The sequence below is a fragment of the Butyricimonas muris genome (assembly GCF_046365375.1).
GTDB classification, from domain to species: Bacteria; Bacteroidota; Bacteroidia; order Bacteroidales; family Marinifilaceae; genus Butyricimonas; species Butyricimonas muris.
In genome coordinates, this window is record NZ_JBKEIT010000012.1 from 1 (window position 1) to 57,671 (window position 57,671).

The window sequence follows — 57,671 nt, forward strand, 5'->3', positions numbered from 1 at the left end:
CCCCCCCTTCCGGTTTAGCGGGTGCAAAGATAACAGCATAAAATCCCCTTTTCCAAATTTTTTTACCACTATTTTTCAACTTTTTTACAAGACACTAGAAAACAAATATTTAAAAGCAACACCACACGCCATCCCAAGTCTCAAAGTATTCCCGGTACTTGTCTTTTCAGGAAATTTCAATAAAATAGCTTCAGCCAACACGCGAGTAAAATGGATTCTTCACTCCTTTTCATATCGATTTCATTTTTGACAAAAGAATGAAAATATCTTTTCACTATCCATTTTAGACTATCTATTTTAGATAATCTAAAGTAGATTATCTAAAATATTTCATCAATCCCTATTAAAAATAGGGAACCGGCCTACTTGACCGATCCCCTCTTGGCATAGCAAAACGAAACAAATTAGGATTCCCCTATCGTCAAGACTCTACTATCTGATGCTTGTCGCCCGTTTTTCGACGTGGCGAAGCAATACGCCTTCACGTTTTCGTTGTTCCAGTCCTCCGGTAACGCGTAACTCGTGCTACCACTTTCGCCGCGGTCCCGCAAGGTCACCAATCTCGCGCGCCCCAGTACCGTTTCGTAAAGCACCCCGTAAACCCTGTCATCCTGCAATGCGAATCCATCTTCCTCTCCTTGCATCTCTTGCTCGAACGTGTACTTCTGGCTACCCGTGCTGTACGCAACCGTGACCTTGGGAGGGTAAAGTATCCCCGCGGCCAGCTTCAACAGGTCGAGATCTACCGTTCCCACGTGTTTCTCGTCCACGTTTACCGCCCCCATGTTTCGCGCCACGAAGGCGTTCGAGGTCGTTCCGTTACCGATTCCCACGAATCCTTTCCGGATCACGGGTATAATCTTCCGGGACAAGGATACCAACGCTTTCATTCTCGCCCGTTGGTCAAGAATCTCCGGCGTCGGGTTATCTTTCCTTGAAAACACCTTCGCTTTGGCGATGTTTTTACTTCTCGTGTAACACAACGTGATGTTACCTACTGACCTTCTCGCTTTACCTAACAAATAAGAATTAAATTCTGCCATAATAATTGAAAATTAAAAGTTGAAAATTGAAAATGAAATCACTTGATCACAAAATACATGAATCATAAATCATAAATCTAAAATGCTTCCCTCAAGGCGAATTCCAGCGCCGGTCCCGGGTCTATCTTCCGGTTCGTGATATCCGAGTGCCCTACCACGTCCCGGATCGGGTAATTGGATTCCAGCAACTTGCACACCTCGACCAACGTCCTCACCTGTACACTCGTGTAACGATGCCAGTATGTCAATTCCTCTCCCGAGCAATCGGCATGTACATCTTCCGGCTTCACTTTCCGCCCGCACTCCGCCACGAACGTGTTCCCTTCCACGCGAAGTTTTCCAAGGTTATCCAATTCGATACCGATTGAATAATGATTCAACTCGGCACGTCCCGCGTACCAGCTTCTCCCCGCGTGCCACGCCTCTATATTAAACGGCACGAGTTGAACCAGTTCCCCTTCCCGCCCGATCACCAGATGTGCCGAAGCGGTCACGTCCGGTCTGGTCAGGAAAAGAGCCGATGACATCGGGCTCGTCCCCCCGGTATAGTGCAAAACAATCATATCCGGGCCAACCAACTTGCGCGTGTTTTTCGCGCATTGCAAGTGAACCACACCGTTCCCCGTCAACCGATGGTTGACGATTGAAATTTGAGAATTAAAAATCATCATGTTTATACATTTAAAAATCTAAAATTAACATCGTTTTCGCGTGACAGCTTCTATGATTTTCTCCCCGCTTCTACCCACCACGTACCCACCTAGCCCGATTTCCAGCAAATCCCAGAAACGGGAGGTTTCCGCCAGAATTGGCAAGCTGGTGAACGTCCCGACAAGAATAATCACGGCAAACATCAACATCACGAGCGGGCGCCACGAGCGTTGCAGCCAGTTTCCCCGGGCTTCCTCCCCGACCATGGCAGCACTCGACTCCAAACGCTGTCGCTCGCGTTCGGCGATCACCCGCAGGATATCTGTTTCCAGTTTCCTTTTCTCCCGGGCGGGGAGCGTCAAGCGGTCGATCACCTCCCCGACCGAGTTGACGATCCCCGCCACGGGTTTTCTTCCCTCGCTCATACCACCACGTGTTGAGAGTTAGAGAAAGTTGAAAACGACGGTGACACGAAAAAACAATACACGTGCACCGGCACATCTTTCACCCGGTATAGCGGGAACACGGCCATTCCCTCGCCCCGCGTGACTTGCACTTCCTCTACCACTTCCGGCGAGAACGCGCGATCGCCTCGCAACAAGACAACCATCAAGCGATCATCCTGATCCAAGTATGCACTATCGTCGGCACCCGCCCAGCGAAGGGTTACCCGGTTCCCGTCGTCCACGGAAGCCGACAAGTCGTACACCCCGTCCCGGTTTCCCGTTGCAAGGCGCAAACCGTCATAATCGACAATTTTACCCCGGTGATCAAACATTTTCAGGTTTTCCCTCATGAACAGGGCGAACCCCGTGAGTTTAGCGTTCTTGCCGGAACGACGCCAAACCTCGTCCAAGGGTGTTTCTTTCAAACGCTGGTAAAAACGAACCGCCACCCGGAAGCGATCACGAACCGCCTGTTGTTTCTCCGTGTTCGGGTTGCTCACCGATGCCGGTACTGCCCGGGCGTAATACTTGCCGTTCCGTCCGCTAAAAATCGTGTTACCGATTCGCCCTTTAATCTTGAAAATACTGCTTATTTCTGCCATCATCCTGCATTTTTAAGTGAATAAATTGTTTTTACTTGATTCCCGCCACGTGCAAAAAGCGGACGGGAAGAGATAAAGCCCGGCCAAGGATACACGATCACGATAACGACCGTGCCACGCTTGTCCGGCAAGATGTTGTACAATACCCGTGTTGGAGTTGTGCCGGAGTTGTGGCTTGTTCTCGCCCTTTCCCCGCCTCCTCTTCGCCTTGTTCTCCCCGGGCCCCTCTCTTGTTCTTTAGTCCTGTCAAATAATAATTCCATATCGTTTAATTTTTGATTACACGACAAAAATAGTACGCCCACACACCACGCGCAACTAATTTATCCCACACGCCCGATCCACTGCTCCCCCGTCCCGTTCAACTGACCGAACAGCCAAACCGGAACAGCCATTCCACGAAACGGTTTATAAATAATGTTACTTAAGCGTGTTCCTCTCTACTTGTGCAAGCCCTTCACGCTTCCTAAAAAATGGAAACGGGCGAGAAAGCCCTCCCGATAGGGTTGTCCTAGCGGGATTTCCTGTTTGCCGATATAAATCGTGTTCCCCCGTACACGTTCCACGTGCTCCAAATTCACCATGTAACCGCAATGCACTCGCGTGAACAGTCCCGCCGGAAGACCTTTTTCGAGGGTTAACAGCGGGTGCCCGACAAGAATTTTCGGGCGATCCTTCAAGTGCATGCAACAATAATTACGACTGGCTTCCAACCAAAGGATTTCCGCGTGAAAAACCCGGTCATAAGAATCTTTATTCCAAACGAAGAGCCGGTCTTTTTTGAAATCTATTATCTCCGCAACAGCGTTTTCTGTCGCGGACGTGTTTCCCGTCCCCGGGATGTATCTGTTTTCCATGATTATCAAGTGTTAGGTTTCATGAAATGACCATCCCGATAGATTTTATATATCTCCACGAAAAAGCCGGGGTATACACTCCCTTCACGCACAAAAGAGGTACCCCGGCTGAATAAAAACGAGTAATCTTGATATTATTTTTTCTTTAACAACTCGTTGATTTTCTTTTGAAGAACTTTGTTTTCAAGATTTTTAGCAATGATGCGATTCTCCTCATCCAACAATATCGTGTAAGGAAGCGCTTTCACCCCGTAAAGATGAAAAACTCGAGCCTCCTGATCCAGACCGTTTTTCCAAAACATCCCATCCGTGTTTATGGCCTTCATCCACGCCTGCTCGTTTTCATCCCTCGACACGCTAATAATTTCCAATCCTTTCAAGTGGAAGCGCTGGTAAAGATTGAGGATATTCACGTTATCCCGACGGCAGACAGGATCATACGATGTCCAAAAATGTAACAATTTCAACTTACCTTTTACCGGGCGAAGGGAAAGCGAGTCACCTTGCAGGGAAACCACCGTGAAATCCGGGGCAACGTTTCCCTCCTTGATGTTTTCCCACGTGGAGATCAACGCCGCCACGGAACGCCCCGGTACAGTGTTTTTCGCCTCATCACCCAACAGGGCGTATCTTTCCCGGAGTGCATCCAACTCCAACCGTGAAGCCCCGGCAGCAACAACATAGGCGGCAACATACGTGTTTGCATGTTGTTTTAGCAACTCGTCTTCTTTTTGTCGAGCCTCGGCAATAGCTTCTTCCAACCGGATGTTTAACGCCTCGAGTTGTTGACGGTCATTTGCCTGCTCAGCCTGACGATATTCTTGTTGAATCAATTCTTGCGCCCGCAATAAATCCATATTGAGCTTGTTGAATCGTGTAAAAATCTCTTGTTGCTCGCCTCCTTTTATCAACGCCCGATTCCCACTCACGTTAAGCATAAACGTGGTGTTTTCAAGTATCAAGGGGATCATAATTTCTTGTCCCGTTGCTACAATATAAGCTGCCACGAAAGTATTCACTTTCCCGGTAAACACGAACGCTCCCCCCGTGACACGGGTTGTCGCTAACGTATCCGGCTTACCGCTTTCTTCACTTATAAGCAAAAGTGTTCCATCCGGTATCCCGTCTATTCGCCCACTGATTTGATAACCATCTTGGGCTTTACAAACGATAGCCGAAACAAACGATATCAAAATTAACACGATTTTTTTCATGATTATTTTACTATTTTTAATTCAACTCTTTCATTTTTTCGTTAATAATATTCGATTCTATCCATAGCGGTGTTTTTTATCAAATTTATGGCTCGTATCACAAGGAGAAATCAAAATCCGTATTTCAAAGAGTCTGCCTTTTATTTCGGAAGTTTCAACTTACCTTTCTCGATTAACCAGAAAATATCAGCTCCCACACTAGCGACCGTTCTGTTTTCCGTGAAATTATAAAATTCAGCAAGTGCAATTTTTTCTTTCTTGATTTCACGGTAAAGCCTTTTTATCTGCTCTTCGCTCATTTGCTCGTAAATTTCCTCGGAAAGGATAAATCCCAAGGACGAAATATTCCCTTTTTTATCAAAATAAATATTAATAAAAAATGCTTGAAGTTTCCTTTTCTTCTCCAAATGTTGTTTCAGAATTTGCAAGATATCTTTCGGCACTCGTCGGGCTAACGCTATCCTTGTCTTATCACCAGCCTTGTCAAAAGCAATTCGCAGAGGGTTAAATTCATCATTATAATCAAAATTATACCAGGCATTCGCTTGAGCACGAATTGATTTACAAGTATCTTTTATATAAACGACACCACCGCTCCTCTCTTTTATACTTTTTAAAAGAGTCGGGTTATTTTGATAGTCATGAATGCTGTATTCTTTCTTAATATCAAGTTCTTGCGCCGACACGCCAAGAACTATGAATACAGAAACAAGTAATAAAAATATTTTTTTCATTGTCTTATTTTTTGATTATTATTGGGGTTATTCTTTTATAATGAACATCTAAAATATAATAGAGTAAACGAGGCTCAAAGTTTCCTATTTTGGTTTCATTCGTATATCCCGGCCAAGTTTCAATCCATTCATTAAATTTAAATCGTAAATCCCCCCATTTATTCTTGCCATTCAATTGCGTTAACTCATAGAGCATTGTCACGTATTCTTCCGTTTTCTCCTTTCCCGGATTTCCGGAAATTTCATCGGGAGTTAGTTTTCTTCCAGAAGAAATACATTTTAGTAAATCCATCGCCATATATGCCTCGTACTCGTAACTTCTTTTCCCGGAGGAACCCAACATGGAATACCCTAGCAATAGATGTTGAACTGCATGCAAAAATTCATGTTCTATGTTATAAACCTTTATACAATCCAGGTCTTTAAAAAAAATAGCTTTTCTGTAGGGTTCATAATAACTCTCCGCCAAGTAACTCATTTCTGCCATTCCAACCTCAATCGGAATTGATTTAACTTCAAATTGCTTCAATAAGTACTCTTGTATAGAGTATTCTTTAAACACCACGGGGGCAAAATAATAAAAAATATTACGTTCTTCTGAATTACACGCACTTTGAGAGGAATTACCAAAACTACCGGTTCTAAATACAAATATCTTCCACCTTGGAAAAGCGGCTCCACGACTTTCAATACTTCTTGCAAGCAGTTCCTCTTCATCCAAAATCATGTTATTGTTATCCGAACAACCATAACAACAAAAGAACAGCAAAAAGAATAAAATCCACTTCATCATTTTCATTTTTCAAATTTAAATTTCAACATTTTCTATCGTCCATTTTTACAAACGTGTTCTTGTTTGCCACTCTAACGATTGCAAATTCCCGCGAATGATACGAACTTCCCAACGTGGAACCCGTTTCACCGCTTCACGAATGAGTTTCATACAGGGATGATCCAGGTCGTTAATTGTCGTAACATTATCCGGTTCCTCTTTTTTCCATATTGATATACCATCATATTTAACGTTCGCAAGCGTACCGTCAGGTCGGGGAACGATCGTAAAACGAGTGGATATTTCATAGCCTTTCCACTCGGGGAACTGCTCTCGAAATGCCGTCTCTATTTCCCGATCACAAAGGTTCTGGGCGACCGTGTCACCTCGATGAACATCGTTATCAAAAATAGCACGACAGACAACACGACCTTTCGCCAACTGGAACACGATTTCCTTTTCATACACGTCTTTCACCCCATAGAGGTCATACACGGGTTCTCCCGCCCGCACACTCAACTCACCCGTGTACCAACTCGCAAGTATAGCCTCATTTTCGTTGCCGGGATCAAAAGCAGACAAGGGGATAATTTCATTCGTTCGAGCGTTCCGAATTTCTGTCAAAAAAAGTTGATTATCTTCCAGTTTCCAACGAGCCCTGTACCCCCGGAAATTCTCCCGCGTGAATGAACCTTTCAGATGTTCCCGCAGCGAGGTAATAAAAAAACGTTGATCCAAGGGCAAGAGGTAAGCTAACATACTATACTCCTCACTATTGACCATAAGCGTATCCAATTGATAACGATGCGCCTTCCAAGTATCCGACACGAAAAAACGAGCTTCATCACACTCACTCATTCTCAACACGACGGGACGTATTCGATCATCCACGACCAACACGTCCCAATCAGGAATTAAAGATACACATGCTTTCACCTCTTCGACAAACGGGCTATCGTCACTTAAAAGTTCTCTGTTTCGTTGAAAAATCTCTTTAAAAACTTTCACGGAGTCCAACGAACCATCCTCTCGCGGGTAAACGAACACGATAAGTTCCATGTCTTCCTCCCACGGCAATTCCCTTGAATTAAAAATATGATACCAAGTTTCGGTAGACTTGAGTACCGCTTTTTTCAACGAGTTATGGAACTCCTTTTTCTCTATCACTTTTCCCTTCCGAAACGTGTAAAGGGTTTCACGTTCATGTAACACGTCCAACCATCCCGGCCACACGAGTTCCCCGTCCAACACCCGAAACTCCCCGGAATACCAAGAAGCCTCGATCCGTCCCTTCTTCACGTAAGCATCAAAAATGCCTGACAAATCGAACGTCCCCCAAGGATCATCGGACAAATTAATTCGTATTGCCTCCAAGTATAATTTGTCCTGTTCCAATCTCCATAAGCTTTGAAAAACTCGCCATTCATGCCAACTTCCCGTGCCCTGTTCTCCGACTTGATTATTGATACGTTTCCTCACGAGTTGAATCTGCTTTCCAGTCAAGGCAGTACGATCCATGTAAAACGTGTCGTTTTCCACGATAATCAAATCCCATACTCTTGACGATCCCTGAAGCGAACCTGCCACACATATACACAATAGAAGAACAAACACGACTTTTCTAAATATAATACCTCGTGTCATAATCTACTCATTTATAACATGAAGGTGCGTCAAATATAGGTATCTCGAAAATAAAAATATCTATTTTGACGCACCGACACGATATTAATACAAAGAAATATCCGCCAAGGCGACATTATACACGTTCGTGTTTAATTGGTCGTCGACAATGACTTTCAGGTATTTTATTTCTTTCGGCTCCTTCATAGGGAACAAGGTAATTTCTCCCGAACCATTCCCGAGGATATTCTCGCTGATGAACGTGACATCCGTCCAAATAACTTGATCCGAAGAATATTGCAGCCTGATCAATTTAGGCATATAATACTGGGATATCCTATCCATTGAGGGATCTATCGTTTTTTGAGCGACTTTAACCCCATTTACCACCTGTGCTTCTTTTAAAGCAATGACAATCTCGTGGGAGCGCAAAAGAGGCGATACCATGGGTTCCCACCACGTGGAAGGATCATTGTCTATAAGACTCTCTAAGCTGGAATCGAAAGAATCTACTTCCTGCGAATCTGTTATCGTATCGATCATTGACACGGGAATAAATTCTAAATCCGGTACTCCCGGATTACCCATCTCCACCATATTAGTGGGCTTACTAAATCCTTTGAAATAGTGGGTATTGTAACGCTCGATTGTCACACCAAGCAATTCGCTAACCGCATTTAACGCACGAATGCTGCGACGTTCCTCTCGAAGGGTACTCATCTCCGCCAGCCTACTAAACCGATACTCAGGGTGCAAATAACGATTCTTTCCTAACACAACCTTCTGCAAATTTTTGCAATAAAGAATATCCTCGAAAGTTGTCATGTCATAATCGAACTCCAACACTTTCACCGTATCCAAGAAATGTCTGAAATCCCGAAGTTGTTCTTCCGTTCGGTCTTGTAACCCGTAACGCCATTGCATCACGTATTTAAAATCAGAAGAAACATTTAACTCATCCTCGAGTTCATAATCCTCGAATAGAATAAGATCGGGACATCCCTCCAATTTCCCGCTACGCTTCACCGTGATCGGCTTACTTGTGTCCACATCTCCCAAGACTACAAACTGTTGATTGAATACCTCTCTAGTCAAGGGATAATCCACGGCATTCTGGTTTGTTCCCGTATAATGGAGTGTTATGGCTTCGATATTGTCACTCCAACTATCCAAGAAGAACGCCAAATTATTACCGATTTTGTAAAACTTCGTGATTCCCCTAGTAAAAGTACGCACCACCTCATGTTCTTCCGTGTAAGGTCTCCCATACATTGTTTCCACCAAAGAGGTTCTACCATTTTTATCCACGGAACAAACATCAACCCTATAGGTTCCGTTTTCCAAATTCCGAATATCACAGGAAGTATCGACAGCAGGTAACAAAACGGAATCCCGCAGGTCCGAAGTGCTCCAAAGCACTTTAATATTCTCGATAGTTACATCCTGACTATTCTTCCATTTCGCGGTAAGCCTTTTCCAACCGGGAATCACAGCAAGCCCCGAACATTTACCCACGTAACGAATTTTTCCGTCCCCGGCATAATCTTCATAAGTCTCTTCCAGACTTTCACTACAACTCGCCAGCATCACCACGACTGCCAACAAGCACGTTATATATCTTTTTCCTTTCATAATTAACTTAATCTTTCTTTACAAAAACTTCCAATTCATGCATGGTCACATAACCGCTGGAATTTTGATTTACAGGGCCAATCGTCGGCTCAAACGTGTCGTCCACCACGATTTTCAGATAACGATACCTTGTCGGCAAAGCAGGAAACATAATCTCGAGATAGGCAGGATCAGCGGCTGCCAACAAGTCTGTATTGTTATAGCGATAGGAATTAGATTCACAACGTTCAATCCATCTCTCTTCCAAAGCTAAACGAGGACTTTGAGAAAAAGTTCCTAATTTCGTCCAAGAGGCATCGTCCCCGTCTTCGTCATTCCCCCCGAACACGGAAACCTCACAAGGGAGTTTCGTATAATAGAAGGATCTCCAGATCGGCCCCAAAGAAGATTGTGGCTCGTAATAAGGATAAGATAATCCCGAGAAACTTCCCCCGGTATTCAATATTCCATATATTCGAACTCCCGCTGGCACTTTATCTTCCTTCAGATCAATAATAAAAGGTTTTCCAATCGCATTAGGTCCCGCCACAAAAGTGAACACATCTTGCCATCTAGAACTATTCAAGCGCTGTTCTCCCTTCATGTCCCCGTCAAAGAGGTATTCTACCCCGGCTTTGTCCTCGGCATCTTTGATCGCAAGATTGTAAGGATCAATAAATTCCGACGGAGTTAAACCTACTTTTTCCAAAGTGTAAGCCGCAATGTCAGTCCACACCTTCTGTTTCACGCGATAGCCCCGGTAATCTTCGGTACGAACAATCACCGTGTAAGCTTCTGCACTTTGTTTCACTTGAAGCAACAAGGTGTCGCCACCTTTCACAAGCGGAAATGAAGTTACCAGAATCGTGTCAGACAATTTAGTCAAAGGGTTTATTCCCTCGTAAAACACATGCGCCATACCGGACACGTTTTGGGGCATTTGATACATAACCTGAAAACCTCCCCAGTAAGATTCGACTTTCACATTCTCGAAGAAAGCATAAGGAGCCGAATCTTCCGTGTCGAAAGTCACGTGTGTAGCTGCCGATTCTTCGTCACGATGGTTCACCAACGACACCCGAGCTGGGATCCCTGTGCGCCTCTCGTTGAAACCATCCACGATCAATGAATCCACTCCATATCCACCCACTTTCAGCACCTCTTCTCCTTGCGCATCCGTGTAACGCACGTTAATCGCAAAAATATCCGATTCCCGCGGTAACTTATAGTGCATAACCGCCCCGCCGGAAATCGGCGTAAAATGAATGTTTTCTTCGGGAATTACCACATCGAATACATTCACATCATCATCGTTGCAGGCAAACAGCCCTCCAACTAACAATAATATTAATAATATATTCCTCATCATGATTTTTTTAATTATTTTGTTACCAACCCGGATTCTGTACAACACTGGAGATTAATACCTCCTCTGCCTTTATCGGGAACAAATAGTCGCGCGGGGCTGTAAATTTACATTTCCCGACAGGCAACTCTCCAGGTCCCTGATAATGATTGTAAAACTGCTCTGCCGTTGTACCCAGCACGTTCCATCCCAGTTGCGCATGGTTCAATTCCTCGGTAGCCGTAAGCCAACGGCGCACGTTCCAGAAACGATGTCCCTCGAAAGCAAACTCGATATTCCACTCCTGCTGAATAATTTGCCGCATGCCGACTTTCGAGTCGATTCTACCGGGATCGCGAGAATAGGATTTCCATGCCGTCTGTATATCTAAAATTCCCGCGCGTTTACGAACCTTGTTCAAGGGGTCGTACACCTTGTTACTAGGTCCTTCGTACTCGTTCCACGCCTCTGCTTGAATCATGTATAATTCAGCCATACGGATGATAGGCGTCGTCTCATTATCTCCCGACTCATAAGCTTGCGTACCTATATTGGAATAAAGGAACTTTTTCAAATAATAACCGTTCATATTCTGGTGATCCGTACTGGAAATGATATCCTGTTTCATACCGAATTCTTCTCCTTTACGAGCCTCCACCAGCAAATTATCATCGGCAGCAGGTCCGCGCTGCCAATATGTACGATCCGCCGCAATATTGGCATAAAAACGAGGTTCCCTGCGTAAATGCAATTGTAACACGTCTTCGTCACGCTCCACGACATCCAGATATTTCCGGTCAGTTTCCCTCGCCATCTTGTAACGATTGGAATAATTCCACGTGTTGTCAACATCTATCGGCAATCCATTTTCCGTGTAATACATCTCCACCATTTTCATGGACGGACTCACCGCTCCTCTGGCATTTTGATTCCAATGGTTTCCGTACGCACCATTTGCATCCAACAAAGGAAGAATCAACTCAAAATAATAACCATCTTTCCACTCCAACAAAATTTCCGAATTCTTAAACTGCCCGTGTACGCTATTTTCCACGTTGTACATGTGATTTAACAATTCCGACCCTTGACCGCCACCACCCATGTACAATCCATATCCGGCATTTTCACATTCCCGCACGGCTTCATCCGCCGCTTCCGCCGCGAAACGCCACTTTTCCGGATCGGCAGGCGGAGCACTGAATAAAGGTTCTCCATTTTTACCCCTGAAATCGGAATAAAACGCATTCCCGTTGAAAAGCGGAGATGCCGCGTAAAGTAATACCCGCGCTTTAAAAGCCAATACTGATTCCTTGCTAAAATAGGCGCGGCGGGTAACAGGTTTGTCAGCCAAAGGCAATATACCGTCTTCTATCGCCTCATCAAGCAAATTCACGATCGCTTTAAAACAGGTATCCACGTGTGCCCGCGGTTGTTGCAAATGCTTGGAATCCTCCGCTACATCCAGATTATGAGGTACCAACACAATCGGTCCGTAATGACGTACCAATTCGAAATAAAGATAAGCTTTCAACGCCTTCACTTCAGCTCCCCACTGCTTTTTCTCGATCTCTTTCATGTTATATACCCTATCGATATTATCTAAAAACACGTTACAGGAACGAATCGTTGCATAATAAGAAACCTCATAATCTTTCCCTTTATCCCAAACATTTCCATAGGGCTCCTGTGACATCTGCAAACCCTCAGCTACTTTGAAACCTTGCCATCGGTATTCCCGTTTTCGATACGGTTCATCCATCGTCGCAATACCCGCCGTAAATTCATCTGCACCGAAAAAACTTACATTTACCCCCCAATCCGTGGTATTTCTCAATATCTGCCCGTATAATCCTGTTATCCAAGAATCGGCAGAACTTCGTGTTTCAAAAATCGTCTCGACTGTCTGAATATCTTTCTCCGGCACCGCATCCAAGTAATCACAACCGGAAAATGACAAGGAGAAAAATAAAAAAAGTATTATTAAATATTTCATCTCTCAAAAAATTAGATTAGAAACTTACATTCAATCCCAAGGAGAACGTTCTTTGGATCGGGTAATTAAAACCGTTTGATCCTAACTCTACATCCCAAACTTTAAAATTCGTGATCAAAAACGGATTGTTTACCCTAGCATAGAGCTTCACGTTCTGTATTCTAAATCTTTCCAAAAATCTTCTGGAAACATTGTAAGCCAACTCCATGGACGTACAACGCAAGAAACTACACTCGCGCATAAAATAGGTACTTCTACGCTCTTCTACCCCGGAATCCCAATCTTCCTGCGGGTTGTGGGCACTAATCGCCGAGGTGGAAAGACGAGGCCAAAAAGGATTTGTTTTCATATCGCTCTCGCTCCAATGGTCATCATAAATGGCTTTCAACATCGCCCGCCCGTCAGTAAAAGGACCGATTTGCATGGGATCCATAAAGAACGTCCTTTTACCCGAACCTTGGAACGCAAAGCTAAATTCAAAATTTTTGTAGTTGATAAAACCACTGAAACCGTAAATCACCCGCGGCGTTTCCGGGAAACCGATATGCGTGGCATCGTTCACGTCGATCACACCGTCATTATTCAAATCCCGGTAGCGAATATCTCCCGGCATCACCTTTCCTCCTTGACGAGGAGAATTGTCGATTTCTGTCTGGTCCCGGAACAACCCTTCCGCAATATATCCCACTCGTTGCGAGATTTCATGCCCTTTTTTCCGTTGCCAATCCGGCTTATCGACAGCTTCCTCTATTTTCAAATAAACCGCTTTATTGTAAGTAAACGTACCGTTAAAAATTACCCAGAAATCATTGGAGAAAGCATGTTGGATTTTTCCCGCCAAGTCAATCCCCCGGGAACGCGTATTCCCCACGTTTGCCAACTGGTATTCCTCCAAACCGACAGAAGAGGGAACCGTCCGGCGATAGTCCAAAATATTATGGCGAATCTCTTGATAGAAATCCGCATTCGCTTCCAAGATTCCACCGAACAATTTCATTTCCACGCCCAAGTTTATTTGTTCAGCTATCTCCCACTGAATTTTACTATTCGGATAAGAACTTATTACATATCTGGAAGTCATACGTTCGTTGGGTCTCGGGTCCGCTATATCGGTAGTTGTAATTAAAGGAAGATGAGCAAAACGCGGAGATGTGATGACACCATCATTCCCCACTTCTCCCCAAGACAAACGGAATTTCAAGAATGATAACCAATGCGAGGTGAGATCAGCCAAGAATGGTTCGGAAGAAGCGACCCAAGCCGCTCCTACCGCGGGAAAGAATCCCCATCGATGCCCGGCATCAAAACGCTCTGAACCGTTATAACCGAAACTACCTTCCACGAAATACTTATCTCTAAAACCATAGGAGCCTCTCATTGAAAAACTCATGTTCCTTTGCGGAATACCGTCTAAAACAGAGGTCACTGCCGAAGTTTTATTTTCCTGCAAAGCTAACACTGCCGTTACACTCGTCTGGTGCTCATCCCACGCAGCCGTATGCAGCCCACGGACCTCATAACTGATTTGAGTAGATTGAGTACTCGCACGTTTAGTAGACATCGTATTATATGTCAAAGTTCTCTTGCCCTCTCTTACCACGCTCAACTCATGCTCTCCTGTTTCAAAATCATAATCACTCAACCTATACCGAAAAGGCTCCGTGGTATAAGGATTAGAAAAGAATCCTTCTTTATTCAAGGACATACTGCCGCGCAATTCCAACCCTTTGAGCACAGAAGACAAATCGTGAATATATTCCGCTCTTATCGTCGCAGAATATCGTTCTCTCTCAACATACCCCTCATGAAGAGACATATAGGGATTCACAGACTGTAGGTTTACGGCTCCAAATCTGATATGCGGCCAACTATAGGCTTCATCCCCGGGATAAGTCGGGGCAAAATCCACAGGAGTAGCGTTAAACGCTTGGTAATAAGCATCCGTCATATCCACGTGAGGACCATGATACGTATCGTAGGAAGCCGCCGTGTTGATAAACAAACGTATCCCGGTTGTCAAATCGATATTCAAATTCGTACGGAACACAAACGTGTTGTTTTTGATATTGCAATCAAATTGATTCAACCGATCGGTTTTCAACATTCCCTCGTCATGATTCCAGTTTAAAGAGGAGTAATATTGCATCCGTTGAGAACCTCCTCTAAGGTTCAACCCCATGTGATGGTTAACGGAATAATCTTTAAACATTATTTTATACCAATCATTGGCAGGATAAACCCAAGACGGATAATTCGGCGATCCCGTACGCTCGATGCGCTCCACGCTATACTGGGGCATCGCGCTCGGATTCCGAGTCAATAAGGCCTGATTATACATCCGCATATAAGTCTTTGGATCTACCACATCAATTTTCCTCGTCGGCATAGAAGCAATAGCTTCATAACGCACTGAGGTATAAACATTCCCCTCTTCTCCTTTTTTCGTGGTAATCAAAATAACACCATTCGCTCCGCGGGCACCGTACATGGCGGTAGCAGAAGCATCTTTCAACACGGAAAAACTCTCGATGTCTTCCGGAGCCATTCGGGACAAATCCAATTTGGAAGATTCCACCCCGTCAATCAAAATTAAAGGATCGATGTTCGCATTCGTCTGGAAAGAGGTAATACCGCGAATGTAGAATTTCGTGTTCATCTCTTCCTCCGTCAACGCACCCGGAAGTCCTCCTGTCTGCCAAGCGATCATCCCGGGAATCTTTCCGGCGAATTGGGTGGTTAGATCACTACTCGAAGATTTCAATGTTTTTGCATCAACCGTCGTAATAGAAGCCACCACGCTCTCTTTCTTCTGGGTTCCGAAAGCCACGACAACCGTTTCTTCCAGTTCTTGACTCTCTTCTTTCAATGTGATACGAAGAGTATCTTTTGCCATTCTCTCGAAAAAATCAAGTGTTTCCCTTTTAAAACCGATAAAAGAGAACTCCAAAGTTCCTTTTACCATAGGCAAATCCAAAACAAACCATCCATCCACATTCGTTGAGGTCCCTAACGCCAAGCCGGATACTTTTACCGTTACACCCGGTATCGGCTGTTTTTTCGTGTCATACACGAACCCTTTCAAACGAACAGACTTTTTCTCCGGCTCATCCGAACCCGCCACAGGTTTAATAATAACCATTTTGTCAACATATTCCCACGTGAATCTTCTCCCTAGCATTTGCCGTAATACCTCATCAACTTTCGCATTTTTCACGTTGAGCGAGATCGCTTGATTCACGTCCACCTCGTCAAAACTGTAAAAGAAATCCAGTTGTGTCTGCCGTTTCAGTTCAGAGATTACCTTGGTAAAAGGCATCCCCTCGACTTTCAGTGTCACCATCTGATCCTGTGCCCGCACGGACGCAGAAAGCGAAAAGACAAAACCACACATCAATAAAAAAGTCAATTTCATAACCATTAAAATTTTCGCACGTGATTTTTTTAACGGGAACCACGTGCCCGTTCGTTTTTTTTTCATAGTTTTGTGATAAGAGTTAAACATTCATCCTCGGGAAATCGCAAGTTTCCCCGGATGGTTTCGCTACACCGGGAGTTGTTGCTGCAATTCCCGGTTTATTTTTAGATTCATCTATTCAGTTCAGTCACGACAACAGTCCTACCGTTCACGGTAAATTTCACCCGCGTGGTTTTCTCTATTATCGAGAATATCTCGTTTGCCGTGTACTCCTTCTTGATTACCCCGGCAAAGACAAAACGCTTCACACGCTCGGAAGCGAAGAAGAAATCGACATCATACCAACGCTGCAATTGCGCCGCAATTTCTTCCAATGTCGCACCTTCCTCGAAATAGAATTTTCCGTCGACCCAAGCTGAAACTGCTGCTGCATCCACCTCTTTCATCGAGATTCTACCTTCTTCCCACACGGCTTGCTGTCCGGGTGCAAGAATGGTTGACGCTCTATCTTTTCGATCGCTTACCCGCACCTTTCCGGATACCAACGTCGTACGAATCACTTCGTCCGGAGTATAAGCATTCACGTTAAACCGGGTACCCAGTACCCGCACATCCACTTCACCAACGTCAACGATAAAAGGTTTCCCGGCATCGGGTGCCACCTCGAAGAAGGCTTCTCCCTTGAGATGCACTTTGCGTTCCTCACCCGAGAAGAATGTCGGGAAGCGAATTTCCGATTCGGAATTCAAGTAAACCCTAGAACCGTCTGCCAGTGTCAACTGATACTCTCCTTTACGCGGGACTACAATCGTGTTGTATTCCACCTCGGTCGATTGCCCCTCTCCCTGTTCATAGGTCACGCTTCGAGCCGAATCCAAGCGAACACGCACGCCTCCTTTAATTGTTAAAGTATCAACTTGGACGGATGCCAAATTTATCCGTTCTCCTTTCGCCATAATCAACACGGCTTGAGGACGTCCCGCCTCCAGTACCGGAACTTGTGCCACGGGAATCTCTTTTGTTTCCCGTAACGAGAACCATATCGTGCCACCCACGAATAACGGGATCATTACCGCCGCAACCCAACGCCACAACATTGCCACCCGACGCCGATTCTGACCTTCACCCCGGTATCCCTCAACAACTCTCCACATTTTCTCCCGGTCGAACACCACATCACCCTGCTCCATCATTCCCACTTCCCGCAACACGCCCCGCACCCTCGCGAAATCCGCATCCCGCCAAATTTTCCGCCACTCGGCATCACCCGGCTTCACTCTCCCTTCCAGCACCGCTCGTAACCATTCTTTTTCGTCTTTTGTGCTCATAGTTTTTCTGTTTTCTACCCTCTAAGCGAGAAGGGGTGAAAAAAGGGTGAAAAGAAAATGAGATTTTTTCAGAAAAATTGAAAAAAATCTTCGGCAAGCACAAAATTCTAAGACCAATATAGCACTAAATGTCTATAATAACATACTAATTCTTATTCACCACCTTGTTGCTCTTTGATTATCCAATGCCCATAAGTCTTTCCACCTTCACGTATAAGATTAATGCCAAGTTTCCTAATCGCAGAAAAATCACGCCGCACAGTTTTTTCTGATACTCGAAGTCTTTCAGACATTTCCTGTCCAGTCATCGTTGGCGTACAATAGATAAATTCTAATATAGATTTCTGACGATCAGTAAGTTCCTTTAGGACATCCTTTGAGACATTCTTTAAGACATCTTTTATAAACATACCCAGAAAACTACATATCCTTCAAAGAGAAGAATTTCGTTTCAATGGAATATTTCGCCATTTCCTTTTGCTTCACGTGCTCTACTTTCTCCATGAACAATTTATGATTATAGTTATTCACATTTCGTTTCACCTCTGCCACCAATGCCTCGTTGCCTCGTGCCCGTAAAGCAATAATATCAATCTCAAAAGCCTCTATTTTCTGTTTACCGGACATACTTTTCATTTCCCACCACGAGCCGATTTCTTTGAAACCTCCGGCTTCCGCGAGTTTCTGCCTGAAATACTTTTCCAATACCCGTCCGGAATAAGTCGGATAATCAGCCTGCGCCAAGTGATACAAATCATCAAAATTTTGTAATTCGATATAGGAACGATTACCCTCTATATATTTGAACCAGAAACTCAAAAAATTATCTATTATAATATAGTGAACATTTTTTTTACTACCCGGCTTCGCGAAAATAGGACGTTCACGTGTGATCAAATGATAAACATTTTCCAGTTTATTCAAATGTCCCCCGATGGCTATTCCTCCCAAACGAGCTTCAATCTCGCCCTGCGTGTAATACCCGTTAGCCAATTCTTGGAGTATAGAAAAATATGTCCCGTAATTCTTCCCGAATTCCGTGATTAACAAATTCCGCCCCTCATCTAAAAAAGGCGACATTTCAGAGAAAACAAAACGATACATCTTCTCGACAGTCAATCGATCGTTATCACAAAACAACTCCACGTATTTAGGGACTCCCCCAGTAATCGTGTACAGAGCAAGTAAATCATCGTTACTATAACCGGGAGCGTATTCTTCCATAATCTGTTTCAAAACTTCTACTTTGAACGGACGCAACTGTAAGATATTATCCGCCCGCCCGAACAGGGGTTCACTATGCTCCGTGAATATCTTCTGCATCAAAGAAAAAACGGAACCACAAATGACCAGATTTACACGTGTATCCTGCCGATATGAATCCCACAAATTTTGCAAATCACTGAAAACTGTTTCATTAATATTATAGAACTCTTGAAATTCATCTATCACGAGATTGAAGGAACGTGTTTTACCCAATTCAAAAAGATATTGCATCAAATTTGAAAACGAAATCATCCCTTCCGGTACAAACACGGATAACACTTCACGCACATGTCCCGCAAATTCGGAAACCAAAACACTTTCCGACTTCCGACCGACAAAGAAATAAAGCGTCACAGAACCATCATCCTGAAATGCCTGCTTTATCAAACTGGTCTTCCCGATACGCCTCCGCCCTGTTACAACAAGCATTCGGGAATTTCGCGTGAAAGCAAGTCCCTGCACCCGCTTCAATTCTTCAATTTCCTTTTCTCGATTATAAAACTTCATGTGAACTAGAATTATTATTTCAACCACGGTTGATTCAACCGTGGTTGCAAAAATAATAATTTTACTCGAAAGCGACTAAAAGAATCATCATAAATCTCTTGTCCTTATCGCCGAATTCATCCTTAATTTTCTTGTACGCCGTTTTCATCTGTGTCTTTACCGTGTTCACGGAAATATCCAGTTGCTCGGCGATTTCTTTATAACTCATGCTTTCCATGCATCCCAAGATAAAAATTTCCCTACATTTCGGGGGGAGGGTTTCCATAATGGATTGCAAACGGTCATAAAGTTCCTCGAAATTATCATTCTCGTCAGAATCATCCACACCGGTCATCATCATTTCCTGACGATAACGTTCCTCGACCTTCTCGTGAAGTTTGTAATCGATACATGAATTTTTAACGGAACGGCAAAGATAGGCATAAACGGAACCCGTGTAAGTAATTTTATCCCGATTCGTCCACAAGTAAATAAAAACTTCCTGCACGATATCCTCCGCCTCTTCCCGATGCTTCACGAATCCCAAGGCATAATGAAATAGTTGTTCCGCATAACGGTCAAAAAAGGAGTTGAAAGCACTCCAGTCACCCTCTTGCATTTTCCGGAATAATATGTCCTCTCTTATCATCACGCTAAACCACTGGTCCACGAAACAAATATCAGAAAATTCTATCTAATAAACAACCTCAAAATTCGAAATCAACAATCATAAATCTAAAATCAATTAATTCCCCGAAGAAGTTTCAAAAGAAATTAGAATCGTTTATATTTGCAACACATTTAAATCTAAAGCTTAAAAACGAAAAATGGCACAGACTCCATCTATTCCTAAAGGGACAAGAGATTATTCACCGGAAATTATGGTGAAAAGAAATTATATATTCGACACGATTAAATCCGTATTCAAACTGTATGGCTATTTGCCACTGGAAACTCCTGCCATGGAGAACCTTTCCACGTTGATGGGTAAATACGGGGAAGAGGGAGATAAATTACTTTTCAAGATACTGAATTCCGGCGATTTTCTTTCCTCCGTTACCGATAGCGAAATGACGGAGCGCAACATTCCTCGCCTGACAAACAAGATTTGCGAGAAGGGCTTGCGTTATGATTTGACGGTACCTTTCGCCCGTTTCGTGGTGCAACACCAGAACGAAATCACGTTCCCGTTCAAGCGTTACCAGATACAACCCGTGTGGCGTGCCGACCGTCCGCAAAAGGGACGTTACCGGGAATTTTACCAATGTGACGTGGATGTCGTGGGTAGCGACTCCCTGTTAAACGAGGTGGAAATAGTGCAAATCGTGGACGAGGTTTACAAACGCTTGAAGATAAATGTCCGCCTGTTGATGAACAACCGGAAAGTGTTAGCCGGAATCGCCGAAACCATCGGTCACCCGGAAAAATTGGTTGACATCACCGTGGCTATCGACAAAATGGATAAAATCGGGGCAGAGAATGTAAACGCTGAATTACGGGAAAAAGGAGTATCGGAAGAGGCCATCGAAAAATTACAGCCTATCCTGCATCTGGAAGGAACGAACGAAGAGAAATTAGCCCGCCTGCAAGAAATACTGCAAGGTAGCGAAATCGGTTTAAAAGGCGTGGCAGAATTAAGTACCGTGTTCCGTTACCTGCAACAACTCGATATCCGAATTGAAGTAAAATTAGACCTCACGCTTGCCCGCGGGTTAAGCTATTACACGGGTGCTATTTTCGAGGTCAAAGCATTAGACGTGGAAATAGGAAGTATCACCGGGGGAGGACGTTATGACGACCTGACCGGAATATTCGGGATGAAAAATATGTCGGGCGTGGGAATCTCGTTCGGTGCCGACCGTATCTTCGACGTGATGAACCAATTGGATATCTTCCCGAAAGACGCCACGGCAACCACTCGTATCCTGTTCGTCAACTTCGGGGAAAAAGAAGAGGCTTTCTGCCTCCCGCTCTTGAAAAATTTACGGGCAGCAGGCATTAACGCCGAGATATACCCGGAAGCCGCCAAGATGAAAAAACAAATGACGTACGCCGATAAGAAAAATATCCCGTACGTGGCATTAGTAGGGGAAAACGAAATCGCCAACAACATGGTAACCCTGAAAAATATGCTCACGGGAGAACAAGAAAGTGTCGCAATCACCGAATTGGCAGAGAAATTAAAATAAAAGCGTATGCAACTATACCGCAAAGAACAACGCCCGCTAAAAAACCACGGCTTCGATACTCGTTTTCCCTGACAGGATGGAGTTCATAAAGTTTATAAGGTTCATAAGGTTTATAAAGTAAAAAAACTTTCAGAACCGCGGGTTCAACTTTATAAACTTTACAAACCTTACAAACTAAGGGAGCTTCGCTCCCGCGTGTGTGCAATCTAAAATCTAAAATCTAAAATCTAAAATTCCAATGACTCATTATATTACCCCGGAGTATTTAACCTTCGATCAAATAGAGAAAATCATTAATAAAAAATATAAACTCGCTTTATCTGACGAGAGCAAGAAGTTAATTAATGACTGCAAGGCATATCTGGATCACAAGATTGCCACTTCCGAAAAGCCGTTGTACGGCATCACGACCGGATTCGGTTCTTTGTGCAAGATCACCATTTCGCCCGAAGACCTGAGTCAACTGCAAGCCAATCTCGTGATGTCACACGCTTGTAGCGTGGGAAAACCCGTGCATCAGGATATTATCCGTTTAATGTTGTTACTGAAGGCTCACGCTCTTTCCTTGGGTAAATCAGGAGTACAACTGGTGACCGTGGAGCGTATCATCGATATGTTCAACAAAGACGTGCTTCCCGTGGTAAAAGAATTAGGCTCATTGGGTGCATCCGGTGACCTTGCCCCGCTTGCCAACTTATTTTTACCGCTGATTGGAGAGGGTGAAGTATTCTATAAAAACAAAATCTATCCCGCCAAAGAGATCAACCAAAAATTCGGTTGGGAACCTATCCAATTGGGTGCAAAAGAAGGCTTGGCCTTGTTGAACGGGACTCAATTCATGAGCTCACATGCCGTTTACGCTCTATTGAACGCTTTCAAGGTGGTTAAATATGCCGATATTATCGGTGCTCTCTCTTTGGAAGCATACGACGGACGCATCGACCCGTTCTTGCCGCAAATTCACGAGGCCCGTCCTCATCCGGGACAAATCGAAACGGCACGCAATATCCGCACTTTACTCGAAGGCTCTGAATTCCAAAAGGTGGAAAAAACTCACGTGCAAGACCCGTATTCTTTCCGCTGCATGCCGCAAGTACACGGTGCAGTGAAAGATACCGTGAATTACGTGGCTTCCGTGGTGGAACGCGAAATCAACTCCGTGACCGACAACCCGACCATTTTCATGGACGACGACCTGATTATCTCCGGTGGTAACTTCCACGGCGAACCGCTGGCACTGGTTCTCGACTTCCTTAGTATAGCTATCGCCGAGTTAGGCAGTATATCTGAAAGACGGGTATACCGTTTGATTGCCGGTGACCGCAAGACTCCCGAATTCTTGGTTGCCAATTCCGGTTTGAACTCCGGTTTCATGATCCCGCAATACGCCGCAGCCGCTATCGTGAGCAAGAACAAACAACTGTGCAGCCCGTGTTCCGTTGACTCTATCCCCTCTTCCAACGAGCAGGAAGACCACGTCAGCATGGGTGGTAACGCCGCCGTGAAGACGGTACAAGTAATCGAAAACGTGGAACGCGTACTGGCTATCGAGTTAATGAACGCCGCACAAGCTATCGACATGCAACGCCCAACCAAAACTTCCGAGTATTTAGAAAACTTCCTGTCTGAATTCCGCACTATCGTGCCGTTCAACAGCGAGGACCGCGTGATGTATCAAGATATTGAAGCTGCCGTTGAGTTCCTGAAACAAGGCGAATTCGCGAACTTCAAATAAAGTTGTCCAAAAAGCACTCATCTGCTGCGTTCCTACCTTGCATCTAAGTACTTTTTGAACAACTTTCTAAAATGAAAAAAAGGCTGTCTTTTCAGGGACAGCCTTTTGTATATAAAATACTAGAAATCAGCACAACAAACCCACAAAATCCTTTCAACTCCTCCCCTTCATTCGTTCTTCTCTCGTTTATCTCTCGTTCTTCAAACACTCCCGCATGTAGAAAGAACGACATAAAACAAACTGAAATTCATTCACCGGAACTTATTTCAACTGCAATTAGACAGAAACATTCCGGCAATAATCTATTTCCTCCAAAGATACATTAAAGAATTTTATTCGTACTTTTATGGAATTTCTGTTCCGTTTGCATCTATGTAATAACTTTCCCGTTGGGAATTGCGAATAACATAGGATGAAAAAGTATAATTCAAACAGATAACGATATGATAAAAAGACTACTAATTATTACGGTATTATTATTCGGGGTACATGTTGCGTTCAGTCAGCAGAATCTCTCCGACAAAGAAAACGAGGCAGCCCCGAAAACGGCCTTGCTTCAAGCACAGAAAGACTATCGACAAGCGGTAAAAGAAAAAAACTCCCCGCTACTGATACAATCTCTGATTCGCCAGATCAAGTATCAGGCTTTGATTGACATGGATAGTATCCCTCCCATGTTACAGGATCTGGAAAAATACATCGGAGAAGACCGGAATACAGTGGAAAAAAGCATTCTTCATTCATTGATAGCGGAACTCTACCAAATGTATTACATGAGTCAACTCTCCCAAATATACAACAGGACTCCCGTTACCGGATATATCCCCCGCAACATGGCGGAATGGACCGGTAACATATATATCGAGAAAATATTTCAGCATGCGCTGGACGCAGTGAAAGCGCAACCGCAACTTGCAGAAGTAAATTGTCTGGATTACAAGGAAATAATGATTCTCGGGAAAAACTCCCCGGCTCTTCGACCGACAATGTACGATTTTCTGGTATATCGCAGTATTGATATATTAAACGGCCTCTATAATATTTCACAATATTACAAACAGAGTCCGGTCACCGATAATCAATTATTTGCTCCAGTAGCGGATTTCGTGGGAATGACTATCGAGGCTAAAACCTTCGACGTTTCTTCAAATATCATCAAACTCTATCAATCTCTATTACAATCGGAACTGACAGCCAAACGTGTGGATGCCGTTCTCATTTCCGATCTGGATCGTCTGGAATATATTCGTAGAGTAATCAACACGAACGACAGCGATTCACTATATACAAGCGCTTTAGAACAATTGGCTCACCAGTATAACAAAAGCCCTTACAACACAGAAGTTCTTTACAAACTCGCGCTGACTTATTATGAACCCGCCAGATTCAATTATGCCAATCCCGGCACCACGGAAAAACCTGAATACAAAAAAGCACTGGATATATGCAATAAAGGTATTCGCCAATACCCGAATTATTTCCGGATCAACATCTTGAAACAAATGGCTCAAGAGATAACACGAACGAACGTATTTTATACGATTGAACCCAATGTCTATCCGGGACACACTCAAAACATAAAACTCTCGTTCAAAAATTTATCCGACATATCGTTCACGCTATATAAAGTTGATGAAACCACATTAGACTATTTGCATCTTGACAAAAAAACACCGAAACTGAAAAAGATATCTACCCACACGTACCGCCTCCCCAAAGAACTGTATTCACAGGATACCGTTTTACAGATTCCCGTGACAAGTACCGGGCGTTATCAACTGACAGTTTCTTACGGAACGGCAAAACAGCAAGCGGATTCCTCTTATTTCAGTTCCAGTCGTCTGTCAACCATTGCCAGCAAAACGAGTGACAAAAACTACAATGTACTTGTATGCGATCTCGTCAGCGGAAAACCGATTCAAGGGGCAAAAGTGAAAATTTACAGCAGAAGCGGACGTAAATATGTTCTGGATACAGAATTCACTTCCGACGCGAATGGAATTGCCTCTATAAAAAACGTCCCCCAAGACCGTCTCTATCAAGTTACTTCAGGGAGTGACGACCACGGGGTAGTAACCCGCCTCCCGAATCAATATTTCAGTTCCTCGACACCGATAGTAAAAGAAACCAGTCTTTTTACCGATCGGGCAATATATCGACCGGGACAAATCGTCTATTTCAGCGGAATTTCTTGGGAAGCAACCGCCGAAGCCTCAAAAGCCGTCACGGGAAAGAAATACACGGTAACGTTATCGGATGTCAATAACCAAGTCGTGGCGAAAGAAGAAGTACAAACCAATGAGTTCGGTTCCTTTGCCGGTAAATTCACGTTACCGCAAGACGTACTGAACGGACTTTTCTTCATTACCGCGGGCGAAGCCAATCACACCATTACCGTAGCCGAATACAAACGCCCGAAGTTCGAAATCACCTTTAACCCGATAAAAGGAGCTTACAAAGCTGGTGACCGACTTACGGTTTCCGGTATCGCCAAGAACTATTCCGGCGCCAACGCGGGCAATAGTAAAGTCACCTACTCCATCCAAAGCCGCTCTTTCGCGTGGAGATTCCAAGAAAATACAATTGCCGCCGGGAAAACTCAAACAAACGAGAAAGGCGAATTCAGTATTTCATTCGACACGGAAAAAACAACAGACAATTCTCCCGGGGCTCTTTATAGAAATTTCGTCACGTACACGGTTTCGGTCACGGTCACCACTCCCAACGGGGAAACACAAGAGTCCAATTATTCGGTACAAGTAACACCCCAAAACTATCGGTTGAATTCTTCCGTTTATCCTTACATGAATAAAGAGAAACCGAATAGTATTACAGTCACGACGCTAAACTATAACGAATATCCATTAACCGAAAATATCACTTACGAGTTATCCGCGTTAAAACCGCTACAAAAACTCGGGGAAGAATATGACCGGAGTAATTTACCCGTGGATAAAAAAGTATTGGAAGGCACATTTACCACCAATACGGACAAAGCATTGGAGTTGAATCTATCTTCACTGCCTTCCGGAGCGTATCTGTTGAAACTTTCCGGCACGGGAGACAATAGTAACATTACCAACGAAAATATCATATATCTTTATTCCCCTCAGGATAAACGCCCGCCTTATCTCACCTATTTCTGGAGCGTGGAAGAGAAAACAACTTGCATCCCGGGAGAAGATGCCAGAATTTTATTAGGCTCATCCGCTAAAGATGTGTATGTATTATATGAAATATACTCCGACCAGAAACTCATGGAGCGAAAACGATTGGTACTAAACAACTCCAATACGACTCTGGCTATACCGTATAAAGAGGATTTCGGGAAGAAGGCAGAGGTAATTGTCAGCTTTATCAAAGACGGCGAATTTTTCACGAATAATTTCATGCTGACTCGTGAAGAAGCTGACAAAAAACTGGATATTATCACGAAAACATTCCGGGATCATCTTACTCCCGGACAAAAAGAAGAATGGTCATTCATCATTAAAAACGGACAGGGAAAAGCTGTCATTGCAGAGATAATGGCAGGTATGTATGATGCTTCTCTGGACAAAATCCGTCCAAATATTTGGAATTTCAACCCGGTTTACTACAATTACAGCACAACGCCCCGGTGGAGGTTCGACAACTATCCGTTAAGGGGAACTCTCGGCTATAATCAGAAACGCATGGAGGTACCCGGATTTGAATTTAATAGATTAAACCTCTACGGATTAAGCCAATACACATTCCTCGGTTGGGATAATGCTGTTGTCGCGGGATATGGCCATTCCAGAGGAGGGGCAAAACAAGAAATTATGGTAGAAGAAATGGCAGAAGAAGAAATAGCATTGCCCAGAAAGGTTGCCGGTATTGCGGAAGATAATGATAACACGAAATTTTATATCAGAGGGTTGAGTTCATTCAAAGCATCAGCCGATTCCGGTGTTCCGGGAGTCTTATCGGAAGAAAGTGTTATTGACGCGACTCCGCAAATCAGACAAAATTTCCAAGAAACAGCATTCTTCTACCCGCAACTTTTAACGGACTCAACGGGTAACGTGGTAATCAAATTCACGGTACCGGAATCTACCACGACGTGGAAATTCATGGCACTGGCACATACCCGGGATATGCAATTCGGACAAATTGAAAGATCGGTTATCACGAGCAAAGAATTTATGGTCAATACCAATCTGCCCCGATTCGTACGCACGGGGGATAAGGTCGTGCTGCAAGCGACAATCAATAATCTCACGACAACCGCACAACAAGGTGAAGCATACCTCGAACTGTTCGTTCCCTCGACGGATGTCGTGATCAGTAAACAACAACAACCGTTCAACGTGAATGCACAAGAGAACCAAACCGTAAGTTTCGAGTTTACCGCCCCGGAAGATACGGATCTACTCGGGTGTCGTATTGTTGCATCTTCAGCACAATTCAGTGACGGAGAACAACATGTGCTTCCCGTGGTTCCCGATGCCACACTGGTGACTCAAACCTTACCGATATTCGCGAGCAAACAAGGGCAACAAACGTTCAAGTTGAATGCACCGAAAGGAATTACCCCATATCGCCTGACGCTGGAACTCACCGCCAACCCGGTATGGTACGCCGTTCTCGCCCTGCCGACAATAAACACGCCGCAAACCGAGAATGTAACCGAAATCACGGCGTCCTATTATGTCAGTACATTGGCGACGGCTATCGCAAACGCGAATCCGCGAATCACGGATGCCATCCGGCAATGGATGCAAAAACCGGATGCCGCACTAACTTCCCCGCTGGAAAAGAATCAGGAATTAAAATCCATTCTGCTACAACTTTCCCCGTGGGTAACCGAAGCACAGAGTGAAACACAACAAATGCACTCCTTAGGTGAACTTCTGGACGTGAACCGCCAGAACTATATCGCCCGGCAAGCCATCAAAAAATTGGCTGAACTGCAAAACGAAGATGGTGGTTGGTCATGGTTCAAGGGATTCTATTCCAGCATCTTCATGACTGAAAATGTCCTTGAGGCAATGGCACGGCTTGTCTCGTTAAACGCCACGAGCCACCCGGAAGAAGTAAAGATGATGCAAATCAAAGCGTTGAACTTCCTCGATAAACAAATCCAAGAATCCTACAAGAACATCAAAACTGCCGGATATTCCCAAATATTATACCTGTACACCCGCAGTTCATACCGGGATATCCCGTTGACCGATGCTCTGGAAGCTCACAAGTTCTATCTGGGACAACTGGAAACTTCATGGACCAAACTTTCACTGTACGAGAAAGCCTTGTCAGCCATCACTCTTTATCGATACGGTAAAACGGATGCGGCGAAACAAATCATACATTCTTTGAAAGAATACTCCACCACCACACCTGAAATGGGTATGTACTGGGCGAACAACCGTTCAACCCTTTTCACCAACTCCGCTATCCAGACTCACGTGGCGATCATGAGTGCTTTCCGTGAAATTGAAGGCAATTCCACGGATACCGAAGGGATGAAACAATGGTTATTGCGCCAGAAACAAACTCAAAACTGGGGCTCAACACCCACGACGGTCGACGCTATCTACGCTTTACTCCTCACGGGAAATAATCAATTGGCATCCCAAGAAGAACTGGCGGTAAAACTCGGTAACAAGAAATTGAATATTACCCCGGAAGAATCCAAATTGGGATACATCAAACAAAGTTTCACGGGCAAAGAGATTACCCCGAAAATGCTGAATGTAACGCTCTCAAAACAACAACAGCAAGCAAGCTGGGGTGGTTTATACCTGCAATATTTCGAGAAACTGGACAAAATCACCAGTCATTCGGGCGGAATCTCTGTCAAGAAACAGCTATTCATCCAACAAGAAGAAGATACCGGAAGTACGTTAATCCCACTGGCCGGACAAGAATTAAAAGTCGGTGATAGAATCTGTATCCGTATCACGGTATCCAACGATCAGGATATGCAATTCGTGCATCTGAAAGATTTAAGAGCCGGATGTTTTGAACCGACGGAACAACTTTCCGGCAACCGTTGGCAAGAGGCTCTCGTGTATTATCAGGAAACGACAGATGTTGCTACCAACTTCTTCTTCGACTTCCTCCCGAAAGGTACGCATGTATTCGAGTACACGGTATGGATCGCGCAAAGCGGAACCTATCAAGACGGTATCAGTACTCTACAATGTGTATACGCCCCGCAATATTCGGCAAACAGTGATGCTGGAACCATTACCGTACACTGAACAAATTGAAATAAAAAAATAGAAGTGAGGAAAAATCCTCACTTCTATTTTTTTATTTCAATTACCGGCTATTCAAGAATCAGACGGAATCCGGAACCATGCACGTTCTCGATCTTAATGGATGAGTCGTCTTTAAAATACTTTCTCAATTTCGTCACGTACACATCCATACTACGAGCCGTGAAATAATCGCTGGCACCCCAGATTTCATTCAAAGCCTTGTCCCGTTGCAACAGACCATCCTTGTGATAGTACAACAATTCCAACAACCGGGATTCTTTCGGAGTCAATTTAATCACTTCATCCCCTTTCGTGATCGTGCGCAATTCCGTGTTGAACAGATAAGCTCCCAACTCGATCATTTTCGGTTTAACCTCCGTATCCTCGTGTTCGCAACGGCTAAGGATTGCTTTGATTTTAAAAATCAACAATTCGGAATCAAAGGGTTTTATAATATAATCATCCGCTCCAATCTCGTATCCCTGCTTCATATCATCTTTCATACTCTTTGCCGTGATATAAACAAAGGGCACGGTTACATCCAGTTCTCTGATTTTTTTCCCTAATGTAAAACCATCCATCTCGGGCATCATGACATCCAAAAGACACAAATCGAACTTCTCTTTGCGAAATGCCTCGAATCCATCCACCCCGTTCGTGCAATGCACTACATCATAATCGGATAATTCCAGATAGGATTTCAATACTGATCCGAAACAAGGATCGTCTTCTACTAAAAGTATTTTATGTCCCATATATTCAATTTTAATTTTCCATTTTAAAAATAATCTCTACCAAAGTACCTTTATTTTTTTTCGAGGTCAAGTGAATCTCACCCCCGTGCAATTCCACGATCGATCTGGCGTAACTCAACCCCAACCCGAATCCCTTTACATTATGCACGTTACCGCTCGGCACGCGATAGAATCGCTTAAACACCTTATCCTGAGCCTCTTTCGGTATCCCGATTCCGGTATCCCGAACTCCGATGATAAAACGATTCCCCTCCCGCTTCGTAAATATATATATATTCAACGAATCATGCGAATATTTTATCGCATTATCTACCAGATTACATACCACGTTGAGCATATGTACCTCGTCGGCTTGCATCACGTATCCTTCCGGATCAAGGTCAGCTTTGATAACTCCGCCCCGTTCTTCTACCTGCAAACGGAAATGCTCAACCGTTTCATCCACCAGCACGTTCAGATTTACATTCACTTTCTTCAAATGTACTTCCCGACGATCAAGTTTAGCCTGCAACAGAATACGCTCCACGTACTTGTTCATACGTTCATTCTCGTTCCGGATCATCGAGTTGAATTTCAGCAATTGGTTTTTATCGTTTAGCACCTTTTCTTTCTCGATAGCAGCCGTTGCCAAAGAAATCGTGGCTAACGGTGTCTTAAACTCATGAGTCATGTTATTAATAAAGTCATTCTTGATCACGGAAAGCTTCTGTTGCCTCATAATCACGACGATTGTTATAATAAACACGGACATCAAACCGATAATACAAAAACCGGAAGCTATGAACATCCACCCGATATTATTATAGAAGAGCGAATCTTTCGTGTCGAACATAATACACAAGTTAGCGTCTTTCTTGATTTGATCATTCGGGAAAAGATCCGTGTAATAAAACCCCTTTTTGCCGTGTTCCTTGATATATTTCAGCAATTCCTCGCCTTTCATCACCTTCCATTTGAAATGATTCTTTATTCCCGTACTTGCCATCTCATCTTTCAAATAGATATCCAAATCCACCCCCTCAAGCCGTTTGGCTACATCGGCATTATGCGGATCTTCCTCTTTCATATAACGGATCACTACTTTCCGAATCATATCCGACAAACGCTGTCCGTCCAATGAATCCGTCTGTTGTTTTACCTCTTCCTCTTCCGATTTTATCAACTGATGCGGAAAACTCCTGTCCGTGACTTCCCTTATCGATCTGGAGATTTCTTGAAGATATCTTGAATACTCCTCTAAAGGATCCTGATACCCGACACTCATATGCCTTATCGTCACCTGTCCGTTCGCCTGCTGCATCTCAATCGAAACACTCGCGGAATTTGTTCGCAAGCGCTGCTCTTTTCCTTTTTCCAAAGAATCCAACATCTGGTCAGTGGCCGCAATCTGTTCCTCCAGAATATTGTATTGTTCTTTGACCTCCTGATAAAGTTTTCGTTCACTGACCTGATCCACTAAACTGACAGCTTTACCTAACACGTCATACACTTTCGAGGTAAAACGTGCTTCTCCTTCCCGCATACTGTATTTCATCCAAATCCACTGCACGCTTACCACAGCAATAAAAGCAATAAGCATGACAATAGACAGTATCCTGATAATAATTTTCTTAATCATAAGCTGACATATACAATTAGCGAAGTTAGTGTTTTTTATGTCATCATGCAACGCCTGACACAAAAAATTAAAAAGAGGTACCCGGGTAGGTACCTCTAAAAAACAACTAAGTAATAAAAACGGGAAAATAAAAACCAATTAATGGTTTTATACTTTATTGCAATTTGGTTTCCAATACTTTATAAATATTGCTTTCTTTATTTTCGATCTTCATTTTCTTGAAAAGACGCTTTTGCAACGCTAAACTATCTTGTAACTCATCTTTAAGCAAGAACAAAGACAATTCTTTACCGGGATTCGCTTCAATCAATTGTTTCGTCCAATTAGCACGTTGTCTCAGGAAACGTTGTTTCTGTAACTGGTGGATACCTAACATCACTTCGTCGTCCTTCGTCAATTTATCTTTCTTGCTGATCTTCTCTATCAACCGGTCTACTTTTCCAAGATCCTTTCCGTATCTCTCTTTATATTGCTTTTTCAGGTCATCGTACTCGTCCATCAAGCCGGAACCTTTAGCTTCAATCTGATCCGGGAACTTTATTTTTCCTTGAATCCAAATCATATCCTTGGTGTCCAGTATAGCTTCAACCGTGGTTTTCCCATCGATATCCACCCATACCCTACCCGGGATTTGGAATTGCTCTGTCCTCAAATCAATCTTTCCATCCGTAACATCCTGCTCGGCTAAAATAGTCAACCCGGGTTCTCCCGGCATTTCTGCCAATAACTTAACCTTCCCTTTTAATCCTTCAACCTCACCTCGCACTTTTACCGTATTACTGTCACAAGCACCCAGTAAAAATGTCACAAGCACTAAAAATAAACCAATTCTTTTCATACTAACTAAATTTTATACACCATTTGTGACCATAGCCACAAGTGTAAATTTCATCTGTTATTATACTTGCTCTAATAATTAACCTAACATTACAGCAAATAAATTTACCTGCCGTAAACATCGACAAATATACAAAAATAAATTATAACCCAATATTCTGCAAAAGTAATTTCATCGATCCTGAAGGTTTTGACGCATCAGCATCGGTAATCCTGCCGTCCGGGTTGATTAATATGAATCTGGGAAAATTGGTTATCATGTAAGAACGATAAAAATCAGAATCTTTTAACAGGAAATGTTCACCCGGGATATTTTTTACACGCGAAAATGCTTCCTCATCCGTGGCAAATGTCAGGAACCGTATATTTTTCTCTTTATATTCTTCAACAAGTTCTTTCCACGCTGTTGTATCTTTTTCTTCCCCCATCGTACCGAAACTTGGCGTCAAAACACAAATATAAAGATATTTCCCGCGCATATCCTTCAACTGCACGTCCTTGCCCGAAGCATCGGTTAAAAGGACATTCGGTGCTGTTGCCCCGGCAGACAATTTTCTCCAACGGTCAACCAACTGACGAACTTTTACCAATTTACTGGTATCGGAAACCTCGTTCCAACATACCGAAAGCAAGTAATCAGAATCTTTCAATCCGTTTTGGGCAAAATAGACATACACCACCTCCGATAACAAGAAATCCCGTACTTTAAGATTCGTCACGTTGTTTAAAATATAATTCACGAGCCTTCTGCCACTCATGTTTTTCCCTTTGTAATAATAGAAATAATTCATCAGGAATTGTCTATAAAAAGGGAACGACAACAGTTCCTCGTTGTTAAAATCAAAACCGGTAATAAAATCCGTGAACGCGATTCCCGGTTCATATTTCACGGAATCAGGAACTTGGTGCATACTCGGATATCCCACTGCCTGCAACGCTATCTTATATCTTATTCTTTCTCTTTCCTTGTTCGTGAAATCATCACCAAGATTTTTGGCTTCCAGCAAAAGAATATTCATGTTAAGCATGTCCTGCATTCGCTGTATAAATTCTTCTTCTCTCAACTGATATACTTCATAAGGAAGATAAGACATCGTCCTCCCCTGCTCTCTCAAGTAATTATTAATCGCGCTCAACGTTCCCTTAAATTGCGGAGACACGGTATTACGAACAATATTCACTTCCAAATCTTCTCCCGGGGAAAGATACACGTCAAAAGAGTTAGGCCTGTATACTCTTGCATATACCCCTTTTTCCAGTGGTATTTTACCGGAAAAAAAGTATTTATTGTCCAACTTGAACTCGTACAACATCCCGTTCACGTCAAAAGATATGACGGAATCACGAGTCATTCCGGTTTCTACACGCCCCGATACCTGTACACTTTTATTATGGACGCATGCAGCCAGAAGAACAATAAATAATATACCTACAAAACTCCTCATGCTCAATCACGTTAACTTTTGGAGTACAAAGATATGCATTCAAAACAAAAGTATGTGTTAAAGAAAAGGTAAATAAAAAAGGCGACCGAGGGGTCGCCTTTTTTAATATATTAACAATCGCTTATTTTACGATAGATGTGAAATCACTGTTTTCGAAATATTTAGCGAACTCCATATCGGTAGCAGCTAATTGTTTGAATGAAGCGTCCATAGCACATGCTTTGCTCAGATTACTCATTACAGCGTTAGCGTCATTGGTTCTCGCACCAATTACAGCTTTCAAGTAATAAGACATCGGGCATTCTTTGCTCTCTGCATTCAATTTCTTCAAAGCCTCGTTATTATTTCCGGCAAGTACGTTAGCCAAAGCGGCATTCACGCAATTGCATTTCCCGAAATAATTTACAGCCGCAGCGTAGTCACCACTCTTGATAGCAATGATACCTTTGTTGTAGTCAACTTCCGGACCCACACCGGTAGCAGCACCGAAATAAACTTCAGCTTGTTTCAAATCACCATTCTTCAAGGCTACTGCACCCAAGTTGTTCTGTACAACGGGATTGTTAGCTGACAAAGAATTAGCTTTATTGAAGTTTGCTTGAGCCTCTGCAACATTACCCATTTCGAATTGAACCATACCGGCGTCGTTGAAACCTCTCCAATCGCTCGGGAATTGTTTCATGCAAGCCTGATAGATAGCCAACTTATCATTGTTATTATCAAACAAAGTAGCGGAATAAAGCAATTCGTCAACATTCAATTCAGCAGGATTGGATTTAGCCAATGCTTTCAACTCGTCGTCTGATTTACCTATCAATTCGGCATTTACCACGAACAAAGATCTTCTCAATTTCGGAAGGATTTGATCAGCCACAACGGCAAACACAGAAGCGATGTTCTTGATTTCTCTTTCTCTCACTTCAGGATCCGAATGCATTTCCAATACGCGAAGGATCAATTCTTTATCTTGGATATTTGATTCTTCCATAGCTTTCTTGAATCCGTCCCAGTCTTCAGCAACCACAAATTTCTTGAAGAAATTCTCGTCTTTGTATTGCTCAACTTTACCTTTTCTCATTTGTTTTTTCAAGAAATCAGAAGAACCGGCTTCACGTTTGTTGGCCAATTTATCATTCCAGTCATAAGAACCGTCGGGTGAAGCGTATGATCTGATATCAATACCATTCAAGTTCATGTTTTCTTTAGAAGCAGCTTCTTTAATATATGCTTCCAACTTCTTCATTTCTTCAGAAGTCATTTGTTTTGAACGGATATTAGCTGAATTAATCAAATAATAGATAGCAGCTTCCTCTTGTTGTTTGATAATTCTTTGGAATTTATCTTCACCGATAGTCGTAGCCGGAGCGTTAACAACCAACATTTCGGTAGCAATCACACCGTCACCGATCTTTCTCGGCTCGAATTTCACCACTTTAGCGCCTTTAGATCCGGTAATATCAATCTCCAAATCAGAAAGTCTCATCGCATCCTCAAAAGGAACACGGCTTACATAAGTAATCGTCTTTCCTGCTTCGTAAGGAATAACCTCTGCATTTCCCTGAACTTTCTCTCCTTGGATGGCTTTCATCTCGTAAGCCTTCTCTCCTCCTTTAAATCTCAACACGGGAGTAGCCTCGATAGCCACTTTCTTGTTAAAATATTTGGCAGGGAATGTCACGTCGATTTTCAAATCTACCATTCCACCTTTAGCCACTAATGTTTCCGGAGTTACAGAGTACGAAATTTCTCCTGCACGCTTCTTCATCTTGTTTAATGAAGAACAGGAAACAGTTATTAACCCAGACAAGGCAACAACAGCAACCAGACCTAATGTTCTTTTCATAATGATTTCTTAATTTTATTTGTAATACTCAAATTAGTTCACGTGTTTTTTCACAAAACAAATGTATAAAAATTTATCTATATACGAAATCCTTCGCACAAATTTTGTACCAAACTCTAATTAATTTTGTCCAAAATTAATTTTTCTGCTCTTTCAAGTGCGCGAGACACCCCATTCGGATCAGATCCCCCTGCTGTAGCGAAGAATGGTTGACCACCGCCGCCACCTTTGATTTCCACCGCCGCATCTTTCACGATCTGTCCGGCATGCAATCCATAATCCTTCACTAAAGTATCGTTAATCATTACAGTCAAGTGGGGTTTTCCGTTAAATACTCCTCCTAACACGAGTACCAGATTATCCAACTCCCCCTTCAACTGGAACGCGACATCTTTTGCCGCCGCCGGAGCCATACCGACCGTCCTCACGATCATGTTGATATCCCGAATCACGCGCTTTTCATTCTTCAACGCTTCCTTGAGTATTTTCAAACTCTCTTGAGTGAATTTCTCCACGTCCTTTTTCAGTCCCTCGTTCTCGTCCATCAATTCCTTGATATTCTCCAATATCCCGCGATTGGATTTGAACATGCTATCCATTTGCTTCAGCATCTTGAACGTGTTCAATATATAACTTTCCGCTTTCGCCGCGGTAATTGCCTCTATACGACGAACTCCGGCAGACACTGAACTTTCGGACATAATCTTAAAGAAACCGATCTGTCCCGTGGCATGGGCATGTGTACCTCCACACAATTCCACAGATTCCCCAAATTTCACCACACGTACCAGATCGCCATACTTCTCTCCGAATATTGCCATCGCCCCCATTTTCTTTGCCTGACCGATCGGAATTGCCCGACTCTCCTCCAGCGGATAGTTTTTCCGTATCTCCTCGTTCACGATAGCTGCCACTTTGTCCAACTCCTCGTCTGTCACTTTCTGGAAATGCGAAAAGTCAAAACGCAGATACTCGTCGCTCACGAACGATCCTTTCTGTTCCACGTGAGTTCCCAACACTTTTCTCAAAGCATAATGCAACAAATGCGTAGATGTATGATTATTCTCCGTGGCAACCCGTTTATCCAAATCGACCTTGGCAGTAAAAACCTGAGTCAAGTCTTCCGGCAAACGATCGGTGAGATGCACCGTCAACCCGTTTTCTTTCTGCGTATCCAGAATATTTATCTTTTCCGTTTCGGAAATCAACCAACCGCGATCTCCGACCTGTCCCCCGCTCTCTCCATAGAAAGGTGTTATATTGAATATCAACTGATAAAACGCCTTCCCTTTCGTACTCACCCGGCGATAGCGTGTAATCTGTACTTCCGTTTCCGTGTAATCATATCCCACGAACTCCTGCGTGTCGTCTGAAATCAACTCCACCCAATCATCCGTATTCACAGCCGCGGCTGAACGCGAACGCTCTTTCTGTGCCTCCATTTCCGCCTTAAACTCCCTGCGATTCACCACCAGCCCGTGTTCTTTCAGAATTAATTCGGTCAAATCCAACGGGAAACCGTAAGTATCATACAACTCGAAAGCCACATTACCCGGCACGGTCAAATAATCCTCCGCCTTGGTTTTCTCTATAATCTTATCCAATAACTTGATACCCTTATCCAAGGTGCGCAAGAATGCATTTTCCTCTTCTTGAATCACACGCTCGATCAGTACCCGTTGTGACACTAACTCGGGGAAATGCTGTCCCATTACTTCAATCAGCACCGGAACCAATTTATACATGAAAGCATCTTTCTGATCCAAGAATGTATACGCGTAGCGTACGGCTCTCCGCAAAATACGACGGATCACGTATCCGGCTTTCACGTTCGAGGGCAACTGCCCGTCCGTGATAGAAAAAGCTATCGTACGCAAGTGGTCGGCAATCACGCGCATAGCCACGTCCGCCGCACTGTCCTTTCCGTATTCTTTGCCGCTCAATCGGGCTATCTCCCCGATAATCGGGGTAAATACATCGGTATCGTAATTGGACGTTTTCCCTTGTACCGCCATGCACAAACGCTCGAAGCCCATCCCCGTATCCACGTGATGGCTCGGCAAGTTCTCCAGACTGCCATCCGCTTTCCGGTTATACTGCATAAACACAAGATTCCATATCTCGATCACCAAAGGATTATCCTTGTTAACCAAGTCACGTCCCGGCTTAATCTTGCGTTCTTCGTCAGGGCGCAAATCAATATGTATCTCGGAACAGGGACCGCAGGGTCCCATTTCTCCCATTTCCCAGAAATTATCTTTTTTATTCCCGTACAATATTTGTTCCTTGGGCAAATACTGCAACCAATACTCCAAGGCTTCATTATCCGCGTCAAGATGATCCTCCTTGTTCCCCTCGAAAACCGTGGCGTACAATCGGTTTTTATCCAACTTCATCTCTTCCGTCAGAAACTCCCACGCGTAAGCTATTGCCTCTTTCTTGAAATAATCCCCGAATGACCAGTTCCCCAACATCTCGAACATCGTGTGATGATAAGTATCATGCCCTACCTCTTCCAAATCGTTATGTTTTCCCGATACCCGCAAACATTTCTGCGAATCCGCCACCCGAGTCGCTTTCGGACGAACATTACCTAATATAATATCCTTGAACTGGTTCATTCCGGCATTCGTGAACATCAACGTGGGATCCCCCTTGATGACCATCGGTGCCGAAGGTACTATCGTATGTGATTTCTTCTCAAAAAAATCTAAAAATCTCTGTCTGATCTCTGCCGACTTCATACACTCAATATTTAGTAAATCCACCATTAAACAACGAATGTTACTTCTCACATTCAAACGGAAATATCATGTAATCATATTGATTGCCTGATTTCCCAAGTTGCAAAATTAGATTTTTTCTTTAACTTTGCATCGGAAATACTATTTTTTATTGAGTAACTATGCGAAAAGCAGGGTATCATTTTAATTCGGACACACTATCTTTTGATAAAATAGAATCAACTCTAAGGAAAAAAACTTGGCGGTTGTTCAAAAAATTCTTCTCCAGCTTCTCGTTGGCCATCGTCATGCTATACCTCGTGTATGCATTCATTGATTCCCCGAAAGAGAAACAGTTAAAACGCAAATACGAAGAAGTTCTTACCCAATACAGCCTTCTCAGCAACAAGGTAGAATACCTTGATAATGTTCTGAAAGACATGGAATCAAGAGATGACAATATCTATCGGGTGATTTTCGAGACGGAACCGATACCGTCCACCATCAGGCGCGCCGGCTCAGGTGGAGTGGACCAATACGAACATCTGAAACATCTGGATAACTCCGATCTGATTATCGGGACAGCTAAAAAAATCGACGAACTGTCCAAAGCCATTTTTGTCCAGAGCAAATCTTTTGATGCCATCGAAAATCTGGCTAAAAACAAAATAGAAATGCTGGCATCCATTCCGGCAATCTTACCCGTGTCGTTAAAAGAAGCTCATCAAGTAAGCTCCTCATACGGCTACAGGATGCACCCTATATACAAAACGATGAAGTTTCACGCCGGCATGGATTTCACAGGAGCCATAGGCACACCGATTTATGCCACGGGGAACGGCCTTGTCGTGGAAAGCCAGTTTGACAAAGGGTACGGTCGTCACGTTATCATTGATCATGGGTTCAGCTACAAAACGATGTACGCCCACATGGAAAAAATTGTCGTGAAGAAAGGACAAACTGTCAAGAGAGGGGATGTCATCGGCTACCTCGGTAATACCGGACTCTCTACCGGACCTCATTTACATTACGAAGTCCGGAAAAACGAAAAACCCGTAGATCCTATCAATTTCTACTTCAACGACCTCTCCCCTGACGAGTTCGAAAAGTTAGTAGAGATAGCGAACAACACGGGACAAAGCATGGACTAACAAATTGTAGATTTACGATTTTAGATTTAAAGATTGTATAACACTGGTATTGAAATCTGAAAATAATCTCATTTTCAATTTCCAATTTTCAACTTTCAATTATTATGGTGGAAGAAGAAGCATTAAAACTGTATTACTCTATCGGAGAAGTAGCCGAGATGTTTGGGGTTAATACTTCCCTCATCCGGTTTTGGGAAAAAGAGTTTGATGTAATCAAACCCCACAAGACCAAAAAAGGGAACCGCCAGTTCACGAAAGCAGACATAGACAACTTTCATCTCATCTACCACCTCGTGAAGGAAAAAGGAATGACACTGAAAGGTGCGCAACAACAGTTGAAAAACCGCAAAGAAGAAACCGAGCTTCATTTCGAAGTCGTGAAACGGCTGAAAAACATAAAAGAAGAACTGTTATCTATCAAAAATCAACTGCCATAATAATTTTAGATTTATGATTTTAGATTTATGAATTTCACAAGCTAATATCATAAAAACAGCAAGACCATGTACATTAAAGAAATTATTGCGCTAATAGAAGAATATGCCCCCCTAAAACTCCAAGCGAGTTTTGATAACTCCGGGTTACTTTGTGGAGATCCCGAACGGGAATTAACTTCCGTGCTTTTATGCATTGACGTAACAGAGGAAGTCGTGAACGAGGCCATTACCCACGGTCACAACTTAATCATCTCGCACCATCCACTTATCTTCAGCGGGTTGAAACACATTACACCTGCCACGTACGTGGAACGCTGCGTGATCTCCGCTATCAAACATGACATCACGATCTACGCCGCCCACACGAACATGGATGTCGTTGCCAATGGTGTCAGCGGGCGCATGGCAGATAAATTACACTTGCATAACAGGCAAATATTACAACCGGAAGGCGACCTCTCGGAAGGCAACGGCTTCGGCATTATCGGGGAACTTGAAATTCCGGTCGAAAGCATGGCATTTCTCCGACAAGTGAAAGCGACATTCCACTGTGACAGGCTACGCTACACGCGACCTCATACTCCCTCTATCCATAAAGTTGCTGTTTGTGGCGGAGCCGGAGCCTCTTTTTTCAACCGGGCTCTCGCGAATGCCGCGGATATCTATATCTCCGGTGATTTCAAATATCATGATTTCTTTCTCACGGAAAACCGGATTATGATAGCAGACATAGGACATTATGAAAGCGAACAATTCACAAAAGAGATATTTTATGAGATACTTACAAAAAAAATATCTACATTTGCGGTTCAGTTTTCAGAGATTAATACAAATCCGATTAAGTATTTATAATATATGGTGACGAATAACAATGAGAAAATGCAAGAACTGACAGTTGAAGAAAAACTGCAGAACCTGTATGAATTACAACGAATTGACACCGAGATCGATAAAATCAAAACTCTTCGAGGAGAATTACCTTTGGAAGTTCAAGACCTTGAAGATGAGATCGCGGGGCTAGAAACACGTATCGAAAACTTGAAGGCTGAATTAAGCGAACTTGATAAAACGACTTCCACGAGGAAGCAAGAAATCAAGAAAGCAGAAGAAGCGATAAAAAAATATAGCGAGCAACTCGACAACGTACGTAACAACCGTGAATACGACGCGTTGAGCAAGGAAATCGAATTCCAGAAACTCGAAATCGAATTACAAGAAAAAAGAATCCGTGAAGCGACCAAAGCCAAAGCGGAAAAAGACGCGTTAATGGAAGAATCCAAAAAGCGTTACGAGGATAAGGTTTCCGACCTCGAAGCCAAGAAAAACGAGTTGAACGACATTATCAACGAAACACACAAGGATGAGGAATCCTTACAAATAAAATCCGAACAATTGGCTGCAACTATCGACGATCGTCTATTGACCGCTTATCGTCGTATTCGTTCCAATGCGCGCAACGGTCTGGCAGTTGTAACCGTGGATCGTGACGCTTGCGGCGGATGTTTCAACAAAATTCCGCCACAAAGACAATTGGATATCCGTTCCCGGAAGAAAATTATCGTCTGTGAATACTGTGGTCGTATCCTCATCGATAAATACATCTGTGACTACGACGGCTCGCAACAAAAAGCAGACCTTGACGCTCTCCTTGATGCACAAAAGAAAAAAGGACGAAGAATTAGAAAATCAGAAGAATAAATAAAAGTCAAAGGTCCATAAGGTCCATAAAGTCCATAAGGTCAACAATTGACACGAGGGCATAAACCTATAAACATTGACTTTACGGACATTATAGACTTTACGGACCAAAGGGGCTTTTTGAAAAGCCCCTTTTTACGAATCTAAAATTTTAATTTTAAACAAAATGATTCCAACAAACTACGATCCGCGAAAAAGCGAAGAGAAATGGTATCAATACTGGATGGAACATCGTTTTTTCCATTCCGTTGTTGATAAAAAGAGAACTCCGTATTGTATTGTTATTCCCCCGCCTAACGTCACGGGAGTCCTGCACATGGGACATATGTTGAACAACACGATACAGGATGTACTCGTCAGACGGGCTCGCTTGCAAGGAAAGAACGCTTGTTGGGTTCCCGGAACAGACCATGCCTCTATCGCCACAGAAGCCAAAGTGGTTGCCAAATTGAAAAGCGAAGGCATAGAGAAACGGGACCTTACCCGGGAAGAATTTTTGAAACATGCTTGGGCATGGACAGAGAAACACGGGGGAATCATCCTTGAACAATTGAAACGCCTCGGTGCCTCTTGCGATTGGGACAGAACCTGCTTCACGATGGATGAAATCCGTTCAGAAAGCGTGATTCGCGTATTTGTAGACCTTTACAACAAAGGATTGATCTACCGGGGTATCCGAATGGTGAATTGGGACCCGTCAGCCAAAACAGCCGTGTCTGATGAAGAAGTAATCTACAAAGAGGAACACAGCAAACTGTATTACCTCCGTTACAAAATAGAAGGCTCGGACAACGAGTACATCACCATTGCCACCACCCGACCGGAAACCATTCTCGGGGATAGTGCCGTGTGCGTGAACCCGAATGACGAACGTTTCCGCCATCTGGCAGGTAAAAAATGTATCGTGCCGCTCGTGAATCGTGTCATCCCGATTATCCAAGACGAGTACGTGGATATGGAATTCGGTACCGGTGCGTTGAAAATCACTCCCGCCCACGATATTAACGACTATGAAATCGGTTTCAAGCATCATCTTGAATCCATCGATATTTTCAACGACGACGGGACACTGAACGAGAACGCCCAACTTTTCGTGGGCAAAGATCGTTTTGTCGTGCGTCAGGAAATCATCCCGGCATTGGAACAAGCAGGTAATCTGGTAAAAATCGAGGACTACAATAATAAAGTAGGCTACTCCGAACGTACCAACGTGGTTATCGAGCCGAAGCTCTCCATGCAATGGTTCCTGAAAATGAAAGATTTGGCTCAACCGGCATTAGACGCCGTGATGAACGACGACATTCGCTTGACACCATCGAAATTCAAGAACACCTATCGTTACTGGATGGAGAACGTGAAAGACTGGTGCATCAGCCGTCAATTATGGTGGGGACACCAGATTCCGGTGTACTATCTGCCGGATAGCAACGATTACGTGGTAGCCAATACTAGAGAAGAAGCGGCAAAACTGGTAAGAGAAAAATTCGGGAAAGACATCCCCACCGATCAATTGCGTCAAGATGAAGACTGTCTTGATACTTGGTTCTCCTCGTGGTTATGGCCGATCTCCGTTTTCAACGGCATATTGGAGCCGGACAACGAGGACATCAATTACTATTACCCGACCACGGATCTAGTTTCCGGACCGGATATTCTTTTCTTCTGGATGGCACGCATGATTATGGCAGGCTACGAGTACAGGCACGAGAAACCGTTCAAAAATCTTTACCTGACAGGTATCGTACGCGACAAATTACATCGCAAAATGTCCAAATCACTCGGTAATTCACCCGACCCTCTTGACCTCATCAATCAATATGGGGCAGACGGCGTACGGGTAGGTATGCTTTTATGCGCACCCGCCGGTGGTGATTTATTATTTGACGAGAGTCTGCCGGAGCAAGGACGCAATTTCACAACGAAAGTGTGGAACGCCTTCCGTCTGGTAAGGAACTGGAAAGTAGCGGACATCGAACAACCGCAACATTCCAAGCTGGCTCTCGATTGGTTTGAACAATACCTCAACAAGTGTAAAGAAACATTGAACAACCAATTCGACCAATATCGCTTGTCGGAAGCTCTAATGACGGTATATACCGGATTTCGCGACGAGTTCTCATCTTGGTTGTTGGAAATCATCAAACCGGGATTCGAACAACCCATTGACCGGACAACTTACGAGAAGACTATTTATCTCTTCGAAGAGATGTTGCAATTACTCCATCCCTTCATGCCGTTTATCACGGAAGAAATATGGCAAAACTTACGGGAACGCAAAGAAGGCGAGAGTATCATGATTTCCGTACAACCGCAACCCGGCAGCTATGACGAAAACTTCCTGAGCGAATTTGAAAACACCAAAGAAGTTATCGCGGGTATCCGTACCATCCGCAAACAAAATAACGTTGCTTTCAAAGATGCCATCTCGTTAAGAGTAAAAAGCAACGACCGCTACCCGCTACGCTTCGAAAGCGTAATCATTAAAATGGGTAACATCAGCGACGTTGAAATGGTGGACGAAACCGTCAAAGGCGCATGGAGTTTTATCAGCAACACCGTTGAATACTTTATCCCCGCCGTGGGCGAAGTAGACACGGAAGAAAAAAGAGCCAAACTGGAAGCCGATCTGGCTTACGCCCAAGGGTTCCTCGCTTCCGTCATGAAGAAACTGAATAACGAAAAATTCATGAGCGGTGCCCCCGCACAAGTCATCGAAAACGAACGCAAAAAACAAGCTGACGCCGAAGCCAAAATCAAAGCTATCGAGCAACAGTTAGCAGAATTATAATTCTCGAACAAATAACACGAGGCTGCCCATTCATCATTTTGAGCAGCCTCGCTTTATTTCATTGTTTGTCTTCTATTACTCTACCCTCACCCACTTCACGGCATCCGCCACGAAACCCTCACCTATTGCTGATGGTGTTCCATCATCTATCGTCCTATCACTCAAAGTCACCTTTGCCTCTTTAGAAAAATCGAACACACCTAAAGATACCCAAGTCGCCTGTTCATGCTCACTTGGGGTGATCGTAACGTCATATTCATTTTCGCCATCGGAAACCGTGTAATAACGAACCTTCCCCGCCGTATTTTGCCCATATCCCCCCTCGAATAACTCCGCGTAGTAAAAGAAGACTTCATATTTCCCCTCTTGGGGCAAGACAATATTCCATTCCACTTTTTGCTTCCCGGTTCCGGGTATCTTGTATAATGCACTTCGGATAGGAAACCCGTAAAACCTTTCGCCTATTGTCGGGCACCACGCATCTATCCCCTTGAAATATTTATAATACTTCTCATCACTTTTCTCCTTTCGGAATAAAGAAGTAATAAAATTATCCTTTGCCTTCACGATCTTGAAACCGGGATCCTCGTTATCCACGATGATTTCATTCCCCTTCGTGAAAAACAAGGAAGTATCCACACAGAAAACCCCGGTTGTAGTGTCCACATCCTCTTCCTTCATTTCAACAATCTTCAATACAAATTTATCGGGAAGGTTCATTGCCAAAGGCATATCCAGATAAAAACCACGAGTAGCATAGACCATATTCTTTTCAGAACGGACACAGATTTCCCGACCTTCCCGGGGAGGAATAACCCACATCTGCCCCTCATCCGACAAAACAATTCCAGCGACCTCTCCCCTGTTAAACACCTTGAATTTGTACAACCCGTACATACCGTCATCCGTTCGTTTTACTTTTACCACCCGGGCATCCTGTATCTCGAACAAAGGTAACCGGTTTGCCGTGTACCAGCCTCGAACCAACGAGTCCAACGGGTACCCGAACGTTTGGTAAAACTGTTGAAAGAACTCTTCCACGGCAACCTCTTTGAATAAATGCTTTGCCAAAAAATCAACATAAAATTGCTGGAATTGCTTCTCTCCCACCTCCATCTTGATTCTGGTGTACAATTCCTTACTTTTTCGTTCAATGATGCTAGCAAGTATTTCCGGTGATAACGTTTTGTCTATCAAAGCCTCTTCCAAACTATGGCGACCTAAATACTTCATAGCCGGATAAGCCGCATCGGAACCATCCGCGAAAGCTTCCGCCATCCAAAAAAATCGGGCACGAGCCACTTGCCCCAAGACATCATGTATAATCGGACATTCCCGAGAGGAAATAAATGCGGTCTTTCCAAAGAACTGTGGCATTATATCACAACCTCCATCTAATATTGGTTTGACATCGTTACTCAATGTAGCGGGAATCATGTTTTCACCAATGACATCTTCCTCATTTGAAGACCTTTTTAACCTTTCCTTAAAAAATCCGTCCATATAAAATCCCTTTTCCGGGAAAAATACCATTCCTCCCTGCACTCGTTCCCCCGTCAACTGCATAATCCCGGGAAAACTGTAAAAATTACAAGGAACCTCCACCAAGGTAAACCAACGGTACGGGTATTGCTGCACCGGATCATAAACATTACTCTCGGCAAAACGTTTCGCCTTAAATTTAGCAGTTTGAATACACCCGTTCATTTCGAAATCGTTCGTTTTCAAATACATCAATTGATCTACCAGATCTTTCTCCGAAAAATCCGTATAATTCTCCAAAAGATAATCGTGCCCGGGTAAACAATAAAGCGTCAAGCGGGTAGAGTCCACCGTGATCTCCCGTTTCTTGTAATTTCCCAAGCACAAGCTAATTCCCGGCATATCGTGATGAAAAGTAAATATCGTTTCTCCTCCCCTCTCTTCAATCATGTTTCCCTGAGAAATAGCAACTAAGCGAGAATCATGTTCCACCCTTAACGAGTATCTCGTGAAATTCACATTCCGTACTCCCGTCACCCCATACGGTGGCACACAAACCGGATACCAAATACATTCCGGGGTAAGTAACTTGTACTCTTTTTCACAAAAGGCAGGTGCATACCCAAAACGATATATCCCGAAGCTATTCACCGACGAGGAATAATATTTCTCCCGATCAGTATCCATGAAACATATATCGTTTTCAATCCCTCCCTCGTAACGCATAGATATCTCAACCTTTTCTCCGGGATTCAACTTTTTCTCCGGGAGAATAGCTTGACGCTCCCTCTGGAAAGCAATAGCCTCCCCGTCTATTTCAAATGATACCACCTTCAAACCCGGATTCAAATATATCACAAGCGGAATAGTCTCAAGGGAACTATTCACCACAGACATCCGACTCGTCACCGAGATACCACCCCCTGAATCTTTCGCGTGTAAATCATTCCGTACAACTCTTGCAGCCGGGGTATTCCCGTATTCCTCATACACCGCTTTATACACATTCCTGTTATCTTCAGTCCTTCCATGTCGATACACATATACAAACGCCAAACTTCCCGCAACAAGAAAAACGACACAAGCGACACTAAAATTTCTCTTAAATACATACAAGTAATTAGGTATCCTAGGGTAAGGAATAATTGATAATACCAAACAACCTAATCCTACCACCAAGATAAAGCCTCTTTGTAATAGATAATTCTCTATCCCCACGTGTCCCGTGAAATCGGAAAACATATTGGGAATATTCCGGGCAAAAGGAGCAAACAAACCGTTTAGCCACCCCGCCCCCCAGTACGAGAGTATTCCCAACACCACGAGTAAAATCAACATACTCAACGCTTGCTGACGAACAAGCCGTGTCACGAGGTAAGAAATCCCGAGGAAAAATATCACCGTCGGCAGATTAAGTGTCACCCAATAAAACAAATAAACAGACAAATCAAAAGACTGTGGATAGAAAGCAAAGTTTATCAAAATCGAGATCGCAAACACCAAAAAATTCACTATGGTAAAAAGAAGTAACTTCCCCAAGAAATTTCCCAATACAATCTCCTCGTTATTCAACGACCGGACGTGTAACGGCTCCATACCGCTAAACTTGAATATTCTTAAATCGTTGGCAACAAACCCAACCACAAGAAACAACAGGACAATATTAAAAAAATAAGCCGTCTTATAAGCTATTGACGAAGGCAAAGCCTGCGAGAGCCAATCCACGGAAAAACTAAACAAACTTTTTATTCCACCGGACAAGGGAGTAAACTGACAAATAACAATTCCGACAATAGCCAAAATGACCAAGATTCGAAAAAGGATATTCCTACGAGCACTCTTGAACCCGTACACGGCTTCGGTAAAAATGTTACTTTTGTTCATGATATACTTCCCCAATTTTTAGAACTATCAATATTTATTCAACAACTTACCACTATGTTTCTCTTGAACTTACGTCATAATAATCCCAACCATCTATCAAAGCTAACAATATCTTTCCAAAGATACGCTACAATGCCGCATTTTCAAAATATTATCATTCGTTTTTAGCTTCAATACTTTATTTATCATTTCAATTCTCTTCAAAAATCATTATCAACACACATTATTCCACCCTCACCCACTTCACGGCATCCGCCACAAGCGTTTGCTGTATCTCGCTATCCGGAACTCTATCACTCAATGTTACTTTCGCCTTACGGGAAAAATCATACACGCCTAAAGAAACCCAACTTCCATCATCTTCTTCCGTTAAAGTAGGAGTTACCTCGTATTCTTTTTTACCATCGAAAACCGAGTAATAACGTGAAAGTTCCTTCACCTGCGGCCCCCACCCTTTCCAGTTCCACAAGTATTCCGTGTAATAAAAGAACACCTCATATTTCCCCTCTTGCGGTAAAACAACATTCCATTCCACTTTTTGTTTTCCAGAACCGGCACCATATAAGGCTGCTTTATATAACGCACTTCGGATAGGGAAACCATAAAAACTTTTACTAATCACCGGCAACCAAGCGTCCTCAATGAAAATATTATAATACCTTTTATCATTTTCCCCTTTTTGAAATAAAGACGTGATGAAATTATCTTTCGCCTTCACGAGCCGGAAACCAGAATCCTCGTTATCAACGATAATCTCCTCCTTCTCCTTCTTCGTGTAAAATAAAGAAGTATCCACTTGAAAGACCCTCGTCGTGGTATCTACCTGACTCATTTCTATTTCCTTTAAGTACATTACCGACGGAATATTTTGAGCCAAAGGCATCTCCAAATAGGGGTTAGCTCCGTTATAAGGGAAACCGACATGAATCTCCATTGCCATCCGAGGCGGAATAACCCATCCTTGAGCTTTGTCCCACATGATAATCCCTGCCACGTCACCCTTGTTAAACACTTTGAATTCATACATCCTATACAACACATCGTCCGTTTTCTTGACCTCAATTACTCGAGCATCGCGTACATCTAATATAGCCAATCGATTCGTGTTATAGCAATTTTCCACCAACGAATCCAAACGAAAATCAAATGTTTGAGAAAATTGCTCGAAAAAATCTTCCAACGCCACCTCCTTGAAAAGATATTTCCCTAAAAAATCGACATAAAATTGTCGAAATTGTTCCTTTCCTACCTGCAACGCAATATAAGCACGCAATTCCTTACATTTTTTACGAATAATACTTTGAAGAATTTCCGGTTCCAACGTACTATCCCCCAAGGCATCCTTCAAACTAGCGTGTTTCAAATATTCAATAGCGCCATAATCAGCCATGTAATCCCTGCTGTCATCCATTATCCCCTCCTCCCGAGCCACACGCATTAACACATCATGTATCAACGGGTATTCACGAGAATAAATAAACGTTGTTTTCCCCACGAGTTGGGGCTTTATATCACAACTTCCTTTCCCTATGCTCTCCCTAATCTCACTACTTAACTTCATGCCTACCCTCGTATCCCAATCTTTTGTTTCATCTTCAAAAACCTTTCCCGGGTAATTCTTTATCGAAAACCCTTTTTCGGGCAAAAAAACCATTCCCCCCTGCACACGCTCCCCCGACAATTGCATCAAACTAGGGAAACTGTAAAAACCACAAGGCACCTCCACCAATGTCAACCAACGATAAGGATATTGTTGCGTCGGATCATAGTTCCTTTTTCTTCCAGAAAACTTCCGAGTTCTAATGCACCCGGAGAGCTCAAAAGTATTACTCTTCGCGTACGCCAATTCGTCCAACAAACATTCTTTCGAGAAATGTTCGTATTCTTCAAGAAGATAATCATGACGGGGAAAATAATAAAGAGCCATTCGAGTTGAATCCACCGTTATTTCACGCCTCTCGTAATTACCCACGCATAAGCTAATGCCCGGCATATTATGCTCGAACGCGAATATCGTCACCCCCTCTTTCTCTTGAACAGTACTCCCCTGAGATATAGCCTTTAAACGGGGCTCGTGTTCTACCTGCAAAGAATAGCGGGAAAAATTCACGCCACGCAAACCGGATACCCCGTAAGGCGGTACGCAAACCGGATACCACATACACTCCGGTGTAAACAACTTGTAATCCCGCTCGCAAAAAGCAGGAACATTCCCGAAATAATATATACCATAATTATTTATCGTTTCGGAATAATATCTTTCAGGAATCACATCAAGAAAACATATATCCTTCTCGATCCCCCCTCGTACCGAAGCAACACTTCCGCCATTTCCCCCGCTTCCAATTTTTTATCCGTGACAATAGCTTGTTGTTTCCTTTGGAAATCGACACGATTTCCGTCTATTTCAAGGGATAAAATCTTTAAATCCGGGTTCAAATACATGACAAGCGGTAGCGGCACCGGTGCTCTATTCTCGACAATCAGCCGGCTCGTCACGGATATCCCGTTTTCTTCAAGAGCCTTCACCTGCAAATCATTCTGCACGACCTTTACCCCGGTGAATTTTTCATATTCCGAATAAATACGCTTGTATTTCTCCCGATTGTTTCCGACGCTATTATACAAAGACATATACCACAATCCCAAACATGCGGCAAATACAAAAATCACACAAACACGCCCCGACACACTCCTATACCCGAACACACGATTCGGAATCCTCGGGTAAGGAATAATTGATAGCAACAAACAACTTATCCCCGTCAAAAAGATAAAACTCCTTTGTAACAAATAGTTCCCCATGCCGACGTGTCCCGTGAAATCAGAAAACATATTGGGAATATGTCGGGCACAAGGCTCGAATAAACCATTCAACCACCCCGCTCCCCAAAAAATAAGCCCCCAAAAGAACACAGATAAAATTACAAAACTTAACGCTTGCTGACGCACAACTCGAATCACGAAAAAAGACACCCCGAGAAAAAAGACCAACGCCGGCAAATTAAGGGTCAACCAATAAAAAAGATAGATGCCGAAATCAAAAGCATGCGGATAAAAAGTCGCGTTAATTAAAATCGAGATTCCCAAGGTCAAAAAATTTACCAACGTGAAAAGTAACAGTTTTCCCAAAAAGTTCCCCAACACAATTTCTTCATTACTAAACGGTCTGACTCGAATCGATTCCATACCGCTAAACTTGCAAGATCTCAAATCATTACTAACAAATGCGATTACAAGCAATAATTGTATAATATTTAAAAAATAAGCCGTCCTGTAAGCCATCGACGAAGGCAAGGCTTGTGATATCCACCCCACGTAAGAATGATACTGATAATTTATCACATAATCCTCTCCAAACAACGGAATAAATTGACAAAACACACTCCCACAGACAACTAAAATAACAACAATTCGGAAAAGGGCACTTCGATACCCATTTTTAACCCCGTATAAAGCCTCTGTAAAAATATTATTCCTGTCCATAAGCCGTCCCTCATTCCTATTATAAATAAATTTCCAAACTAACTCATTCTTCTACTATTTTCAAATAACATTCTTTCAAAGATATGGCTAAATAACCGAACATCCAACAATAATATCTTTATTTTATTAATATTTTTATTATATCATTTACTCATTTTTACTCCTGCATACACCAAAGCAAACTATTCTGCATTCAAATATTTTCCACCCCATTCACCTTTTAGCCATACATGCCACAAAAACACAATAAGATTATTCTAAACTTACCACATATGCTTATTTCAAATCAAACTCACATTAACGATAAATTATTTCGTATATTTGCATTCAAATACCAAATTCATCGACCGATGAATTAATCGCCGACGAATTTGCATAATGATTGGCTAGAATATGAAAACATTAATTTCACGTATCGCATTACCGGTAATAATACTGTTACTTTTCGCGCAATGCGCCACCGTACCTATCACGGGGCGTCGTCAGCTTATCCTTTTCCCCGAAAACGAAATGGTATCCATGAGCCTAACCTCATACAGTAGCTTTTTAAAGGAAAACAAACTATCCACTGACGCAGTAAACAAAAAACGCATCAAAGACGTGGGGGCACGAATCTCGAAAGCGGTAGAACAATATCTTGCCGCTAACGGCATGCAGGATCAGATCGCCAACTTTCAATGGGAATTTAACCTTGTTGCCAGCAACGAACCGAATGCGTGGTGCATGCCGGGCGGGAAAGTCGTGTTTTACGAGGGCATCCTTCCCTATTGCAAGACGGACGCAGGGATAGCGGTCGTCATGGGACACGAGATCGCTCACGCCGTGGCACATCACAGCAACGAGCGAATGAGCCAGCAAACCTTGCTACAATACGGTCAAGCTGCCGCAACGGAAATTCTCGGGCACGACCAATCCGATACACGCAAAGCATTGCTCGCTGCGGCAATCGGCATGGGCACGAATTTAGGCGTCACTCTGCCCTTCTCCCGGAAACACGAGTATGAAGCCGATCGCTTGGGCTTGATCTTCATGACCATGGCAGGCTACGATCCTAACGAGGCTGTGGCATTCTGGAGTAGAATGGCAAGCTCGGGAAGTGCCAAACAACCCGAATTTCTCTCTACCCATCCCGCTGACCAAAACCGTATCGCGAAATTGAAGGCCACGATCCCCGAGGCATTGAAATATAAACCTCAATAAACCCCGGGCTACCCGAAGGCTACCCCTTCCTGCCCCCATGGACGTAGCATGAACGTAGCACGAACGTAGCATCATCGACGGGAAGCGAATATGCTGGCAAGTTGCTACATTTATGTTGTCATCATAAGAGCGGGAAGAGGTAGGCAATCCATCACGGACATAGGAAGGAAGACAGGAAATCGGGCAATAATTCACGATTTTCTTCATTTTCAATTTTCAATTTTCAATTTTCAATTATAAAATTCATACTTTTGTTGAATCATATCAATATAGTACTTTAGAATTATGGAAAACAAGTTGACGATATACAACACGCTAAGTCGAAAGAAAGAGTTGTTTGAACCGTTGAACCCCCCGTTCGTGGGGTTATATGTCTGCGGGCCTACCGTGTACGGGGACGCACATTTAGGACACGCCCGCCCGGGCATCACGTTCGACTTGTTGTTTCGTTATCTCAAATATTTAGGTTATCGGGTGAGATACGTCCGCAATATCACGGACGTGGGACACCTCGTGAATGACGAGGATGACGGAGAAGACAAGATCGCGAAGAAAGCAAAGCTGGAACAGTTGGAACCCATGGAAGTCGTGCAATTGTACACGAACCGTTATCACAAGAACATGGAACAACTGAACACGCTCCCTCCCAGTATAGAGCCTCACGCGTCGGGACATATCATCGAACAGCAGGAATTAATCAAAACCCTGATTGACAAAGGATATGCCTACGAGAGCGAAGGGAATATCTATTTCGACGTGGAGCGTTACAGTAAAAAATACCATTACGGGATTCTTTCCGGACGAAAAATAGACGAGTTACTAGTAAATACAAGACAACTCAGCGGACAGGAAGAAAAACGGAACTCCGTGGATTTCGCCCTATGGAAAAAAGCGACTCCCGAACATATTATGCGCTGGCCTTCCCCGTGGGGAGTGGGCTTCCCGGGGTGGCATCTGGAATGTTCCTGCATGAGCCAGAAATACCTTGGCAACACGTTTGACATTCACGGGGGCGGTCTTGACCTGCAATTCCCTCATCACGAGTGCGAGATCGCGCAAAGCACTGCCGCGCAAGGACATCCTGCCGTGAGATACTGGATGCATAACAATATGGTAACGATCAACGGACAGAAAATGGGTAAATCACTCGGCAATTTCATTACCTTGGATCAACTCTTTGTCGGAGATAATGCCGTTTTGGAACAAGCCTACTCGCCCATGACCGTGCGTTTCTTTATCCTTCAAGCTCACTACCGTAGTCCGCTTGACTTCTCGAACGAAGCACTGAAAGCGGCAGAAAAAGGATACGAGCGCCTGATGTCCGCCATCGTGCAATTGCATAAATTGAAAGCATCAAACGAGAATACCGTGGATGTAAAAACATTACGGGACAATTGTTTCAATGCCATGAACGACGACTTGAACACGCCCATTCTAATCGCACACTTGTTCGACGGGGTACGCGTGATTAACTCTATCGCCGCCGGAAATGAAAAAATAGATGCCGAAAACCTGCAAATCTTAACGGAATTATTTGACAGTTTCGTGTTCGACATCCTCGGATTGAAGGGTGAAATGGATTCCAGCGCCAGCAATCAAGCCCTTGGCAAGGTAATCGACGCCATGATGAATGTCAGAAAGGCGGCACGGGCAAACAAAGATTGGGCAACTTCGGATAAAATCAGGGACGAATTGAAGAATGCCGGGATTCAGATCAAGGACACGAAGGACGGTTACGAATGGGAACTAGAATAATTCAACGATGCATATTATGACTTCTTGCTACTATTACATATTATTATCCATTCTTCTGGTTGCTGCCTGTCAGGGGACAAATAAAGCCAAAAACACCGGGGACACGGCTGTTTCTTCCACCACGGAAGAAGCACGCGGCACGGGTCCGAAATACGTGAAAAGCGTACAATTTGTCTATCCCATGAAAGGTGATACCTGTCAATTTAACCAAGAGTTGAAAATAGTGTACGCCAATAACAAACGCTACAAGATCGACTCGGCACACCTTTTTTTTAACCAGAAAAAGATTGCCACGCTTGACAGTACCACGAAAGAATACATATTCAAGCTCCCGAAAGAAAAGTGCGGTACGAACACGCTGAAAGTTATCGCCTTCCACCCGAATAGCAAGCAAGGAGTCGCCACCCAGTCATTTATCGTGAAGCCGGATAAAGCACCGAAAAGACTGAATTACAAATTAGTCAAGACATATAACCACGCGACAGACGCCTCGACCCAAGGTTTGGTCTACATCGACGGAATCATGTACGAGGGAACCGGGATAAAAGGTCAGTCCACGCTACGCAAGATTGATTTGGAAAGCAACAAAACGTTAGCATCCCTGAGCTTGGATGCCCGTTATTTCGGGGAAGGAATCACCGTGTACAAGGATAAAATTTATCAACTCACGTGGACATCCAAAAAAGCGTTCGTGTACGATTTGGCAACCTTCACGTTATTGACCACCTTCGACTATTCCATGCAGGAAGGTTGGGGACTTACCACCATGGGTGACAAACTCGTCATGAGCGACGGGACACACCGTTTGTATCACCTAGACCCGGAACTGTTCACCGTGATAAAAACAGTAGAGGTTTACGATAGCAAAGGTCCGGTCACCAACCTGAATGAATTGGAATATATCAACGGTTTTATCTGGGCAAACGAATGGCTCACGGATCGCATCGTGATTATCGACCCGGAAACAGGGGAAGTAACAGAAGAACTATTGTTACCGAATATGCTGACTCCCGCGGAGAAAGCCAAGTTAGACGAAAACGACGACGTGTTGAACGGTATCGCTTACAATGAAAAGAAGGGCACGATTTACGTTACCGGAAAACACTGGCCGAAATTATTTGAGATAAAAACTTACTAATTTTAAATTTTAGATTTTAAATTTTAAATTGCAATCAAGAGCGTTCGCCTCGTGCAGTGGGAATCTAAAATCTAAAATCATTAAATCTAAAATTTTAAAGTTATGGTTGACGTGAAAATCGAGCCCTCTTGGAAGGAATTATTAAAAGATGAATTTGAAAAGCCTTATTTTTCAGAATTGATTCGATTCGTGAAACAAGAATATAGCACCACGAAAATATACCCTCCCGGCAAACTCATTTTTAACGCTTTCGACCACTGTCCTGCCGACCGGACAAAGGTTGTCATTCTAGGACAAGATCCTTATCATGGGCCCGGACAGGCACACGGGCTTTGTTTTTCCGTACCCGAGGGAATCGAGCAACCACCCTCTTTGCAAAATATCTTCAAAGAGATACAAAACGACTTGGGTACCCCTATTCCTACCTCGGGAAATCTGGAACGCTGGGCAGAACAAGGAGTACTCCTGCTCAACGCCACGTTGACCGTGAGGGCACATCAAGCCGGCTCGCATCAGAACAAAGGTTGGGAAACATTCACGGACGCCGTTATCAGAGTCATCGCGGAGCGTAAAGACAATCTGGTATTTTTCCTCTGGGGATCATACGCGCAACGTAAAGGTGCTTTCATCGACACGAACCGTCATCTGGTATTAAAATCCGTCCACCCTTCCCCCTTATCGGCAAACCGGGGCGGTTGGTTCGGTAACCACCAATTCAGCCGGGCGAATGATTATTTGAAATCACACGGGCTGCAAGAAATAGAGTGGTAAACCACTCTATTTTTTTGTCCGTGTGACTTCAACCTACGACTCTGCAACTTGTAACTTGCAGAGCCGTAGGCTCAACCCGCAACTTGAAAATTCAAAGAATTTTCAATCTCCGCAAACGTTTGAAATTTTTCTCTCATTTCCTTGTGAAAGTCTGTTTTTAATATATAACTTTGATGCACGAAATATAAACAACATATCAGCTATGGTTAATTACAAAGACTTAGGACTGGTTAATTCCAGAGAAATGTTCAAGAAAGCAATGGAAGGCAAATACGCTATCCCGGCTTTCAATTTCAATAACATGGAGCAAATGCAGGCTATCATCGGTGCTTGCGTGGAAACGAAATCACCTGTTATCTTACAAGTATCAAGCGGTGCGCGTAAATACGCCAATCAAACGCTTCTACGCTACATGGCACAAGGAGCGGTAGAATACGCTAAAGAATTAGGATGTAATATCCCCATCTGTCTTCACCTTGACCATGGCGATACATACGAATTGTGCGTTTCCTGTATCGAGATGGGTTTCTCGTCCGTGATGATTGACGGTTCAGCCCTCCCGTATGAAGAAAACGTGGCACTCACCAAAAAAGTAGTAGAGTACGCTCATAAATATGACGTTACCGTGGAAGGAGAGCTCGGGGTATTGGCAGGAATCGAGGACGACGTGGTTGCCGCCGCGAGCGTGTACACCAGCCCGGATTTAGTGGAAGATTTCGTGAAGAAAACGGGTGTTGACTCGTTAGCTATTTCCATCGGTACCTCTCACGGGGCGAATAAATTCAAACCGGAACAATGTACCCGCAATGCTGACGGTATATTAGTACCCCCTCCATTACGTTTTGACATACTGGAAGAAATCGAAAGAAGAATCCCCGGATTCCCCATCGTTCTTCACGGTTCATCATCCGTTCCGCAAGATCAAGTTGCCAAGATCAACAAATACGGCGGTGCGTTGAAAGACGCGGTAGGTATCCCGGAAGAACAATTACGTAAAGCAGCCACTTCCGCTGTCTGCAAAATCAATATCGACTCGGATGGTCGTCTTGCCATGACCGCAGCCGTTCGCGAAGTGTTCGCCAACAAACCGGCAGAGTTCGATCCCCGCAAATATTTGGGACCA

General features: G+C 43.5%; 40 protein-coding genes (1 of these 40 running past the window's edge). 13 read left to right on the forward strand and 27 right to left on the reverse strand.

The features are described from left to right. Positions 1–404: 404 nt before the first annotated feature. From ACK8P8_RS17990 to ACK8P8_RS18075, 18 genes are all read right to left on the reverse strand, one after another. The gene (locus ACK8P8_RS17990; RefSeq protein WP_099290826.1) at positions 405–1,043 is read right to left on the reverse strand and encodes a hypothetical protein; all 639 of its coding nucleotides are present in this window, start codon (positions 1,041–1,043) and stop codon (positions 405–407) included. A gap of 77 nt (positions 1,044–1,120) precedes the next feature. Next, entirely contained in the window at positions 1,121–1,714 is a 594-nt protein-coding gene (locus tag ACK8P8_RS17995; RefSeq protein ID WP_369859847.1) for an N-acetylmuramoyl-L-alanine amidase, read from the reverse strand. A gap of 24 nt (positions 1,715–1,738) precedes the next feature. Next, a complete protein-coding gene (locus ACK8P8_RS18000; RefSeq protein ID WP_369859846.1) occupies positions 1,739–2,119 on the reverse strand; it encodes a 3TM-type holin in 381 nt (126 codons plus the stop codon). Further along, positions 2,116–2,745, reverse strand: coding sequence for a DUF6266 family protein (locus ACK8P8_RS18005; protein WP_369859845.1), 630 nt, complete (start codon positions 2,743–2,745; stop codon positions 2,116–2,118). Before ACK8P8_RS18005 ends, ACK8P8_RS18000 begins: the two co-directional genes overlap by 4 nt. Further along, a complete protein-coding gene (locus ACK8P8_RS18010) occupies positions 2,742–3,005 on the reverse strand; it encodes a hypothetical protein (RefSeq protein ID WP_369859844.1) in 264 nt (87 codons plus the stop codon). Before ACK8P8_RS18010 ends, ACK8P8_RS18005 begins: the two co-directional genes overlap by 4 nt. A 177-nt stretch (positions 3,006–3,182) precedes the next feature. Next, a complete protein-coding gene (locus ACK8P8_RS18015) occupies positions 3,183–3,599 on the reverse strand; it encodes a LytR/AlgR family response regulator transcription factor (RefSeq protein ID WP_369859843.1) in 417 nt (138 codons plus the stop codon). Positions 3,600–3,733: 134 nt separating this feature from the next. Further along, positions 3,734–4,813, reverse strand: a complete 1,080-nt coding sequence (locus tag ACK8P8_RS18020) for a redoxin family protein (RefSeq protein ID WP_369859842.1) — start codon at positions 4,811–4,813, stop codon at positions 3,734–3,736. A 140-nt stretch (positions 4,814–4,953) separates the two neighbouring features. Continuing rightward, positions 4,954–5,547 carry a hypothetical protein gene (locus ACK8P8_RS18025; protein ID WP_369859841.1) on the reverse strand — a complete coding sequence of 198 codons (594 nt, stop codon included), beginning with the start codon at positions 5,545–5,547 and terminating at the stop codon, positions 4,954–4,956. Between the two features lie 4 nt (positions 5,548–5,551). Then, complete coding sequence (locus ACK8P8_RS18030) at positions 5,552–6,346, reverse strand: hypothetical protein (RefSeq protein ID WP_369859840.1); 795 nt, start codon at positions 6,344–6,346, stop codon at positions 5,552–5,554. A 39-nt stretch (positions 6,347–6,385) separates the two neighbouring features. After that, positions 6,386–7,963, reverse strand: coding sequence for a hypothetical protein (locus ACK8P8_RS18035; protein ID WP_369859839.1), 1,578 nt, complete (start codon positions 7,961–7,963; stop codon positions 6,386–6,388). An 84-nt stretch (positions 7,964–8,047) separates the two neighbouring features. After that, positions 8,048–9,574, reverse strand: a complete 1,527-nt coding sequence (locus ACK8P8_RS18040) for a DUF4998 domain-containing protein (protein WP_369859838.1) — start codon at positions 9,572–9,574, stop codon at positions 8,048–8,050. A gap of 7 nt (positions 9,575–9,581) precedes the next feature. Beyond that, a complete protein-coding gene (locus ACK8P8_RS18045; RefSeq protein WP_369859837.1) occupies positions 9,582–10,922 on the reverse strand; it encodes a DUF4959 domain-containing protein in 1,341 nt (446 codons plus the stop codon). Positions 10,923–10,941: 19 nt separating this feature from the next. Further along, a complete protein-coding gene (locus ACK8P8_RS18050; protein ID WP_369859836.1) occupies positions 10,942–12,891 on the reverse strand; it encodes a RagB/SusD family nutrient uptake outer membrane protein in 1,950 nt (649 codons plus the stop codon). A gap of 16 nt (positions 12,892–12,907) precedes the next feature. Continuing rightward, complete coding sequence (locus ACK8P8_RS18055; RefSeq protein WP_369859855.1) at positions 12,908–16,309, reverse strand: TonB-dependent receptor; 3,402 nt, start codon at positions 16,307–16,309, stop codon at positions 12,908–12,910. 167 nt (positions 16,310–16,476) lie between these two features. Beyond that, complete coding sequence (locus ACK8P8_RS18060) at positions 16,477–17,634, reverse strand: FecR family protein (protein WP_369859835.1); 1,158 nt, start codon at positions 17,632–17,634, stop codon at positions 16,477–16,479. Positions 17,635–17,786: 152 nt separating this feature from the next. Next, a complete protein-coding gene (locus ACK8P8_RS18065) occupies positions 17,787–18,044 on the reverse strand; it encodes an HTH domain-containing protein (protein WP_369859834.1) in 258 nt (85 codons plus the stop codon). 10 nt (positions 18,045–18,054) lie between these two features. Then, the gene (locus tag ACK8P8_RS18070; protein WP_369859833.1) at positions 18,055–19,407 is read right to left on the reverse strand and encodes an ATP-binding protein; all 1,353 of its coding nucleotides are present in this window, start codon (positions 19,405–19,407) and stop codon (positions 18,055–18,057) included. A 61-nt stretch (positions 19,408–19,468) separates the two neighbouring features. Then, positions 19,469–20,056 carry an RNA polymerase sigma-70 factor gene (locus tag ACK8P8_RS18075; protein WP_369859832.1) on the reverse strand — a complete coding sequence of 196 codons (588 nt, stop codon included), beginning with the start codon at positions 20,054–20,056 and terminating at the stop codon, positions 19,469–19,471. A gap of 157 nt (positions 20,057–20,213) precedes the next feature. On the opposite strand from ACK8P8_RS18075, the gene hisS reads away from it, so the two are divergent. From hisS to ACK8P8_RS18090, 3 genes are all read left to right on the forward strand, one after another. Beyond that, on the forward strand, positions 20,214–21,575 hold the full coding sequence (hisS, locus tag ACK8P8_RS18080) for a histidine--tRNA ligase (RefSeq protein WP_186974503.1): 1,362 nt from the start codon (positions 20,214–20,216) through the stop codon (positions 21,573–21,575). 238 nt (positions 21,576–21,813) lie between these two features. Then, positions 21,814–23,310, forward strand: coding sequence for a histidine ammonia-lyase (gene hutH, locus ACK8P8_RS18085; RefSeq protein WP_099290839.1), 1,497 nt, complete (start codon positions 21,814–21,816; stop codon positions 23,308–23,310). Between the two features lie 443 nt (positions 23,311–23,753). Further along, positions 23,754–29,537 (forward strand): alpha-2-macroglobulin family protein, encoded by a 5,784-nt coding sequence (locus ACK8P8_RS18090; RefSeq protein ID WP_410026123.1) that lies wholly within the window; start codon positions 23,754–23,756, stop codon positions 29,535–29,537. Between the two features lie 68 nt (positions 29,538–29,605). Here the strand turns inward: ACK8P8_RS18090 and ACK8P8_RS18095 are convergent, their stop codons facing one another. The 6 genes from ACK8P8_RS18095 to alaS form a co-directional block, all read right to left on the reverse strand. Continuing rightward, entirely contained in the window at positions 29,606–30,292 is a 687-nt protein-coding gene (locus ACK8P8_RS18095; RefSeq protein ID WP_099290841.1) for a response regulator transcription factor, read from the reverse strand. Between the two features lie 10 nt (positions 30,293–30,302). Continuing rightward, positions 30,303–31,910, reverse strand: a complete 1,608-nt coding sequence (locus ACK8P8_RS18100; RefSeq protein ID WP_227215668.1) for a sensor histidine kinase — start codon at positions 31,908–31,910, stop codon at positions 30,303–30,305. Between the two features lie 154 nt (positions 31,911–32,064). After that, positions 32,065–32,748, reverse strand: a complete 684-nt coding sequence (locus ACK8P8_RS18105) for a hypothetical protein (protein ID WP_186974507.1) — start codon at positions 32,746–32,748, stop codon at positions 32,065–32,067. A gap of 142 nt (positions 32,749–32,890) precedes the next feature. Further along, positions 32,891–34,192: a TlpA family protein disulfide reductase gene (locus ACK8P8_RS18110; protein ID WP_410026124.1), complete on the reverse strand. Its 1,302-nt coding sequence runs from the start codon at positions 34,190–34,192 to the stop codon at positions 32,891–32,893. A gap of 121 nt (positions 34,193–34,313) precedes the next feature. After that, positions 34,314–36,035, reverse strand: coding sequence for a tetratricopeptide repeat protein (locus tag ACK8P8_RS18115; protein WP_410026126.1), 1,722 nt, complete (start codon positions 36,033–36,035; stop codon positions 34,314–34,316). 116 nt (positions 36,036–36,151) lie between these two features. After that, positions 36,152–38,779, reverse strand: coding sequence for an alanine--tRNA ligase (gene alaS, locus ACK8P8_RS18120; RefSeq protein ID WP_410026127.1), 2,628 nt, complete (start codon positions 38,777–38,779; stop codon positions 36,152–36,154). Positions 38,780–39,024: 245 nt separating this feature from the next. Between alaS and ACK8P8_RS18125 the strand changes: the two genes are divergently transcribed. From ACK8P8_RS18125 to ACK8P8_RS18145, 5 genes are all read left to right on the forward strand, one after another. Next, positions 39,025–39,909, forward strand: a complete 885-nt coding sequence (locus tag ACK8P8_RS18125) for a M23 family metallopeptidase (RefSeq protein ID WP_227215671.1) — start codon at positions 39,025–39,027, stop codon at positions 39,907–39,909. Positions 39,910–40,010: 101 nt separating this feature from the next. Then, positions 40,011–40,346, forward strand: coding sequence for a MerR family transcriptional regulator (locus ACK8P8_RS18130; protein ID WP_218014302.1), 336 nt, complete (start codon positions 40,011–40,013; stop codon positions 40,344–40,346). Between the two features lie 66 nt (positions 40,347–40,412). Then, positions 40,413–41,198 carry a Nif3-like dinuclear metal center hexameric protein gene (locus tag ACK8P8_RS18135; RefSeq protein ID WP_410026128.1) on the forward strand — a complete coding sequence of 262 codons (786 nt, stop codon included), beginning with the start codon at positions 40,413–40,415 and terminating at the stop codon, positions 41,196–41,198. 3 nt (positions 41,199–41,201) lie between these two features. Beyond that, entirely contained in the window at positions 41,202–42,044 is an 843-nt protein-coding gene (locus ACK8P8_RS18140) for a zinc ribbon domain-containing protein (RefSeq protein ID WP_099290848.1), read from the forward strand. Positions 42,045–42,210: 166 nt separating this feature from the next. Next, the gene (locus ACK8P8_RS18145; protein WP_292268017.1) at positions 42,211–44,832 is read left to right on the forward strand and encodes a valine--tRNA ligase; all 2,622 of its coding nucleotides are present in this window, start codon (positions 42,211–42,213) and stop codon (positions 44,830–44,832) included. Between the two features lie 75 nt (positions 44,833–44,907). On the opposite strand, the gene ACK8P8_RS18150 is transcribed toward ACK8P8_RS18145, so the two are convergent. The 3 genes from ACK8P8_RS18150 to ACK8P8_RS18160 form a co-directional block, all read right to left on the reverse strand. Continuing rightward, positions 44,908–48,198: a golvesin C-terminal-like domain-containing protein gene (locus ACK8P8_RS18150; protein WP_410026129.1), complete on the reverse strand. Its 3,291-nt coding sequence runs from the start codon at positions 48,196–48,198 to the stop codon at positions 44,908–44,910. Between the two features lie 223 nt (positions 48,199–48,421). Continuing rightward, positions 48,422–50,470 carry a golvesin C-terminal-like domain-containing protein gene (locus ACK8P8_RS18155; protein WP_410026130.1) on the reverse strand — a complete coding sequence of 683 codons (2,049 nt, stop codon included), beginning with the start codon at positions 50,468–50,470 and terminating at the stop codon, positions 48,422–48,424. Further along, positions 50,467–51,387, reverse strand: coding sequence for an ABC transporter permease (locus tag ACK8P8_RS18160; RefSeq protein ID WP_410026131.1), 921 nt, complete (start codon positions 51,385–51,387; stop codon positions 50,467–50,469). Before ACK8P8_RS18160 ends, ACK8P8_RS18155 begins: the two co-directional genes overlap by 4 nt. Positions 51,388–52,077: 690 nt before the next feature. Between ACK8P8_RS18160 and ACK8P8_RS18165 the strand changes: the two genes are divergently transcribed. From ACK8P8_RS18165 to ACK8P8_RS18185, 5 genes are all read left to right on the forward strand, one after another. After that, positions 52,078–52,884 (forward strand): M48 family metallopeptidase, encoded by an 807-nt coding sequence (locus ACK8P8_RS18165; RefSeq protein ID WP_099290850.1) that lies wholly within the window; start codon positions 52,078–52,080, stop codon positions 52,882–52,884. 285 nt (positions 52,885–53,169) lie between these two features. Next, positions 53,170–54,639, forward strand: a complete 1,470-nt coding sequence (gene cysS / locus ACK8P8_RS18170) for a cysteine--tRNA ligase (protein ID WP_410026132.1) — start codon at positions 53,170–53,172, stop codon at positions 54,637–54,639. 16 nt (positions 54,640–54,655) lie between these two features. After that, positions 54,656–55,777, forward strand: a complete 1,122-nt coding sequence (locus tag ACK8P8_RS18175) for a glutaminyl-peptide cyclotransferase (protein ID WP_292268007.1) — start codon at positions 54,656–54,658, stop codon at positions 55,775–55,777. Positions 55,778–55,879: 102 nt separating this feature from the next. After that, positions 55,880–56,548 (forward strand): uracil-DNA glycosylase, encoded by a 669-nt coding sequence (ung, locus tag ACK8P8_RS18180; RefSeq protein ID WP_099290853.1) that lies wholly within the window; start codon positions 55,880–55,882, stop codon positions 56,546–56,548. A gap of 202 nt (positions 56,549–56,750) precedes the next feature. Continuing rightward, positions 56,751–57,671, forward strand: the 5' portion of a protein-coding gene (locus ACK8P8_RS18185; RefSeq protein ID WP_099290854.1) for a class II fructose-bisphosphate aldolase. Its footprint extends 75 nt past the window's final position; 921 of the gene's 996 nt are visible here — the first part of the coding sequence; the start codon lies at positions 56,751–56,753; its stop codon lies off the right edge, out of view.

Excerpts from the sequence above, each read along its gene's own strand:
- alaS (WP_410026127.1), bottom strand. The coding sequence starts at position 38,779 with ATGAAGTCGGCAGAGATCAGACAGAGATTTTTAGATTTTTTTGAGAAG.
- hisS (WP_186974503.1), top strand. The coding sequence starts at position 20,214 with ATGGCACAGACTCCATCTATTCCTAAAGGGACAAGAGATTATTCACCG.
- ACK8P8_RS18150 (WP_410026129.1), bottom strand. The coding sequence starts at position 48,198 with ATGAACAAAAGTAACATTTTTACCGAAGCCGTGTACGGGTTCAAGAGT.
- ACK8P8_RS18145 (WP_292268017.1), top strand. The coding sequence starts at position 42,211 with ATGATTCCAACAAACTACGATCCGCGAAAAAGCGAAGAGAAATGGTAT.
- ACK8P8_RS18095 (WP_099290841.1), bottom strand. The coding sequence starts at position 30,292 with ATGGGACATAAAATACTTTTAGTAGAAGACGATCCTTGTTTCGGATCA.
- ACK8P8_RS18140 (WP_099290848.1), top strand. The coding sequence starts at position 41,202 with ATGGTGACGAATAACAATGAGAAAATGCAAGAACTGACAGTTGAAGAA.
- ACK8P8_RS18030 (WP_369859840.1), bottom strand. The coding sequence starts at position 6,346 with ATGAAAATGATGAAGTGGATTTTATTCTTTTTGCTGTTCTTTTGTTGT.
- ACK8P8_RS18090 (WP_410026123.1), top strand. The coding sequence starts at position 23,754 with ATGATAAAAAGACTACTAATTATTACGGTATTATTATTCGGGGTACAT.
- ACK8P8_RS18165 (WP_099290850.1), top strand. The coding sequence starts at position 52,078 with ATGAAAACATTAATTTCACGTATCGCATTACCGGTAATAATACTGTTA.
- ACK8P8_RS18115 (WP_410026126.1), bottom strand. The coding sequence starts at position 36,035 with ATGAAAAGAACATTAGGTCTGGTTGCTGTTGTTGCCTTGTCTGGGTTA.
- ACK8P8_RS18065 (WP_369859834.1), bottom strand. The coding sequence starts at position 18,044 with ATGTTTATAAAAGATGTCTTAAAGAATGTCTCAAAGGATGTCCTAAAG.
- ACK8P8_RS18070 (WP_369859833.1), bottom strand. The coding sequence starts at position 19,407 with ATGAAGTTTTATAATCGAGAAAAGGAAATTGAAGAATTGAAGCGGGTG.
- cysS (WP_410026132.1), top strand. The coding sequence starts at position 53,170 with ATGGAAAACAAGTTGACGATATACAACACGCTAAGTCGAAAGAAAGAG.
- ACK8P8_RS18005 (WP_369859845.1), bottom strand. The coding sequence starts at position 2,745 with ATGATGGCAGAAATAAGCAGTATTTTCAAGATTAAAGGGCGAATCGGT.
- ACK8P8_RS17990 (WP_099290826.1), bottom strand. The coding sequence starts at position 1,043 with ATGGCAGAATTTAATTCTTATTTGTTAGGTAAAGCGAGAAGGTCAGTA.
- ACK8P8_RS18040 (WP_369859838.1), bottom strand. The coding sequence starts at position 9,574 with ATGAAAGGAAAAAGATATATAACGTGCTTGTTGGCAGTCGTGGTGATG.
- ACK8P8_RS18135 (WP_410026128.1), top strand. The coding sequence starts at position 40,413 with ATGTACATTAAAGAAATTATTGCGCTAATAGAAGAATATGCCCCCCTA.
- hutH (WP_099290839.1), top strand. The coding sequence starts at position 21,814 with ATGACTCATTATATTACCCCGGAGTATTTAACCTTCGATCAAATAGAG.
- ACK8P8_RS18000 (WP_369859846.1), bottom strand. The coding sequence starts at position 2,119 with ATGAGCGAGGGAAGAAAACCCGTGGCGGGGATCGTCAACTCGGTCGGG.
- ACK8P8_RS18010 (WP_369859844.1), bottom strand. The coding sequence starts at position 3,005 with ATGGAATTATTATTTGACAGGACTAAAGAACAAGAGAGGGGCCCGGGG.
- ACK8P8_RS18020 (WP_369859842.1), bottom strand. The coding sequence starts at position 4,813 with ATGAAAAAAATCGTGTTAATTTTGATATCGTTTGTTTCGGCTATCGTT.
- ACK8P8_RS18175 (WP_292268007.1), top strand. The coding sequence starts at position 54,656 with ATGACTTCTTGCTACTATTACATATTATTATCCATTCTTCTGGTTGCT.
- ACK8P8_RS18050 (WP_369859836.1), bottom strand. The coding sequence starts at position 12,891 with ATGAAATATTTAATAATACTTTTTTTATTTTTCTCCTTGTCATTTTCC.
- ACK8P8_RS18025 (WP_369859841.1), bottom strand. The coding sequence starts at position 5,547 with ATGAAAAAAATATTTTTATTACTTGTTTCTGTATTCATAGTTCTTGGC.
- ACK8P8_RS18110 (WP_410026124.1), bottom strand. The coding sequence starts at position 34,192 with ATGAGGAGTTTTGTAGGTATATTATTTATTGTTCTTCTGGCTGCATGC.
- ACK8P8_RS18035 (WP_369859839.1), bottom strand. The coding sequence starts at position 7,963 with ATGACACGAGGTATTATATTTAGAAAAGTCGTGTTTGTTCTTCTATTG.
- ACK8P8_RS18045 (WP_369859837.1), bottom strand. The coding sequence starts at position 10,922 with ATGATGAGGAATATATTATTAATATTATTGTTAGTTGGAGGGCTGTTT.
- ung (WP_099290853.1), top strand. The coding sequence starts at position 55,880 with ATGGTTGACGTGAAAATCGAGCCCTCTTGGAAGGAATTATTAAAAGAT.
- ACK8P8_RS17995 (WP_369859847.1), bottom strand. The coding sequence starts at position 1,714 with ATGATGATTTTTAATTCTCAAATTTCAATCGTCAACCATCGGTTGACG.
- ACK8P8_RS18060 (WP_369859835.1), bottom strand. The coding sequence starts at position 17,634 with ATGAGCACAAAAGACGAAAAAGAATGGTTACGAGCGGTGCTGGAAGGG.
- ACK8P8_RS18015 (WP_369859843.1), bottom strand. The coding sequence starts at position 3,599 with ATGGAAAACAGATACATCCCGGGGACGGGAAACACGTCCGCGACAGAA.
- ACK8P8_RS18100 (WP_227215668.1), bottom strand. The coding sequence starts at position 31,910 with ATGATTAAGAAAATTATTATCAGGATACTGTCTATTGTCATGCTTATT.
- ACK8P8_RS18105 (WP_186974507.1), bottom strand. The coding sequence starts at position 32,748 with ATGAAAAGAATTGGTTTATTTTTAGTGCTTGTGACATTTTTACTGGGT.
- ACK8P8_RS18055 (WP_369859855.1), bottom strand. The coding sequence starts at position 16,309 with ATGGTTATGAAATTGACTTTTTTATTGATGTGTGGTTTTGTCTTTTCG.
- ACK8P8_RS18160 (WP_410026131.1), bottom strand. The coding sequence starts at position 51,387 with ATGGAATCGATTCGAGTCAGACCGTTTAGTAATGAAGAAATTGTGTTG.